49 protein-coding genes (2 of these 49 only partly in view) are annotated in these 56,965 nt (G+C 63.4%); 33 read left to right on the top strand and 16 right to left on the bottom strand.

The features are described from left to right. Positions 1 to 136: the start of a BON domain-containing protein gene (locus tag VSR34_RS20320; RefSeq protein WP_028212329.1), read on the bottom strand. Its footprint begins 158 nt before the window's first position; only the first 136 of its 294 coding nucleotides appear in the window; it begins with the start codon at positions 134 to 136; its stop codon lies off the left edge, out of view. Positions 137 to 907: 771 nt separating this feature from the next. Here VSR34_RS20320 and VSR34_RS20315 point away from each other — a divergent pair. From VSR34_RS20315 to VSR34_RS20275, 9 genes are all read left to right on the top strand, one after another. Then, a complete protein-coding gene (locus tag VSR34_RS20315; protein ID WP_028212330.1) occupies positions 908 to 2,062 on the top strand; it encodes a porin in 1,155 nt (384 codons plus the stop codon). A gap of 230 nt (positions 2,063 to 2,292) precedes the next feature. Next, positions 2,293 to 3,384 (top strand): LacI family DNA-binding transcriptional regulator, encoded by a 1,092-nt coding sequence (locus VSR34_RS20310; RefSeq protein ID WP_028212331.1) that lies wholly within the window; start codon positions 2,293 to 2,295, stop codon positions 3,382 to 3,384. A gap of 166 nt (positions 3,385 to 3,550) precedes the next feature. Next, a complete protein-coding gene (locus tag VSR34_RS20305; RefSeq protein WP_028212332.1) occupies positions 3,551 to 4,798 on the top strand; it encodes an extracellular solute-binding protein in 1,248 nt (415 codons plus the stop codon). A gap of 147 nt (positions 4,799 to 4,945) precedes the next feature. After that, positions 4,946 to 5,923, top strand: a complete 978-nt coding sequence (locus VSR34_RS20300; RefSeq protein ID WP_244145247.1) for a sugar ABC transporter permease — start codon at positions 4,946 to 4,948, stop codon at positions 5,921 to 5,923. Beyond that, entirely contained in the window at positions 5,920 to 6,750 is an 831-nt protein-coding gene (locus VSR34_RS20295; RefSeq protein ID WP_028212334.1) for a carbohydrate ABC transporter permease, read from the top strand. Before VSR34_RS20300 ends, VSR34_RS20295 begins: the two co-directional genes overlap by 4 nt. A gap of 66 nt (positions 6,751 to 6,816) precedes the next feature. After that, positions 6,817 to 8,154 carry a GH1 family beta-glucosidase gene (locus VSR34_RS20290; protein WP_342963318.1) on the top strand — a complete coding sequence of 446 codons (1,338 nt, stop codon included), beginning with the start codon at positions 6,817 to 6,819 and terminating at the stop codon, positions 8,152 to 8,154. Between the two features lie 111 nt (positions 8,155 to 8,265). Then, positions 8,266 to 9,396, top strand: a complete 1,131-nt coding sequence (gene ugpC, locus VSR34_RS20285) for a sn-glycerol-3-phosphate ABC transporter ATP-binding protein UgpC (RefSeq protein WP_342963317.1) — start codon at positions 8,266 to 8,268, stop codon at positions 9,394 to 9,396. A 976-nt stretch (positions 9,397 to 10,372) separates the two neighbouring features. After that, positions 10,373 to 10,603 (top strand): hypothetical protein, encoded by a 231-nt coding sequence (locus VSR34_RS20280; protein ID WP_028212338.1) that lies wholly within the window; start codon positions 10,373 to 10,375, stop codon positions 10,601 to 10,603. Continuing rightward, positions 10,603 to 10,992, top strand: a complete 390-nt coding sequence (locus VSR34_RS20275; protein WP_028231194.1) for a type II toxin-antitoxin system VapC family toxin — start codon at positions 10,603 to 10,605, stop codon at positions 10,990 to 10,992. Before VSR34_RS20280 ends, VSR34_RS20275 begins: the two co-directional genes overlap by 1 nt. On the opposite strand, the gene VSR34_RS20270 is transcribed toward VSR34_RS20275, so the two are convergent. After that, positions 10,971 to 12,047 (bottom strand): LacI family DNA-binding transcriptional regulator, encoded by a 1,077-nt coding sequence (locus VSR34_RS20270; protein ID WP_342963316.1) that lies wholly within the window; start codon positions 12,045 to 12,047, stop codon positions 10,971 to 10,973. The genes VSR34_RS20275 and VSR34_RS20270 overlap by 22 nt on opposite strands. Before the next feature lie 250 nt (positions 12,048 to 12,297). On the opposite strand from VSR34_RS20270, the gene VSR34_RS20265 reads away from it, so the two are divergent. From VSR34_RS20265 to VSR34_RS20235, 7 genes are all read left to right on the top strand, one after another. Next, entirely contained in the window at positions 12,298 to 13,593 is a 1,296-nt protein-coding gene (locus VSR34_RS20265) for an extracellular solute-binding protein (protein ID WP_342963315.1), read from the top strand. A 60-nt stretch (positions 13,594 to 13,653) separates the two neighbouring features. Then, positions 13,654 to 14,571, top strand: coding sequence for a sugar ABC transporter permease (locus VSR34_RS20260; protein ID WP_028212342.1), 918 nt, complete (start codon positions 13,654 to 13,656; stop codon positions 14,569 to 14,571). A 3-nt stretch (positions 14,572 to 14,574) separates the two neighbouring features. Further along, positions 14,575 to 15,405, top strand: a complete 831-nt coding sequence (locus VSR34_RS20255) for a carbohydrate ABC transporter permease (RefSeq protein ID WP_028212343.1) — start codon at positions 14,575 to 14,577, stop codon at positions 15,403 to 15,405. Positions 15,406 to 15,485: 80 nt separating this feature from the next. Continuing rightward, complete coding sequence (gene ugpC, locus VSR34_RS20250) at positions 15,486 to 16,616, top strand: sn-glycerol-3-phosphate ABC transporter ATP-binding protein UgpC (RefSeq protein ID WP_342963314.1); 1,131 nt, start codon at positions 15,486 to 15,488, stop codon at positions 16,614 to 16,616. A gap of 109 nt (positions 16,617 to 16,725) precedes the next feature. Then, positions 16,726 to 19,134 (top strand): glycoside hydrolase family 3 N-terminal domain-containing protein, encoded by a 2,409-nt coding sequence (locus tag VSR34_RS20245; RefSeq protein ID WP_342963313.1) that lies wholly within the window; start codon positions 16,726 to 16,728, stop codon positions 19,132 to 19,134. Positions 19,135 to 19,216: 82 nt separating this feature from the next. After that, positions 19,217 to 19,984, top strand: a complete 768-nt coding sequence (locus VSR34_RS20240) for an SDR family oxidoreductase (RefSeq protein WP_342963312.1) — start codon at positions 19,217 to 19,219, stop codon at positions 19,982 to 19,984. Continuing rightward, complete coding sequence (locus tag VSR34_RS20235; RefSeq protein ID WP_342963311.1) at positions 19,981 to 20,871, top strand: SMP-30/gluconolactonase/LRE family protein; 891 nt, start codon at positions 19,981 to 19,983, stop codon at positions 20,869 to 20,871. Before VSR34_RS20240 ends, VSR34_RS20235 begins: the two co-directional genes overlap by 4 nt. A gap of 33 nt (positions 20,872 to 20,904) precedes the next feature. Here the strand turns inward: VSR34_RS20235 and VSR34_RS20230 are convergent, their stop codons facing one another. Next, positions 20,905 to 21,495: a dimethylsulfonioproprionate lyase family protein gene (locus VSR34_RS20230; protein ID WP_342963310.1), complete on the bottom strand. Its 591-nt coding sequence runs from the start codon at positions 21,493 to 21,495 to the stop codon at positions 20,905 to 20,907. A gap of 618 nt (positions 21,496 to 22,113) precedes the next feature. Between VSR34_RS20230 and VSR34_RS20225 the strand changes: the two genes are divergently transcribed. The 9 genes from VSR34_RS20225 (at position 22,114) to VSR34_RS20185 (ending at position 32,998) form a co-directional block, all read left to right on the top strand. Beyond that, complete coding sequence (locus VSR34_RS20225) at positions 22,114 to 23,403, top strand: glycine betaine/L-proline ABC transporter ATP-binding protein (RefSeq protein ID WP_028212349.1); 1,290 nt, start codon at positions 22,114 to 22,116, stop codon at positions 23,401 to 23,403. Further along, positions 23,400 to 24,281 (top strand): proline/glycine betaine ABC transporter permease, encoded by an 882-nt coding sequence (locus VSR34_RS20220; RefSeq protein WP_028212350.1) that lies wholly within the window; start codon positions 23,400 to 23,402, stop codon positions 24,279 to 24,281. Before VSR34_RS20225 ends, VSR34_RS20220 begins: the two co-directional genes overlap by 4 nt. An 82-nt stretch (positions 24,282 to 24,363) precedes the next feature. After that, complete coding sequence (locus VSR34_RS20215; protein WP_342963309.1) at positions 24,364 to 25,245, top strand: glycine betaine ABC transporter substrate-binding protein; 882 nt, start codon at positions 24,364 to 24,366, stop codon at positions 25,243 to 25,245. Positions 25,246 to 25,343: 98 nt separating this feature from the next. After that, positions 25,344 to 26,639: a serine hydroxymethyltransferase gene (gene glyA / locus VSR34_RS20210; protein ID WP_342963308.1), complete on the top strand. Its 1,296-nt coding sequence runs from the start codon at positions 25,344 to 25,346 to the stop codon at positions 26,637 to 26,639. Positions 26,640 to 26,714: 75 nt separating this feature from the next. Beyond that, on the top strand, positions 26,715 to 27,602 hold the full coding sequence (locus VSR34_RS20205; RefSeq protein WP_342963307.1) for a dihydrodipicolinate synthase family protein: 888 nt from the start codon (positions 26,715 to 26,717) through the stop codon (positions 27,600 to 27,602). Positions 27,603 to 27,624: 22 nt separating this feature from the next. Further along, positions 27,625 to 28,956, top strand: coding sequence for an FAD-binding oxidoreductase (locus VSR34_RS20200; protein ID WP_342963306.1), 1,332 nt, complete (start codon positions 27,625 to 27,627; stop codon positions 28,954 to 28,956). Between the two features lie 18 nt (positions 28,957 to 28,974). After that, positions 28,975 to 30,468, top strand: a complete 1,494-nt coding sequence (locus VSR34_RS20195) for an aldehyde dehydrogenase (RefSeq protein ID WP_028212355.1) — start codon at positions 28,975 to 28,977, stop codon at positions 30,466 to 30,468. Positions 30,469 to 30,823: 355 nt separating this feature from the next. Next, positions 30,824 to 31,828, top strand: coding sequence for a LysR substrate-binding domain-containing protein (locus VSR34_RS20190; protein WP_028212356.1), 1,005 nt, complete (start codon positions 30,824 to 30,826; stop codon positions 31,826 to 31,828). Positions 31,829 to 31,891: 63 nt separating this feature from the next. Continuing rightward, on the top strand, positions 31,892 to 32,998 hold the full coding sequence (locus VSR34_RS20185) for a GlxA family transcriptional regulator (protein ID WP_081716025.1): 1,107 nt from the start codon (positions 31,892 to 31,894) through the stop codon (positions 32,996 to 32,998). A gap of 20 nt (positions 32,999 to 33,018) precedes the next feature. On the opposite strand, the gene fghA is transcribed toward VSR34_RS20185, so the two are convergent. The 3 genes from fghA to frmR are packed head-to-tail and all read right to left on the bottom strand — an operon-like array spanning position 33,019 to position 35,321. Continuing rightward, on the bottom strand, positions 33,019 to 33,873 hold the full coding sequence (gene fghA, locus VSR34_RS20180; RefSeq protein ID WP_342963305.1) for an S-formylglutathione hydrolase: 855 nt from the start codon (positions 33,871 to 33,873) through the stop codon (positions 33,019 to 33,021). Positions 33,874 to 33,901: 28 nt separating this feature from the next. Further along, positions 33,902 to 35,011, bottom strand: a complete 1,110-nt coding sequence (locus VSR34_RS20175; RefSeq protein WP_028212358.1) for an S-(hydroxymethyl)glutathione dehydrogenase/class III alcohol dehydrogenase — start codon at positions 35,009 to 35,011, stop codon at positions 33,902 to 33,904. Positions 35,012 to 35,048: 37 nt separating this feature from the next. After that, positions 35,049 to 35,321, bottom strand: a complete 273-nt coding sequence (gene frmR / locus VSR34_RS20170; RefSeq protein ID WP_028212359.1) for a formaldehyde-responsive transcriptional repressor FrmR — start codon at positions 35,319 to 35,321, stop codon at positions 35,049 to 35,051. Between the two features lie 167 nt (positions 35,322 to 35,488). On the opposite strand from frmR, the gene VSR34_RS20165 reads away from it, so the two are divergent. From VSR34_RS20165 to VSR34_RS20155, 3 genes are all read left to right on the top strand, one after another. Continuing rightward, entirely contained in the window at positions 35,489 to 38,923 is a 3,435-nt protein-coding gene (locus tag VSR34_RS20165; RefSeq protein ID WP_342963304.1) for an adenylate/guanylate cyclase domain-containing protein, read from the top strand. An 87-nt stretch (positions 38,924 to 39,010) separates the two neighbouring features. Next, positions 39,011 to 40,069, top strand: a complete 1,059-nt coding sequence (locus tag VSR34_RS20160) for a patatin-like phospholipase family protein (RefSeq protein WP_342963303.1) — start codon at positions 39,011 to 39,013, stop codon at positions 40,067 to 40,069. A 61-nt stretch (positions 40,070 to 40,130) separates the two neighbouring features. Next, positions 40,131 to 40,745 carry a hypothetical protein gene (locus VSR34_RS20155; protein WP_028231212.1) on the top strand — a complete coding sequence of 205 codons (615 nt, stop codon included), beginning with the start codon at positions 40,131 to 40,133 and terminating at the stop codon, positions 40,743 to 40,745. 61 nt (positions 40,746 to 40,806) lie between these two features. Here VSR34_RS20155 and VSR34_RS20150 read toward each other — a convergent pair whose 3' ends face one another. Together VSR34_RS20150 and mhpT are read right to left on the bottom strand one after the other, a co-directional pair. Further along, complete coding sequence (locus tag VSR34_RS20150; protein ID WP_342963302.1) at positions 40,807 to 41,949, bottom strand: porin; 1,143 nt, start codon at positions 41,947 to 41,949, stop codon at positions 40,807 to 40,809. A gap of 68 nt (positions 41,950 to 42,017) precedes the next feature. Beyond that, the gene (mhpT, locus tag VSR34_RS20145) at positions 42,018 to 43,262 is read right to left on the bottom strand and encodes a 3-(3-hydroxy-phenyl)propionate transporter MhpT (protein WP_028212364.1); all 1,245 of its coding nucleotides are present in this window, start codon (positions 43,260 to 43,262) and stop codon (positions 42,018 to 42,020) included. A 325-nt stretch (positions 43,263 to 43,587) separates the two neighbouring features. On the opposite strand from mhpT, the gene VSR34_RS20140 reads away from it, so the two are divergent. Next, on the top strand, positions 43,588 to 44,082 hold the full coding sequence (locus tag VSR34_RS20140; protein ID WP_028231214.1) for a MarR family transcriptional regulator: 495 nt from the start codon (positions 43,588 to 43,590) through the stop codon (positions 44,080 to 44,082). Between the two features lie 18 nt (positions 44,083 to 44,100). Here VSR34_RS20140 and VSR34_RS20135 read toward each other — a convergent pair whose 3' ends face one another. Beyond that, positions 44,101 to 44,985, bottom strand: coding sequence for an amidohydrolase family protein (locus tag VSR34_RS20135; RefSeq protein ID WP_028231215.1), 885 nt, complete (start codon positions 44,983 to 44,985; stop codon positions 44,101 to 44,103). Between the two features lie 42 nt (positions 44,986 to 45,027). Then, the gene (locus VSR34_RS20130; protein WP_042290004.1) at positions 45,028 to 45,519 is read right to left on the bottom strand and encodes a MarR family transcriptional regulator; all 492 of its coding nucleotides are present in this window, start codon (positions 45,517 to 45,519) and stop codon (positions 45,028 to 45,030) included. Positions 45,520 to 45,637: 118 nt separating this feature from the next. Between VSR34_RS20130 and VSR34_RS20125 the strand changes: the two genes are divergently transcribed. From VSR34_RS20125 to VSR34_RS20110, 4 genes are all read left to right on the top strand, one after another. Continuing rightward, on the top strand, positions 45,638 to 46,465 hold the full coding sequence (locus VSR34_RS20125; protein ID WP_028212367.1) for a p-hydroxycinnamoyl CoA hydratase/lyase: 828 nt from the start codon (positions 45,638 to 45,640) through the stop codon (positions 46,463 to 46,465). A 32-nt stretch (positions 46,466 to 46,497) separates the two neighbouring features. Beyond that, the gene (locus tag VSR34_RS20120; protein ID WP_342963301.1) at positions 46,498 to 47,949 is read left to right on the top strand and encodes an aldehyde dehydrogenase; all 1,452 of its coding nucleotides are present in this window, start codon (positions 46,498 to 46,500) and stop codon (positions 47,947 to 47,949) included. A 102-nt stretch (positions 47,950 to 48,051) separates the two neighbouring features. Further along, a complete protein-coding gene (locus tag VSR34_RS20115; RefSeq protein ID WP_342963300.1) occupies positions 48,052 to 49,947 on the top strand; it encodes a feruloyl-CoA synthase in 1,896 nt (631 codons plus the stop codon). Between the two features lie 12 nt (positions 49,948 to 49,959). Beyond that, entirely contained in the window at positions 49,960 to 51,768 is a 1,809-nt protein-coding gene (locus VSR34_RS20110) for an acyl-CoA dehydrogenase family protein (protein WP_342963299.1), read from the top strand. A 93-nt stretch (positions 51,769 to 51,861) separates the two neighbouring features. Here VSR34_RS20110 and VSR34_RS20105 read toward each other — a convergent pair whose 3' ends face one another. The 6 genes from VSR34_RS20105 to VSR34_RS20080 form a co-directional block, all read right to left on the bottom strand. Beyond that, positions 51,862 to 52,818, bottom strand: coding sequence for a PDR/VanB family oxidoreductase (locus VSR34_RS20105; protein ID WP_342963298.1), 957 nt, complete (start codon positions 52,816 to 52,818; stop codon positions 51,862 to 51,864). Positions 52,819 to 52,873: 55 nt separating this feature from the next. Further along, positions 52,874 to 53,920, bottom strand: a complete 1,047-nt coding sequence (locus tag VSR34_RS20100) for an aromatic ring-hydroxylating dioxygenase subunit alpha (protein WP_342963297.1) — start codon at positions 53,918 to 53,920, stop codon at positions 52,874 to 52,876. A gap of 124 nt (positions 53,921 to 54,044) precedes the next feature. After that, entirely contained in the window at positions 54,045 to 54,815 is a 771-nt protein-coding gene (locus tag VSR34_RS20095; RefSeq protein ID WP_342963296.1) for a GntR family transcriptional regulator, read from the bottom strand. Positions 54,816 to 55,167: 352 nt separating this feature from the next. After that, positions 55,168 to 55,434 (bottom strand): pentapeptide MXKDX repeat protein, encoded by a 267-nt coding sequence (locus VSR34_RS20090; protein ID WP_028212374.1) that lies wholly within the window; start codon positions 55,432 to 55,434, stop codon positions 55,168 to 55,170. 92 nt (positions 55,435 to 55,526) lie between these two features. Next, positions 55,527 to 56,303, bottom strand: a complete 777-nt coding sequence (locus tag VSR34_RS20085; RefSeq protein ID WP_342963295.1) for a molybdopterin-dependent oxidoreductase — start codon at positions 56,301 to 56,303, stop codon at positions 55,527 to 55,529. A 56-nt stretch (positions 56,304 to 56,359) separates the two neighbouring features. Beyond that, positions 56,360 to 56,965 carry the 3' portion of a cytochrome b/b6 domain-containing protein gene (locus VSR34_RS20080; protein WP_342963294.1) on the bottom strand. Its footprint extends 33 nt past the window's final position, so only the last 606 of its 639 coding nucleotides appear in the window; the start codon falls outside the window, past its right edge; the stop codon is at positions 56,360 to 56,362.

Raw genomic sequence — 56,965 nt, 5'->3', positions numbered from 1 at the left:
CAGCGTGCGCGAAGCTGACGCGTACGCTATGTGCGAGTTGCGGGTCGCTTGCACTCGAGTCGGTCTGCGCCTGGACGACCGGGACGATCGCGCCGGAAATCAGGAATACGAGCGTGGCAGTGATGATCGCTTTCACGATACCTCCTTGCAGTGGCAAAGATGCCGGGAACTCCGGCAAATGATCTTCCGGTCCCGGTCAACGCGAGCGTGAAGCCGCGATGCCGTTGCCCGGCGCTAAATGTGCTCGTGGGTGCTGGTGCATTGCGTTCGGACGGGACGTCGCGCGAGCGACGTGGCGGGGAACTGCGGGAGTCGAGGCGCTGGATACGGCGTCGCGCGATATTGCAAGGCCGGAAAGATCGCGGAACAGATTGACGAGCCCGCGCTCAATGTGCTTACCGGCAAAACTCAACTCAGTGCCCGGCAGGGTATACCTTGATGATAGTCGCTATTTCCCGCGCCTGCCGATGACAGCGCTGCCAGGCGACGGCGAAAGCTGCAGGCGCAACGGCCAAATAAATTTCTGTCGTTCGTTGCAAGTTCACAACATCTGAGCACTGCGTTTGAAAGCGCTGTCAAGCGTCACTTCGCCGGAGTAGCACGGATGTTCGACGCATTTCCCGCACCGCGCATATTTTTCCCCACGGAGCGAAATGGATTTGCCGGGCATATGACCATCACGCGATGGTCACAAAGCAGGCGCCTACTTCGGGACCGCTCGACACGCAAGCGTTAGCGGTAACATCGTTTTCCCTGGCCGGTCCGCTCGATACACGGGGCATGGGCATCCCTATAATCGCCTCGAAATGTGATTCGAAACATTTCTGTGAGGCAGCCTGGTAGGGAACGTGTAGAGCGCACGCGACCTGCGCGGTTTGGAGACGCCAAAATATATATAGGATCCCTAATGAAGAAAAAGCTTATTGCATTGTCGGTGATGGCAGCTGCGACGACGATGGCACACGCGCAGAGCAGCGTCACCCTGTACGGCCGTATCGACAACGGCGTCCAGTATGAAACCGGTCTGCCGGGCGGTAGCAGGTTCTCGGCACAGAGCGGCGACTGGGGTTGCTCATGGTTCGGCCTGCTCGGCTCAGAAGACCTGGGCAACGGCACGAAGGCGGTCTTCCAGCTGGAAGGCCAGCTCAACACGATGACGGGCGCTTCGGCGGGCAACCTGTTTGGCCGTCACGCCACCGTGGGCTTCACCAATGACCGTTTCGGTCTGTTCAAGATCGGTAATCTCGGCGCCGGCGAACTTGCGCAGGATAGCTGGGGCACGGACCCGCAGCTGATGCAGCGTTACGCAATCTCGACGCTGGTGCGCGGTCGCAACTGGACGAGCACCAGCAATGGCGCGGAATACAACACGCCGGTGCTGTTCGGCGGCCTCGTGTTCAAGGGCCAGTATTCGCTGACCAACAACACGAGCTGGAACTCGGCGCCGGTCAACGCGCAGGGCGTGCCGACCGGCCAGGGCCGTACGAATGCGGTTGAAGGCATCTATACGTGGGGCAGCGGCGACTTCCGCGTGATCTATGACGAAGTCCGTGGCGCAAACGGTTCGTTCAACAACGTTTATTCGGCCTCGCGCTCGATTCTGGCTGGCGGCACCTATGTGATCGGTCCTGTGAAGCTGTACGCGGGCTACCAGCACCTGAGCGCACCTTCCGCTACCAACGCGAGCATGGGCGTGACCAATGCTTCGCAGCCGGCAGGCGTGAGCGCGCCGACCACGGTGGACCACGAGTGGTTCGGCGCCGCCTGGCAGGTGAACGATGCGTCGGCGATTACCGCCGCGGTCTTCCACGCGAATGCGAACCACGGCAACGGCAACGCCACGCTGTACACGCTCGGCACGACGTACAACCTGTCCAAGCGTACGTTCCTCTACGCGGAAGCCGGTTACGTGCACAACAGCTCGACGTCGAACATCAACCTCGGCAACGGTCCGTACGGCAACAACAATTTCAACGCGGCAACGGGCGCGTCGTCGAACGACAACCCGAACTACGGTCACAGCCAGACCGGCGTCTTCACGGGCATCATGCATATGTTCTGATTTGAGTGTGTCTGAAGTGTAGTGGTTGCGATCTGTTTGTATTTGGTACTGCTTAATTCTCTCCTATAGAGAGGCCGGTGCGATCTCTCCTCCACCCTGGTCGCACCGGCTGCTTTTTCCGCGTTTTGCCCGCGATTCATTCGCGCATTTTTAGTTACTTCGAATTCGTATCCGGAATCGCTTTTCTTTCTGTGTTTGAAAGCGATTCAAAAATTGTTCAGGCGGAGTTCATGAGCGAAGACACCAACGAAGCACCCGGCGCGCCCAATGTCCCGAGCGGTCCCACTGCGGGGCCCAACGTGACGCTCGAGGAAATCGCGCGCGCAGCCGGGGTGTCGCCGAGCACGGTGTCGCGCATCCTGAATGGTTCCGCGCGCGTGCTTCCCGAAAAGCAGCGCGCAGTGGAAGAGGCCATTGCACGGTTCAACTACCGGCCCAACGTGCTGGCGCGCAGTCTTGCGAGCGGCAGGACCGAAACGATCGGCGTGCTCACGCAGGCGGTGTCGAGCCCGTTCTACGCCGAGTGGCTGCGCGGTATCGAAGACGCGCTTGCCGAGCCGGGCTTCACGCCGATCTTCGTTAGCAGCCGCTGGAACGTGGTCGACGAAAAAGCGCGCCTCGAAGAGTTCATCGCGCGCCGCGTCGACGGCATCATCCTGCTGCACGCCCAACTCGATGAAGCAACGCTTGCCGGCTACTCGCGCTACGCGCCGATGCTCGTGCTTGGCCGCTCCGTGCAAAACGGCATGACGCTGGCAGGCCTGCCAATCGACAATCTCCAGGGCGCACGCGACGCGACCCGCCATCTGATCGAACAGGGTCACCGCGAAATTGCCTTCATCGCGGGTCCAAGCAGCCACGAGGATGCCATCGAGCGCCTCGACGGCTATCGCATCGCGCTGGAAGAAGCCGGCATTGGCTTCGACGCCGATCTGGTCGAGCAGGGCGACTATCTCGAGACGGGCGGCCTGGCCGCCATGGAGCGCCTGATGGCGCGCAGGCCGATGTTCACCGCCGTGTTCTGCGCGAACGACCAGACCGCGTACGGCGCACGTCTTGCGATGTTCCGCCGTGGCGTGCGCGTGCCCGAGGACGTTTCGCTGGTGGGCTTCGACGATCTGCCGACGTCTTCGTATATGACACCGCCTTTGACGACGGTGCGTCAGCCGACTTATGAAATTGGCCGCCTTGCCGCGCAGGGCATCGTCCAGATGATCCGCAAACAGCCCGTTGCGCTCAGTCCGATTCCACTCACGCTAGTGACGCGGGAAACCACGCGTCGAATCGGGGCATCGTTGAGCCCGGGAGATGAGCATAGATAGCTGTCGCGTCCCTGGCGGGCGATTTTTTTTAGTCAGACATGAAAGCGCTTTCAAACAAAAGCAAGTCCTGATCCGGGACCGGCAAGCAATACAACAGGGGAAGTAGCAAGAAGCAGCAGAGGAGCAATTGAACGTCACTCACGAACGTATCAACAGGAGACGAGTAATGAAATTCCGTTTTACAGGCGCTGCCGCAGCCGTTCTGCTCAGCCTCGCAGCAGCAGGTGCTCAAGCCAACACCACGTTGTCGGTCGCGGTATTTCCGAAGCTGGATCAGGAGATCAAGGACGCGATTCCCGCGTGGAAGAAGCTTCATCCCGACGTTGACATCAAGGTGTCGTCGCTCGCGATCGCCGATCACCACAACGCCATGACCACCGCGCTCGCCACGAGTTCGGACTTGCCCGACGTGATGGCCGTCGAAGTCGGCTTCATCGGCCGCTTCGCAGCGGGCGGCGGTCTCGAAGACCTGTCGAAGCCACCGTATAGCGCGGGTCAGTACAAGAGCCAGTTCATCAACTACACGTTTGCGCAGGCCACCACGCAAGATGGCGCGATCGTCGGCATGCCGGGCGACATCGGCCCGGGCACGCTGTTCTATCGCAAGGATATTCTCGACAAGGCGGGTGTGACCGAAGCCGATCTGACCAAATCGTGGGACTCGTATCTCGCGGCCGGCCAGAAGATCAAAAAGGCTACGGGCGCGTACCTGATGGCATCGTCGCGCGATATCGAGGATATCTATATTCGTGCCGACCTGAAGGAAGGCGATGGCGTGTACTTCGACAAGAAGGGCAATCCGGTCGTCACGTCGCCGCGTTTCGTGAAGGCCTTCGAGCTTGCGAAGAAGGCGCGCGATCTCGGCCTCGACGCGAAGATCACGCCGTGGTCGAACGAATGGGCCGAGAGCTTCAAGCGCGGCACGGTCGCGACGCAAATGATGGGCGCATGGCTCGGCGGCCACCTCTCTTCGTGGATCGCGCCGGACACCAAGGGACTCTGGCGCGCGACGAATCTCCCCGGTGGCGCGTACGCATCCTTCGGGGGCACGTTCTGGTCGATTCCGGTGAAGGCTACGCAAAAGCCGATGGCGTGGGAGTTCATCAGGTTCCTGACGACGCGCCCGGACACGCAGCTCGCTTCGTTCCGCTCGATCGACGCCTTCCCGGCGCTGCTTTCCGCGCAGAACGATTCGTTCTTCGCCCAGCCCGTGGCGTTCCTCGGCGACGAAAAGGCTCGTCTGATCTGGCGCGATGCGGCTTCGCACATCCCGGCGATCCAGCGCAGCAAGTATGACCAGGTTGCCGAAGAGGCGGTCCACTCGGCGCTCGACAAGGTGGTCGACAGCAACGAGGACATCCACACGGCGCTGCAGGAAGCACAGGATCAGATCGCGCATCGGATCCGCCGTTAAGCGGTTGTGATGAAACGGCGCGGACACGCCCGCGCCCGCCCGCTGCAACAGCGTGGCCGTGCATCTTGCCCGGCCACGCCCGAATGGACGGAACTATTGATGAACTCTCCTCTGCCCACAACTGAACAGGTATCTCGGGAAGCGCGCATGAGCGACACGCTCGTCCCGCTCACCGTACCTCGCGGAAAAAGGCGGCTCGATCCGGTCAAGATCGCGCCGTACGTGTTCCTCGCACCGTTTTTCCTGCTGTTCGCCGTGTTCCTCGCATTCCCACTGCTGTTCTCGCTGTACCTCTCGTTCCAGAGCTGGGACGCGACGGCGGGACTGGCGAGCATGAAGTGGGTGGGACTGTCGAACTTCACGTTCACGCTGACCGACCCGTGGTACTGGAAATCGCTCTACAACACCGCGTCGATGGCGGTCATGTCGGGCGTTCCCCAGCACCTCATCGCGCTGCCGCTCGCCTTCTTTCTGCAAACCGCGTTTCGCCGCTGGCGCAATTTCGTCGTCGGCCTGTATTTCCTGCCCTTCATCACGTCGAGCGTGGCGATCGCATTGATCTTCTCGTCGCTCTATTCGACCGACTTCGGCATGATCAATCTCGCCATTGCCGAAATCGGCAAGATTCCGGGGCTGCACTGGATCGTGCCTTCGAAGCCTGTCGAGTGGCTGTACAACCCGGCCAACGTGAAACCAGCTGTCTCGGTCGTGGTGTTCTGGCGTTACGTGGGTTGGAATACGGTGCTCTATTTGTCGGCATTGCAGACCATTCCAAAGGACATTTACGAGGCGGCCCGCATTGACGGCGCGAACGGCTGGCAGCAGTTCACACGCATCACGATTCCGCTTCTCAAGCCAATGATCTTTTTCGCGGTGACGCTCTCGATCATCGGCGGCCTGCAACTCTTCGAAGAGCCGTTCATCTTGCTCCCGAACGAAGGCATGGGAACGAGCCAGTCCGGCTTGACCACGGCTGTCTATATGTATCGCACGGCATTCCACGACGGCGACTTCGGCACGGCCAGTTCCATTGCTTGGCTGCTCTTTATCACGATTTCCGCGCTGATGTGGCTCAACACGCGCATTTTCCACCGCAGCGGCATGAAAGAGGAGGCACAGCGATGAAGCTGTCGAACAACAAGGCTCGCTATACCGGCTACGCCATCGTTCTGGCCGGCGCCGCGCTGATGTTCGCGCCGTTCTGGTTCATGTTCGTCTTCGCCACGCACACGAGTTCCGAGATTTTCTCGATGCCGCCGCCGCTTTGGTTCGGCAACGCGTTTCTCGACAACATGGCGTCGCTCATGCATCACATTCCGTTCTGGCGCAATCTTGGCTGGAGCTTCTACACCGCCACGATCCAGACCTTGCTGACGCTGCTCGTCACCTCGATGGCCGGCTACGCGTTCGCGATGTACGAGTTCCGTTTCAAGAAGACGCTCTTTGCCGTTGCACTCACGGCCATGCTGGTGCCGCCGTTTCTCAGCATGATTCCGACCTTCATGACGATGAATCTGCTCGGCTGGATCAATGAACCGCGTGCACTGTACGTGCCCGGTGCGGCCGCTGCGCTCGGCGTGTTCCTGATGCGCCAGTACATTGCCGCTGCCATTCCGACCGATCTGATCGAGGCGGCGCGCATCGACGGCTGCGGCGAGTTCCGCATCTACTGGAGCATCGTGCTGCCGCTGCTCGGCCCGGCGCTGGGCACGCTTGGGCTCATCAGCTTCATTCAGGCGTGGAACAACTTTCTCTCGGCGCTCGTCGTGCTGCGTTCGCCTTCGATGTACACGCTGCCTCTCGCGCTGCGCATTTTGCAAAGCCCGACCAATTCGGACTGGGGCGCGGTGATGGCGGGGTCCGCGGTCGCTGTGCTGCCCTTGCTGGTGCTGTTCGCTTTCACTTCGCGGCGCTTGATCGACGGTTTGACGACCGGCGCTGTGAAGGCCTGAGTTTCTCTTCTTTCAATTGCCGCCCAGTTGCGAAAGCGCCGGCGTGGCTAATCAGGATACCAAATTATGTCAAAATTTCGATTCAAGGAAGACTTCGTCTGGGGCGTTGCCACCAGCTCGTACCAGATCGAAGGTGCAGCGCATGAGGATGGCCGTGGCGAGTCGATCTGGGACACGTTCTGCCGGGTGCCGGGCAAGGTCGTGAAAGGCGAGAGCGGTGATGTGGCGTGCGATCACTACCATCGTTTCGAAGAAGATCTCGATCTGATGGCCGAGCTAGGCGTCAATGCCTATCGTTTCTCGATTGCATGGCCGCGCGTTCAACCCGATGGACGCGGTGCCTTCAACGAAAAAGGCATCGCGTTCTACGAACGTCTGGTAGACGGTTTGCTCAAGCGCGGCATCCAGCCGTTCGCAACGCTGTATCACTGGGACCTGCCGCAAGCGCTGCAGGCGGAACAAAACGGTTGGGAGAGCCGCGACACGGCTTATCGTTTCGCGGACTACGCACGCAAGATCGGCGCCGTGCTGGGCGACCGCGTGGCGTCGATCGCCACGCACAACGAGCCATGGTGCACCGCGTGGCTCGGCAATGCAACGGGCTATTTTGCACCGGGCAACGCGGACCTGAAGAAGGCGGCCCACGTGGCCCATCATCTGCTGCTCTCGCACGGCCTCGCCGTGCAGGCGCTGCGCGCCGACGGCGTAAAGGCGCCGCTTGGAATCGTGCTCAACCAGTCACCGGCGCATGGCGCGACCGATGCGCCGGAGGACCTGGCCGCTGCGTCGCTCGAATATGCGAAGTTCGTGCGCTGGTACATGGACCCGATCTTCAAGGGTGAATATCCGGACGAAGCGCTCCAGTGGTATGGCGCGAACGGCCCGCAAGAGGTGATCCGCGAAGGCGACTTCGACATCATCGGCACGCCGCTGGACTTCCTCGGCATCAACTATTACACGCGCATTTTCGCGAGCGCTTCCGGCGAAAAGCGTCCGCCGGGCGTCCACGGTTTCACGGACATGGACTGGGAAATCTACCCGGAAGGCCTGACCGAACTGCTCACGAAGCTGAATGCCGAGTACGAGCTGCCGCCGATCTTCATCACCGAGAACGGCTGCGCGTCGAAGGACGTGCTCGAAAACGGCCGCGTGCAGGATACCGAACGCATCCGCTTCTACGATCTGCACCTCGCCGCACTGTCCGAGGCGGCGCAAAAGGGTGTCGATGTGGCCGGCTATTTCGCATGGAGCCTGCTCGATAACTTCGAATGGGCGTCCGGTTACGACAAGCGTTTCGGCATGGTGTATGTCGACTACGAGACCCAGCGGCGCACGCTGAAGGACAGCGCGCACTGGTATAGCGAGGTCATCGCGGAGCATGCCGGCGCCGAGGCTTCGCGCTGACGCGCTCACGCACAAAGGCGCACCGTACCCGCGTGAGGAACGCCGCAGCAGGGCGACCGCACGGCAACCTCGCGCGGGACTGCAAGCAATAGCACTAAGGAGGACGTATCAATGGGCGAACTCGTATTGCGTAACGTCGTCAAGACGTACGGCGAAGGTCCGCAGATCATTCAGGGCATCGACCTGCACATTCCGGACGGTCAGTTCACGGTTTTCGTTGGACCTTCCGGTTGCGGGAAGTCGACCATGCTACGCATGATCGCCGGGCTCGAGGAGGTGAGCGGCGGCGATATCCTGATCGAAGGCATCCGCGTCAACGATCTGCAGCCTGTGGATCGCGGCGTGTCGATGGTGTTCCAGAGCTATGCGCTGTATCCGCATATGACGGTTGCGCAAAACATGGGCTTTTCGCTGAAGCTCTCGGGCAAGTCGAAGCGCGAAGTGAGCGAGGTGGTGGGGCGTGCCGCCGAGATCCTGCAAATCACGCACCTGCTCGATCGCAAGCCCAAGGCGCTTTCCGGCGGTCAGCGGCAGCGCGTGGCGATCGGCCGTGCGATCGTGCGCAAGCCACGCGTGTTCCTGTTCGACGAACCGCTCTCGAATCTCGATGCGGCGTTGCGCGTGCAGATGCGCATCGAACTCGCGAAACTGCACCGCGAACTGGGTACGACGATGATTTACGTCACGCACGATCAGGTCGAGGCGATGACGCTGGGCGAGCAGATCGTCGTGTTCAACAAGGGCAAGATCGAGCAGACGGGCGCGCCGCTCGACTTGTATGACCGGCCGGCGAACCGCTTCGTAGGCGGCTTTATCGGCTCCCCGCAGATGAACATGCTCGCCGCAACAGTCGTGGCGCACAACGGTGTGCAGACGGTGCTGGCGCTCGCGGGCGTGAGCCACCGCATCGCGCTGACGGGCCGTCCGGATCGCGCGCTCAACGGCGAACTGACGCTAGGCGTGCGCGCCGAACATCTGAGCGTCGGGCCCGTGGACGAAGGCATCGCCGCTCGCGTGGAACTGGTCGAGCATCTGGGCGATGTCTCCATCCTGCACGCGCGGCTCGATGGCATGGCGCACGCCATTGCGCTCAAGCTCGACAAGAAGGACGCGCAGTACGAGCCCGGCGAACGTATTGGCATCAAGGTGCCGTCGTCGTCGGTCACGCTGTTCGACGCGAAGGGCGAAGCGGTGGTGTTCGAGCACCGCGCAGTCGGGGAGAACGTTCGAGCCGTCGTTTGATGGGCCCGATCGCGAAGGGGGAGCGTGCGATGGCGAACAAGGGGTGGACGAAGGACGATTGCGGATCCGCTGGGAAGGCAGGGTCCGCGACCGGCCCGGCGCCGGACGGCGCGATTGCCGCAGCGGACTGGGAGCGTTGCGCTGCTGGGCCCGCGCGGCAAGCGGATGGCAGGGGCGATGGAGAAGTACGGCAAAAACTGCGCGTGCCACTGCACGCGTGCATCGTGCATTTCGACGCCGAGCCCACGTCGGAGCCACCTGTTCTGGATTACCCGGAGCCGCACGCCTGACTAACGCAAATGGGGTACGGCAGGAAATTATGTTCGTCGCGAACGGGGCTTATGAATTTTGTTACCGTCCGTCTAACGTTAGGCGCAACGGCGCTACCCTTCGAGCAGTTCGCCCCATTCTCGTGCCTTGCGGGACGGGCTGCGGGGCGGGATTCGACCGGGTGCCCGGCAATTCGTCGAGCCTGGGTAAACCCCGCATGGCGGCACCGGCAGGCTGCATTTAACATCAAATAACGTTAAGGGTAACGTTATTGTGTTAGTGCTTAATCGGCGGCGCGCAGCGAAGGCAACCCTCCTTGCGGCAGCGACCGGAGCGCCGCGCGGGCCGAACACCGCCATGTAGGCACTCCGCCGGCACTCAACAGACCCGGTTGTCATGCCCCGCGAACCGGCCGACGATCAGCCGGACCGCACACGGGCCTCACAAAATGTAGCAATTATATGAAAGCGCATGGACCGCCGGGGTATCTTCGGACGAAAGATGTTACCGGTAAAAACCCGTACTGCTGAATGCATACGCCACTTGAGTGATTCAGCGGCGCTGGCGTTCCGGGCGCGTTTCAGGCAGCAAACCGTTGGACAAGGTAAGCCAAAGAACCATCTGGCCGCGAAGCGAAAAATTGGTTGTGCACGCAACGACCAGATGCAATAAGATTCCGTTTGATTTTTGATGGGTGGAGAGCGTCATGGAAAAGCGAGTATCGAAGGCCATTTTCAAGTCCCGGGCGTGCGAGCTGTTCCGCCAGGTCGAAACACTGGGCGAAACGGTCATCGTGACGGACCGGGGGCAACCCACCATTGAGATCCGACCCTACCGTAGCAAGGACGAGAATCCGCTCGAATTGCTGCGTGCGTCGATCACGCATTTCAATTTCAAGCATGCGCTTGCACGGGTAGCGGCTGAGCAGGAAGAGTAATGATCACGCTGGACACGCTTGCACTGGTGTGCTGGCTCGGCAGGCAAAAAGCGCTGAGTCAGGCTGCACACGATGCGATCGACCGGGAGCTGGACGGCGGCGAGATTCTCATCTCGGCGATCAGCGCGCTCGAAATCGCGGAGTTCGTGAAGGCCGGCAGCCTCGGGCTCTCAATGGACGCGCGAAGCTGGCTCTCCACCTTTTTGAAACTGGACGGTGTGCGCCTGATTCCAGTCGATCTGGAAATTGCGTTCAGAGCGGCAACGTTGCCGCCGGTGCTCACGTCGCATCAAAGGCTGATCGTCGCGACGGCCCGCACGCATGGCGGCGCGCTCGTGACCTCCGACGCGAAGGTGCGCGCTTCGACTTACGTCGAAACGATCTGGTGACGTGAGCGGCGGTGACGCGTCTTGACCGGCCCGGTCGAGTCGCGCACCACCAGCTCCGCCGGCAGTGTGATGCGCTGCGAGGCGGCGTCGATGCCGGCGATTTGCGCGAGCAGCGTATTGACCGCGGAGCGCGCCATTTGCTGGAACGGCTGACGAATGGTAGTGAGTGCAGGATGAAACTGCTCGGACATGGGAATGTCGTCGAAACCGATCACGGAAATGTCGTCGGGCACGCGCAGGCCCGCTTCCCTGATTGCGGCGATCACGCCGAATGCGCTTTGGTCGTTGGCCGTGAATATTGCGGTGGGCGGATCGGCGAGATTAAGCAGGTCGAACGTGACGTCGAACGCCATCATTTGCGAAAGATCGCCCGCGGCCACCAGCGCGTCTTCGCGCGGCAGGCCGAGCCGGGCCAGCGTGTCGCGATAGCCGCGTTGACGGTCGCGCACGCCTTCGATCGTTTCGTCGCCCGCGAGAAACGCGATGCGTTTGTGGCCGAGTTCCGCGAGATGCTCGACCGCGAGACAGGCACCCCCGTAATTGTCGACCGACACCGACGGAAAGCCCGTGAGCGTGCCGCGTTGATCGACTACCACCACCGGGACCTTGGCCGTGGCGAGCGCTTCGAGGCAGAGCGATTCGCGCGGCAGGATGGCGAGAATGCCGTCCGAGAATTGCTGGATCAAGCCGAGAAGGTCGTGATGCGTATGGCGGTCTTCGTCGAACACGGTGTACACCAGCATTTCCATGCCCGCGCCGCGCGCCGCACGGCCCGCGCCGAGCACCAGCTCACTCGAGAACTGCGTGTCGAGCGTGGGCGTGATGATGCCGATGATGCCGTTGCGTCCGCCGGAAAGTTTTTGCGCGGTGCGGTTGACGACGTAACCGATGTCCGAAGCGATCCGCAGCACTTCGTCGCGCGTCTCGCGGGATACGCCCGGGCGTCCGTTGAGCGCGCGCGACGCGGTCATCTGCGATACCCCCGCAAGCTTGGCGACGTGCTCAAGCGTGGGAGTTTGCCTTGCCATGCGTGGTGTGGGCTTACGAGAAGTCATGTCTGCGAGGGCTCGAATGACGTTAGCGATACCGTTTACATGCCGGCTATTCTATCAGAAGCGCGTACGTTCGACCGCCTGAGAGCGAGCCGACTTTGCGCGTGACGCAAGCTCCGGCGCGGTGCGCACCAGGAAAATCCCGCATAGCCGGAGTTCAGATGCGGGATTAACATCACTTAACGTTAAGGCTAACGTTAAACCGTCGGATAGTTCAGGTAGCTCTCAAATATTCAGAAGAGGGGACACAAACATGGCGTACCCAGGTTTCTCCAAGGCGCGTGCGATTGCCGGCGCCGCGGCACTGTTGTTTTCGGTTTCTGTGGTCGTTTCGAACGCCGTAGCGGCGGAGGCCAGGACGATCACGGTCTGGGATCAGCAGACCAATGCGTCGTCGAGCAAGATCATTCGCGACGCTTCGGACCGGTTCGAAAAATCGGTGCCGGGTTACAAGGTCGAGAATTCGCACGTCCTGAACGAGGCCTACAAGACGAAGCTGAAGGTTGCATTCGGTGCCAACCAGCCGCCGTGCGTGTTCGAGAACTGGGGCGGCGGCGGCCTGCACGAATACGTGAAATCAGGCCAGATCGTCGATCTCACGCCGTACCTCAGCAAGGATCCGGCGTATCGCAACCGCTTCATGCAGTCGTCGTGGAATGTCACGACGTTCGACGGCAAGACCTACGGTGTGGCTGCCGAAAACGCAGCGGCCGCGGTGATCTTCTACAACAAGGAAGTTTTCAGAAAGTACGGCATCACGCCGCCGAAGACGTGGGATGAACTGATGCACGTCGTCGACGTGCTCAAGCAGCACAACGTGGCAGCGTTCTCGCTTGCGAACAAGAACAAATGGACCGGTTCGATGTACTACATGTACCTCGTCGACCGTATCGGCGGTCCGCAGGTCGTGAGCGACGCGATCGCAGGCAAGGGCAAGGGCTTCGAAGATCCGGCGTTCATCGAAGCCGGCAAGCGCATTCAGGAACTCGTGAAGGCTGGCGCGTTCGCGCCGGGCATCAACGGTCTCGATTACGACTCGGGCGCGTCGCGCCGTCTGCTGTACTCGGGCAAGGCTGCAATGGAGCTGATGGGCGCCTGGGAGGCTTCGACGATCGCCAACGAAAATCCGGGCTTCTCGAAGGATCTCGACTTCTTCCCGTTCCCGAGCGTGCCGGGTGGCAAGGGCGACCCGCGCGACCTGATCGGCACGGTGGGCGATGGCTTCCTGAGCATCTCGGCCGAGTGCAAGACGCCGGACGCCGCGTTCAAACTGATCCAGGCACTCACCGACGACCAGGCCATGCAGGCACGCGCTTCGGATGACCATAAGCTTCCGCCGGTCAACAACGTCAAGATCGCCGATCCGTTCACGCAGCGTCTGCAGCAAATGCTCGCCGCCGCTCCGAGCGTGCAGCTCTGGTACGACCAGGCGCTGCCGCCGGCGCTCGGCGAACTGCACAAGGACACGACGCAGGCGCTGTTCGGTCTGTCGCTGACGCCCGAAGCCGCCGCGCAGCAAATGGAAGCCGCTTCGAAGAAGGGCGGTTAATCTCCAGTCCTAAGGAAATGTCAGGGCGGCGCCGCGAGGTGCCGCCCGGCATAAAAGCTCGTGAATATCGCACTTTCCGCTACACCCGAACGCCGGCTGAAGCTTTCATCGCAAACGCTCGTGACGGTCGCGTTCCTTGCGCCTGCGCTGCTGCTGCTGGCCATATTTCTGCTCTATCCGCTCGTCTCCAGCCTGCGGCTGTCGCTGCTCGACTGGAATGGCCTCGGCAACACCGCGCGCTATACCGGGCTCGCGAACTGGGCGCGGCTCGCCCACGACACGGTGTTCTGGCAATCGCTCAAGAACAACGTGATTCTTGCCGTCGCCTCGATCGTCATCCAGCTTCCTGTCGCGCTCGCGCTCGCCGTGCTGCTCGAAAAGGCCGGCCGTGGATCGCGCGTGCTCAAGGTGCTTTATTTCCTGCCGCTGCTCATGTCGAGCGTGGCCATCGGCGTACTGTTCAAGCAAATCTACGATCCCAATTTCGGTCCGCTCAACGTCGCGCTGCAGGCATTCGGGCTCGATGGCATCGCGAAGGACTGGCTGGGCGACCCGCATTTTTCGCTGGGTGCGACCATTGCCGTGATCATCTGGCAGAACGCGCCTTTCTACATGATCCTGTTCCTCGCGGGGCTCTCGTCGATGCCGGCCGAAGTCAACGAGGCGGCGCTGCTCGACGGCGCTTCGGAGTGGACCATTTTCTGGCGCATCAAGCTGCCGCATCTGCAAGGCACGGTGCGCACCGCGGTGATCCTTTCCGTGCTCGGTTCGCTGCGTTACTTCGATCTCGTCTTCGTCATGACCGGAGGCGGCCCCGAGGGTTCGTCCGAGGTGATGGCCACCTACATGTATCGCACGGTGTTCAGTTCGTTCCAACTCGGCTACGGCAGCACCATCGGCTCGGCGATGTTCCTGATCGTCATCACGGTCGCGGCGGTGTCGATGTATTTCACCCGTCGTTATGCAACCGAGGTCTGAACCATGAACAAGAAATTCCGCTTCCCGCGCGTGGGCATTCCGCTCCTGGCGCTGATCTGGCTGGCTGTCACGACGGTCCCGTTCATCTTCATGGTCGTATCGAGCTTCAAGAGCCAGGAAGAGACCTTCGCGTCGTCCGTGTGGGCCCCGCCGAGCCATCTCTATTGGGGCAATTACGCGGCGGTGCTGCAAGGGCCGTTTTTCACGTATTTCCGTAACAGCGTGTTCACGGTGGGCGTGTCGGTGGCGCTCATCGTCATCATCAGCGCGATGGCGGCTTATGTGTTTGCGCGCATGCGCTTCACGCTGAACAAGACGCTCTTCGGCCTCGTGATTGCCGGCATGATCGTGCCGCTGCATGCGACCCTCGTGCCGATTTACCTGCTCACGCGCAACCTCGGTCTTTACGACACGCCGTTCGCGCTGCTCGGACCTTATGTGGCGCTCAGCCTGCCGGTGTCGATCTTCATCCTGACCGAGTTCATGCGCCAGATTCCGCGCGAGCTGGAAGAAGCCGCGCAACTCGACGGCTGCAGCCCGTTCCGCATTTTCTGGCGGATCTTCTTCCCGCTTTCGGGACCGGGGCTCGCCACGGTGGCGATCTTCAACGGCATCGGTCTCTGGAACGAGTTCATCTTTGCGTACATGCTCACGTCGACCTCCGAGCACCGCACGCTGCCGCTCGCGATCTGGGATTTCATGGGGCAATACGCGTCGAACATACCCTCGATGCTGTCCGTTCTCGTACTCACGTCGTTGCCGCTGATCGTTGCCTACGCGTTCGGTCAGGAGCGCGTGATCAAGGGGATGATGGCCGGCTCCCTCAAGGGCTGATCCGCATCGCACACCGCCTCGAATCGTGCGGGCCGAAGTGTCATCGATTGGCCAGCACACCGAACTTTGCATAAAACGATATGGCAAGCATCTCCCTCAATAACGTACAGAAGGCCTACGCGAGCGGCAACGCGGTGATCCGCGACGCCAACCTAGAGGTCGGCAAGAACGAGTTCTGCGTGTTCCTCGGGCCATCGGGCTGCGGCAAGTCCACGCTGCTGCGCATGATCGCCGGTCTCGAATCGATCACCGACGGCGAGCTGCGCATCGACGGTGAACGGATGAACGAGGTCGAACCCGCGAAACGCAAGGTTGCGATGGTGTTCCAGAACTACGCGCTCTATCCGCATATGAGCGTGTACGAGAACATGGCGTTCGGTCTGCGTCAGGCGAAAGTCGACAAGGCCGTCATCGACAAGAAGGTGCGCAGCGCCGCTGCCGCCCTGCAACTCGATAGCTATCTTGAACGCCGCCCCGCAGCGCTCTCCGGCGGCCAGCGCCAGCGCGTCGCGATCGGGCGCGCGATCGTGCGCGAGCCGGGTGTCTTCCTGTTCGACGAGCCGCTGTCGAATCTCGACGCCGCGCTGCGCGTACAGACCCGTACCGAAATCGCGCGTCTGCATCGCGAGTTCAGCGAGGCGAGCGCCGTGTATGTGACGCACGATCAGGTCGAAGCGATGGCACTGGCCGACCGCATCGTGCTCCTGCAGGCCGGCGCTCATATGGAGAAGCATGGCAGTATCGCCCAGGTCGGGGCACCGCTCGATCTGTATCACCATCCCAGGAGCCGGTTTGTCGCGGGCTTCATCGGCTCGCCGAAGATGAACTTCTTTGCAGGCACGGTGACGGGCGGCGATGACGGCGGCGTGGTCATCGACCTGGCAAGTGGCGAGCGCGTGCGTGCGCGCGTGGACGGCTCGCGTGCGCGCGCCGGCATGAAGGTGACGCTCGGTGTGCGTCCCGAGCATCTGCGCGTGGCCGTGGATGCACGAAACGAGCAGACGCTGGCGTGCCGCGTGAAGCTCGTCGAGCACATGGGCGAGCACAGCTATATCCATGCGACGCAGACGGGCGCGGGCGCGGCGACAGTGATCGCAAAAGTGCCTGGTGACAGTGCGTTGACACACGACGAACTCGTCAACCTTTCCCTGCCGCCCGAGGCGTGCCACGTTTTCGACGACCACGATATGGCGCTGCGCCGCCTCATTTAAGTCCAGCGCGGCTTTCGCCGCGCGGCCAGGCAACGCCTGGTTCGAGAAGCACTACTAAATAGACGGCGATCAACCAATGCCGTCTTCTGCAATTCCAGGGAGTGAATCGATGTCGCTTGAACACACCACTGAGGTTCCGCTTTATCGCCGGTCCGATGCGCCGACCGGGCAGCGCGTCGCCGACCTGCTCGCACGCATGACGCTGGACGAGAAAATAGCGCAGCTTCATGCCGCGTGGTTGAGACTGTCGGCCGACGGCAAGCACATGGCTCGCAGCATCGATTTTGCGAGCAGTGCGGACGAGCTGACCGTCGACGAAATCCTGCAGCACGGTCTTGGACAGATCACGCGTCCGCTCGGAACCCATACGGTCGAACCGAAAGAGGGCGTGCGCGCGCTCAACGAACTGCAGCGCAAGATGGTCGAGGACACGCGCCTCGGTATTCCGGTCATGTCGCACGAGGAATGCCTCGTGGGCCTGATGATCAAGGACGCCACGCTGTTCCCGTCGCCGCTGAATTACGCGGCGACGTGGAATCCGGGCCTCGTGGGCGAAGTGGGGCAGATCATCGGCGAGCAGGCGCGCTCCATCGGTTGCCACCAGGGGCTCGCTCCGGTGCTCGACGTGTCGCGCGATCCGCGTTGGGGCCGCACCGAGGAAACGCTCGGCGAAGATCCCTACCTGGTCGGCGTGCTTGCTTGCCACTACGTCAATGGTCTGCAAGGCGAGCGGCGCGATGTGCTTGCCACGCTCAAGCACTTCGTCGGCCATTCGGCGAGCGAAGGCGCACGCAACCACGCGCCCGTGCATGTGGGACCGCGCGAACTCAACGACGTATTTCTGCTGCCCTTCGAAATGGCGGTCAAGCTCGCGAAAGCGGGCTCGATCATGCCGGCCTACCACGACATCGACGGCGTGCCCTGCCATGCCGATCGCACGCTGCTGCACGACACGTTGCGGGAAAAGTGGGGCTTTGAAGGTCTCGTCGTGGCGGACTACGCCGCGGTCGACCTGCTCTACAGCCACCATGCGGTGGCGCGCGACAGCGCTTCGGCGGCGGCGCTCGCGTTCAATTCCGGACTCGACGTCGAGCTTCCCGGACACGAGTGCGCGATCCATCTGAAAGAGGCACTCGATCGCGGTGAAATTACTCAAGCGACCATCGATACCGCCGTTTCGCGCGTGCTGCGCACGAAATTCCGTCTGGGACTGTTCGAGAACCCGTACGTCGACCCGGAACGCGTCGATGTGAAGAGCGCAACGGCGGGCGACACCGCCTATGAAGTCGCGCTCCAATCGGCCGTTTTGCTGCGCAACGAAGGCGGTGTGCTGCCGTTGAAGGCCAACGGCGCGGAGAAAATCGCGGTGATCGGTCCCACGGCCGACGATCCGCTTGCGCTGCTCGCCGGCTACAGCTTCCCGGTGCACCTCATCAACTCGGGCGAGCAATCTGTCGCCACTATGGCCACGCCGTTGGGCGCGCTGCGCGCGCTGCTGGGCGAGGAGCGCGTGCTTCACGCGAAGGGCTGCGACATCATCAAGGAGCGCCGTGCAGGCGCGCCCGTTTTCCCGGGCGACGTCTCGCTCGACCTGAGCACCTTCACGAACCGCGATGAGCTGATCAGCAAGGATACCGAAGGAATTGCGGCTGCCGTGGATGCGGCGCGCGAGGCAGGCGTAGCAGTGGTATTCGTGGGCGATCTCGCAGGGCTGTTCCAGTCCGGCACGGTAGGCGAAGGTTCCGATACGGACAGCCTCGAGCTGCCTGGCGTGCAGCTGCAGTTGCTCAACGCCGTGGTCGAGAGCGGCACGCCAACCGTCGTGGTGATGACGGGCGGCCGCCCGTACAACCTCGGCGGTCTCGAAGATCGCATCGCCGGGCAGGTCATGGCCTTCGCACCGGGCGAGCGCGGTGCCGAGGCGCTGGCCGACCTGCTTGTCGGTCGCGCTAATTTCAGCGGGCGCCTGCCGCTATCGGTGCCGAGAAGCGCGGGGGCCGTGCCGTACGTGTACAACCATCGCCTCAAGAGTGCGGGCACGCCGGTTGCCTATCACTTCGGTTCGCGCTACCCGTTCGGTTTCGGTCTTGCCTACACGCAGTTCCGTTACAGCGAGCTTGCGGTTGCACAGCGCGAGATCCCGATCGAAGACGGCACCGTCGAACTGAGCTTCACTGTCGAGAACGTGGGCGAGCGCGAGGGCACGGAAGTCGTGCAGATCTATGTGCGCGACCGGCACGCGTCGTCGGCCCGGCCCGTGCGTGAGCTGAAGGCGTTCGCCCGCGTACCGCTCGCGGCTGGCGCGAGCGCGCGCGTGCGCGTGGAGCTGCCCGTCGACATGCTCAATTTCACCGACGGGCGTGGTGAGCGCATCGTCGAGCCGGGCGACTTCGATCTGATGGTCGGCAGTTCGAGCCGCGACATCGCGCTCAACGGCACCGTAACGGTGACGGGCGATGCCGTGCGAACGTTGCCGCGCGACTGGCGCATGCTGAGCGCCGTCGAGGTCGTGTCGTAAGCGCTGGACAAGCAACAGGTCAGCGTGCCTTCATGGCTCGCCGCCCTGTTTGGGCTTTGAAAAGTCATAACTGGAATATGTGATGTCGTACGCAATCTATCCGAGCCTGGCGGACAAAACCGTCGTAATCACCGGTGGCGGCAGCGGTATTGGCGCCGCGATCGTCGAGGCATTTGCGCAACAAGGCGCGCGCGTGTTCTTCCTCGACGTTGCCGAGCAGGATTCGCTCGCACTTCAGGAAACGCTTCGCAATGCGAAGTATCCGCCTCAGTTCCGGCGATGCGACCTGCGCAGTGTGGAGGCGATCGATGGCACGTTCACGTCGATCGTCGATGCCGTGGGTCCAATCGACGTGCTCGTGAACAACGCCGGCAACGATGACCGCCACGAAATCGGCGAACTGACGGCGAGCTACTGGGACGAGCGCATCGCCGTGAACCTGCGTCACCAGTTCTTCTGCGCGCAAGCCGCTGCGAAAGGCATGCGCGAAGCGGGACGCGGCGTGATCCTCAACTTCGGCTCGGTGTCCTGGCACGTCGCGTTGCCGAGCCTGCCGATCTATTTGACTGCGAAGGCCGGCATCGAAGGGCTCACGCGCGGTCTTGCGCGCGATCTGGGCCGCGCCGGCATCCGCGTGAACTGCATCATCCCCGGCGCGGTGAAGACGCCGCGGCAGATGAACCTGTGGCAAACGGCCGAGAGCGAGGCGAAGGTCGTCGCGGGGCAATGCCTGCAACTGCGCATCGAGCCGGAGCACGTCGCGCGCATGGCGCTGTTTCTCGCGTCCGACGATGCCGCGCGCTGCTCCGGTCGCGATTATTTCGTCGATGCAGGATGGTACGGAGAATGAACGTGCGTGTACCCGTGTGCGTATGGCCGGTCGGCGCGGAACTCGCGGAAGGGCCGCTGTGGCAGGCCGAGGAAAACGCGGTCTATTTCGTCGATATCAAGGGCCGCCAGATTCATCGCCTCGTGGTCACGACTGGACAGCGCACGACATGGTATGCGCCCGACCAGCCCGGCTTCATCGCGCCGCTCGGGGATCGGGTTTTCGTGTGCGGCCTGCCTGACGGGCTGTATCGTTTCGATGCCGTGGGCGGGCAGTTCGACAAGCTGATGGACATCGAGTCGCATCTGCCCGGCAACCGCCTCAACGACGGTTTCGTCGATGCGCGCGGCCGCCTGTGGTTTGGCTCGATGGACGACGCCGAAGAAGCGCCGAGCGGCACGCTCTATCGTGTGGACCAGGACGGCACGGCGAACCCGCAGGACAGCGGCTATGTGATCACCAACGGACCGGCCATGAGTCCGGACGGCGGCACGCTCTATCACAACGACACGATGCGCCGCGTCGTGTACGCGTTCGATGTGGCAGAGGACGGTACGTTGTCGCGCAAGCGTGTCTTCGCGGCAATTTCCGGCGACGGCCACCCGGACGGGATGGCCGTCGATGCCGATGGTTACGTGTGGGTTGCGTTGTTTGGCGGCTGGAGGATCGAGCGTTACTCGCCCAAGGGAGACCTTGTCAAACAGGTTGCGTTTCCTTGCGCGAACATCACGAAGCTTGCGTTTTGCGGGGACGATCTGCAGACGGTCTATGTTTCCACCGCGTGGAAGGGTCTTACGCGCGCCGAGCGGCAGAAACAGCCGCAAGCGGGCGGTCTGTTTTCCTTTCGCGCGCCGGTACCGGGGCAGGTTCAGGCGCGATGCACAGCATTCGCGCGGCGTGAAGACTAATCATCCTGGATGTAGGCGGCGCCTTTGGCGGCGCTATATCAGCAGACACCAAAGCGCCAGAAGCGGGGTCGTTCCCGACCGCATCGCATGTACGGCGTTGCGGGGATTGTGCAGCCCGCCGCCGAGGCCCGGATCGAACCAGTCCCCGTCACGTTGGCGAAACTCCCCTGCGCTCAGAAGTACATAGGCCTCTTCCGGCGGGTGCTGATGATCGGGGTACCGGGTGGCCGGCGCGAGCAATGAAAACCCGAGCTGGACGTCGTAACGGCTTTCCATCCCGCCGGGGCCGCAAATCATGCCATGCACGTGGTTCTCGACATAATCTTTGCTTCCGTACATTCCGGACGTTCGCCGTTGCCATCCAATGGCAGGTTCGAGTAGCTTGATCGTGCGAGCAGCCTCCCCGAGACCGGAGGAGTCCCCAAGAAGTGGGGCAAGAGCAGAATCGAGAAGGTCACAGGCCGGATAGCGTTCGTTGTTTCGCTTTCCGTCGTCGGATGGCTGATCGAGACGTTCGAATACCGCCACGGCCAACTGGCGGGCAGCATCGGGGAGCGCTCGCGCCCGAAAAAGATTTCGCGCGACGCGGATGAAATGCTCGAGGTTCTGGTGTCGCTGATACATGGGTGCTCCATAGCCCGGTTGTGGCATTTGTAGCAGAGCGACTGCAGGGCCGGGACGGCCTCAGTCGTTGTTCATCTGGCTTGAACGAATTGATGCCCCGTCCTGGCGCGCAAGGCGTTGCGCACCAGGACGGGGCATTTGCCTTTCGTCGTCTGAACTTTGCGCCTGGATTTGTGCGGCCGGCAAGCCATTCAGCGATTTACCAGTAATTTCCCTTACTCATCCCGACCAGGACTTTCCCTTGGCGCAAGCGGATTTCGCCGATCCGTGAGCCGTGGCCGAACAAGCCCACCCCTTCATTCATTCACCCGCAAAGCCCCGCCTGGCTTGGATTCCGCGCCGCACTCGCGGATTCGCTGAACGTTTCCCTGCCCATGAAGCGTTTCCCATGCATTACCAAAGGTATGGAAAAGGGCCGAGAAAATGTAGCTGGAGCGCGCAATTTGGATTGCTACGCTGCGATCACAGCATCACCTGCCGCATCGGAATGGAATTCACCTGTGTATTGGATTCAAAGCCGGGTGAGTACCGGTGCTAGCTGAATCGCCACGCGAGAACTTCTGGTCATTGCGAAGTTCACCAGCGTCAATTTTTGATCCTGCCAGTTGGGAAGACCGAATGAGCCCAAATCTGACGTTCGCGCCGGAAGACGTGATACCTCCAGGCGCAATCCACACCGCAGCCGCGCAGTCGGTGGCCCGGCCCGTCGCCATCTCGGGAACCGACATTTTGACGGTCCGTAACCTGTCGAAGATCTTTGGCCCGAAGCCCGAGGTTGCCGCGCAACTGGTCAAGCAGGGCCTGGGGCGCGACGAAGTATTCAAGCGCACGGGCAACATGGTGGCGGTCAACGACGTCAGCCTCAACGTCAAGGCCGGCGAGATCTTCGTCATCATGGGCCTTTCGGGTTCCGGCAAGTCGACGCTCGTGCGGCTGCTCAACCGCCTGATCGAGCCGACGTCCGGTCAGGTGGTGCTCGAAGGCCGCGACATTGCACCGATGTCCACCGTCGAGCTGCGCGAAGTGCGCCGCAAGAAGATGGCGATGGTATTCCAGTCGTTCGCGCTCCTACCTAACCGCACGGTGCTCGACAATATCTCGTACGGCCTGGAAGTTGCGGGCATGAAGAAGGCCGAGCGTTACGAAATCGCCCGTGCGGCACTCGAGCGCGTCGGCCTCGGCTCGTACGAAAAGCTACTGCCCGGCGAACTCTCTGGCGGCATGCAGCAGCGGGTCGGACTTGCGCGCGCCCTGGCGGTCAATCCTGCGGTGCTGCTGATGGACGAGGCCTTCTCCGCGCTCGATCCGCTGATCCGCTTCGAAATGCAGAGTGAACTGCTGCGGCTGCAGAAGGAAGAGCAGCGAACCATCGTCTTCATTTCGCACGATATCGAAGAGGCGATCAAGATCGGCGGCCGCATCGGCATCATGAAGGACGGCTGCCTGATCCAGGTCGGCACCCCGGCCGAACTCATTCAGTCGCCGGCGGACGACTATGTGCGGGACTTTTTCCGCCACGTCGACGTCTCGCGTTTCCTCAAGGCCGAGAGCCTGCTGACCCGCGTCGAGCGCGGACTGATTGCCGGTGATGTCGGCGCGCCCGCGGAGCGTTACCTCAATCAACTGATCGATAGCGGCGCCGAGTGCGGTTACGTGTGCGATCAAGCCGGCCGCTACCAGGGCTGCGTCACGCCCGCTTCGCTGCACAAGGCGGGCGCCCAACCCCTGCGCGAAGCGTTGCTCAAGGACTTGAGCACGGTCTCGCTGGACACCGACCTGCACGAACTTTCCGCGATCGCCCTGAGCCAGCAACACGACGTGCCGGTCACGGACGCTGCGGGCAAGCTCGCGGGCGTCGTGTCGTGCCGAACGATACTCAAGCAGGTCATGGAGCGGAGGGCAGCATGAATTCGTCAGTCATCGGCAAGTTCGCAGAGAACGCCGTCAATTTCCTTTTCAATCACTTCCAGGGCGGCTTCAACGCGTTTTCCGCGGCGCTGGGTGCGGTCGTCAAGCTGCTCGAAGTCGGTCTTGGGGCGATTCCCTTCGTCGCGATGCTCGTCTTTCTCGTGGCGTTCGCGTTGTGGCGCCGCGGGATCGCCTTCGCAGTATTCGTCGGCATCGCGCTGCTGCTCATTCACTACATGGGGCTGTGGCCGCAAACGGTCTCGACGCTGGCCCTTGTCGTTGCCGCGACGGTGTTCAGCCTCGTCGTCGGCGTGCCGCTCGGCATCTGGGGTGCCCGCAACAAGCGGGTGGAAATCATCCTGCGCTCGCTGCTCGATTTCATGCAGACCATGCCCGCATTCGTTTATCTGATTCCCGCCGTGATCCTGTTCGGGTTGGGCCGAGTCCCCGCCGTGATCGCAACCGTCGTGTTCGCCATGCCGCCTGTGGTGCGACTAACTACGCTGGGCATTCGCCAGGTTCGCGAGGAACTGCTCGAAGCGGGCCGCTCGTTCGGCAGCACGGACGCGCAGCTGCTCTGGAAAATCCAGTTGCCGAACGCGTTGCCTTCCATCATGGCCGGCGTGAACCAGACCATCATGATGTCGCTTTCGATGGTCGTGATCGCCTCGATGATCGGCGCAGGCGGCCTCGGCGAATACGTGCTGAGCGGCATCCAGCGCCTCGATATCGGCATTGGCTTCGAAGGCGGTCTCGGGGTCGTGCTGCTGGCTATCGTGCTGGACCGCCTGACGGAAACGTTCGGCGTGAAGTCGAAGAAGAGGAGAACCGTCACGAAAGCGGGCAAGGCTGGCGCCGCCGAAGCAGCGCATAGCTGAGAAACCGGACGGCCGCCCGAAATCATGGGCGGGAGGTCGAACGACGGAACTGGTGATGTCAACATACCTACGGAGTACTAACATGATTAGCAATATCTTCAAATCGCTCGCGGCGAAGGTCGCGATATCGACGGTCGTCGCTCTCGGTGTCGGCACGGGGTCGGCAGCGGCGGCGGAACCGCTCAAGATGGCGGTCACCGACTGGGCCGACGTTCTCGCCACGGCCAATGTCGCCAAATACGTGCTCGAAACGAAACTGAACCAGCCGGTCAAGTTCGTCAATGCGGACATCGGCATTCAGTTCCAGGGTGTCGCGCGCGGCGACCTCGACATCATGGTGGGGGGCTGGCTGCCGGTGACGCATGCCGTGTACTACGCCAAGTACAAGAACGATCTGGATGACGTCGGCGTCATCTACACGGGCGGCAGAAATGGCTGGGCCGTGCCCGCCTATATTCCGGAGTCCGAGGTATCGTCGATTACGGACCTGAGCAAGCCGGAAGTCAAAAGCAAGCTCGACGGCACGATTCAGGGCATTGGTCCGGGCTCCGGTCTGATGCAGGCCTCCGCGAAGTCGGTGCAGGCTTACGGCCTCGACGGCTACAACCTGCAGTCGTCGAGCGAAGCCGGAATGCTGGCCGCCGTGTCCCGTGCGTATCAGACGAAGCAGTGGGTGGTCGCCACCGTCTGGAGTCCGCACTGGCTCTGGCAGAAATGGCAGATGCGCTATCTGAAAGACCCCAAGGGCACCCTGGGTGGCGAGGAACAGGTCCACGCGTTCGCGTCCAAACAGTTTGCCGGCAAGTTTCCCCGCGCCGATGTGTTCTTCAAGCATTTCAAGCTGACGCTGGCCGACGTCGAAGCCATCGAACTCGAAGGCAACGCGACGAACGACTACGCGGCGGCCGCGAAGAAGTTCGTCGATGCGCACCCTGACAAGCTGAACGCCTGGCTGCAAAAGTAGCGGGAAGGGTCGTACCGACCGGGGCAGGAATGGCCCGCTGCCCCAGGATTCTTGTTCTTTCAGGGCCTGCTTGACACGATTACTTCCTGGAGTGACCTGTGAGCGAAAACTCGTGCTTCTTTTCTGAAACGCTCCAGAGCCGTGACCCGGTCATTGCATCGGAGATCGCGCTCGAATTGCGCCGGCAGCAAACGCAGATCGAATTGATCGCTTCCGAAAACATTGTTTCGGCCGCGGTGATGGAAGCGCAAGGAACGGTGCTGACCAACAAGTACGCCGAAGGCTACCCATCGAAGCGCTATTACGGCGGCTGCGAGCACGTGGACCGGATCGAGGCGCTCGCCATTGATCGCGTGAAGGCGCTGTTCGATGCCGAATATGCCAACGTCCAGCCGCATTCCGGCGCACAGGCGAACGGCGCGGTCATGCTCGCGCTGGTCAAGCCGGGCGACACGGTCATGGGCATGTCGCTCGACGCCGGCGGCCACCTCACGCACGGCGCGCGGCCGGCGCTCTCGGGCAAGTGGTTCAACGCCGTGCAATATGGCGTGAGCCCGCAGACGTACAGGATCGACTACGACGCCGTGCGGCGCCTCGCAATGGAGCACCGGCCGAAGCTCATCATCGCGGGGTATTCGGCCTATCCGCGGGCACTCGACTTTGCGGCTTTCCGTGACATCGCGGACAGCGTGGGCGCGATGCTGATGGTAGACATGGCGCATATCGCGGGCATCGTCGCGGCCGGCCGCCACGAGAACCCGATCAAGTACGCGGATGTGGTGACGTCCACCACGCACAAGACGCTTCGTGGCCCGCGTGGCGGCTTCATCCTCACCAACAACGGCGACATCGCGAAGAAGATCAATTCCGCTGTTTTCCCCGGCTTGCAGGGTGGCCCGCTCATGCATGTCATCGCGGGCAAGGCGGTGGCGTTTGGCGAAGCGCTGCGTCCGGAGTTCTCGGGCTATATCGATCGCGTGCTGCGTAACGCCGAGGCGCTGGGCACCGTCCTGCAAGCGGGCGGTCTTTCCCTCGTCACGGGCGGGACCGACAACCACCTGCTGCTCGTCGATCTGCGTTCCAGACACATTACGGGGACGCAGGCGGAGAAGGCGCTCGAACGCGCGGGCATCACCTGCAACAAGAACGGCATTCCGTTCGACACCGAAAATCCGACCGTGACCTCCGGCATCCGGCTTGGCACACCGGCGGGTACGACGCGCGGATTCGGCACCGCTCAGTTCGAGCAGATCGGCGAAATGATCCTCGAGGTGCTGGCGGGACTCGCGCGCGAGCCCGGCGGCGACAACCACGTCGAGCGCGCGGTGCGTAGCCGTGTGCGGGATCTGTGCAACCAGTTTCCGGTTTACGCGCCCGCGGATGCCATGGCGTAAGCCACGCGCCGACTCGGCGAGTGCACGGAAGTCCAGATTTATCTGTTTGAAGATCGAATGAAGAGAGGAATCCAAATGAGCTTCGAGGGCGTACATACTCCGCTGGTCACACCGTTCAAGGAAAACGGTGAAATCGATCATGCCTTGCTCGGCAAGCACGCAGCGAATCTCGCGGGCCGCGTGTCGGGACTCGGGATCGGCGGCACCACGGGCGAATACTACGCGTTGAGTTTCGAGGAACGCGTGAAGACATTCAACACCGTTGCCGAGGCGGCCGGTGGAAAGACGTATCTGACCGCGGGCATCAATGCGACGACGACGAAGGAAGTGATTCGCCTGGGGCTGGAGGCGAAGCGCGCGGGGCTGTCGTCGCTGCTGGTCGCCGCGCCGTACTATGCCCAGCCGACGCAGGAGGAATTGCTCAGCCACATGCTGAAGGTCGACGACGCGCTCGACATGCCGATCATGCTGTACAACTTTCCGGCTCGCACGGGGACTGAAATTAGCGACGGCGTGCTGGCAACGCTGCTCGAGCGGCCGAACTTCATCGCCATGAAGGAAAGCACGGGCGATATTTCGCATTTGCATCACCTCGTCACGCACTTCAAGGACCGTCTCGTGCTCAGTTGCGGCATGGACGACCAGGCGCTCGAATTCTTCGCGTGGGGTGCGAAGAGCTGGGTGGGCGGCGCCTCCAATTTCCTGCCCGAAGCCCATACGGCGCTCTTCGATGCGTGCGTCAAGCAAAACGATTTCGTTCTCGGCCGCAAGCTGATGGCGCAATTGCTACCGGTGCTCGAACTGCTCGAACGCAGCGGCAAATTCATCCAGTACGTCCGCTACGGTTGCGAACTGGTGGGGCTGCCGGTCGGCGTGGCGCGTGCGCCGCTTGGCGCGCTGTCGGAAACGGAGCGCAGTGCGTTTGCGCAGCTCGTGCAACCACTGATTCGCAACGCCCAGTAACATCACTCGGCAACGACAGAACATGGTCTCGAATCTGGAATTCGCACGTTTTCCCGCGCCCGATGGCGTGAACGGATGGTGGGAGAGTCTGCCGCCCGCGGCGCCGGCCCGCAGCGTGTCTTCCGATCATCGATACGACTGGGTCGTGGTCGGCGGCGGCATTACCGGGCTATGCGCCGCCCGGCGGCTTGCCGAACTCGCGCCCGATGCGTCGATCGCGCTCGTCGAGGCCGATCGCATTGGACGCACGACGGCTGGGCGCAATTCCGGATTCTTCGTCGATTTGCCGCACGACATCAGCAGCGAAAGCTATTCGCGCAGCGTGGCGGAGGACAAGGCCGACGTGCGATTCCAGCGGCACGGCATCGACTACGTACGCTCGATCGTTCGCGAGCACGGCATCGATTGCGACTGGCGCGATGAAGGCAAATTCCATGCGTCGGTCAACAGGAAGGGGCTCGACGCGCTCACGCATTTTGCGCAGGGCTTGTCGCGTATCGACGAAGCATTCGAATGGCTCGATCAAGCCGCCATTCGCGCGGTGACGGGTACGGACTTTTATCAAGGCGCGCTGTTCACGCCGGGTTGCAGCACGGTGCAGCCAGCGGCGCTCATGCGCGGCCTGGCGGCCACGCAGCCTCCCAACGTCACGGTCTTCGAGCAGAGCGCGGTGGCCGGAATCGAACATCGCAGGAACGAGAAAGTCCTGCGCTTCGCCGGCGGAAAGATCGTCGCCAAACAGGTGATTCTCTGCACGAACGCTTACGCGGCGACGTTCGGCATGCATCCCAACGGCCTGCTGCCGGTCTACACGTTCGCATCGATGACTCGCGTCCTGAATGCGCAAGAGGTTGCAAGACTGGGCGGAACGCCGTCGTGGTCGCTGATTCCCGCCGACCCGATGGGCACGACCGTGCGCCGTCTCGCGACGAACCGTATTTGCGTGCGCAACCATTTTGCGTTTCGGCCCGGGCTGCAGGTATCCGATGCCGATCTCGCGAAGGCGAAAGCACTGCATCAGCGCTCGTTCGACCGCCGGTTTCCCATGTTGGAAGGCGTCGAACTCGAGTACACGTGGGGCGGTCCGCTGTGCCTCTCCGCGAACAATGGGGCGCTGTTCGGCCGCCGCGACGACGGCATCCTGGAAGCGGTGGGGTGCAATGGGCTCGGGCTGAGCAGGGGCTCCTCGTCGGGCAAGTTGATCGCTGAATACGCGCTGGGACAGACCGGTGAACTCGTGCGGCAACTTCTGAACCAGCCGCATCCGCGCTCACTGCCGGTCCGACCGATCGTTGACATGGCAGTGTCGGCGACGATCTGGGCAAAGGAAATGTCGGCCGGCGTCGAACTTTAATCTAACCAAGGACACGAGATGACGACGCATCAGGAATGGAAGCACAAAGCCGCGGAATTGCCGCTCGACGGCCGCGCATTGATGGCTGGCGAGCGGTGCCGGGCGGCGTCGGGCGAAACGTTCGCCACGCTCAATCCGGCCTCGGGCCAAGTACTGGCGCAGGTGGCGAAATGCGGTGACAAGGATGTCGACCGCGCGGTCGCGGCCGCACGCAGTGCGTTCGAATCCGGCGTGTGGTCGAAGGCCGCGCCGGCTCATCGCAAGGCCGTTCTGCTTCGCCTCGCGCAATTGATCGACGAGCATGTGGACGAATTGGCCCTGCTCGAAGCGCTCGAAGCGGGCAAGCCGATCGGCGAATGCCTCGGGCTCGATATTCCAGAATCGGCGGCTTGTATTCGCTGGCACGCGGAGGTCACCGACAAGCGCTACGACGCCCTTTCGCCTTCGGGCGCGGAGGTGGTCGGCATGATTACGCGCGAACCGATTGGCGTGGTGGGCGCAGTGCTGCCGTGGAATTTCCCGGCGCTGATGCTGGCGTGGAAGATCGGGCCGGCCTTGTCGGTCGGCAATAGCGTGATCGTCAAGCCCGCGGAGCAGACGTCGCTTTCGACCTTGCGCATTGCCGATCTCGCTTTGGAAGCGGGCGTGCCAGCGGGTGTGTTCAGCGTCGTCACCGGCTTTGGCGAGACCGCGGGACAGGCGTTGGGCCGCCATGCCGATGTCGACCTCGTTGCGTTCACCGGCTCGACCGAAACCGGCAAGCGCTTTCTGCACTATTCCGCGGATACCAACCTCAAACGCGTGGTGCTCGAATGCGGCGGCAAGAACCCGCAGGTGATCCTTCCCGATGTCGCGAATCTCGATGCGGTCGCCGAACAGGCCGTCGCCGCGGCGTTCTGGAACATGGGCGAAAACTGCAGCGCGGGCTCCCGCATTCTCGTTCCTTCGAGCAAGCGTGCGGAACTGGTCGAGAAAATGCAGGCGGTGCTCGCGGGCTGGAAGACGGGTGATCCGCTCGACCCCGATGTGAAGCTCGGCGCGCTGATCGAGCAGAAGCACTACGAGAAGGTGCTCGCGCACATCGAGAAGGCGAAGGCGCAGGGCGCGCGCGTGGTTTGCGGGGGACGCGCCGCCCCGACCGAGACTGGCGGATGGTTCGTCGAGCCCACGATCTTCGATCAGGTCATGCCCGACATGGCCATCGCGCAGGACGAGGTGTTCGGGCCGGTCGTGTGCCTGATCGAATACGAAGACGTGGAGGACGCCATCCGGATCGCGAACGATACGTGCTACGGGCTGGCGGCTTCGTTGTGGACGGATAACGTGAACCACGCACACAAGGTCGCTGCGCGCATCCGCGCGGGCACCGTCACGGTAAACTGCTTCGGCGAGGGCGACCTTTCGACGCCATTCGGCGGCTTCAAGCAATCGGGGTTTGGCGGGCGCGATAAATCTGTCTATGCCCACGATCAGTATTGCGAGTTGAAGACCACCTGGTTGAAGCTCGCTTGAACCGGTTGCGGCAAAAAAATGCGCGCGGGCCGATCTGGCCTGGCTGGCCTGAAATGCGCGTAGGGAGAGGGCGTCAAAATCGAAGAGGAAAGGCCAGTTCAACGCGATTTCGGCCGCCGCTCGGTGCTGTCGGCGCGATGTAAGCCTCAAGGCGCAGCCGGGGGGCGTCACCGCACTATATTGGACCCTTATACTGGATCGCCTCACTTGCCAGCGGGCAGACGGGCTCGCAAACTCATCTCATTCGAATCCCTTTATGGTTCGTGGCGTGCAAGTCGCTCCCCGCCATCCCCGGCCCGGCCGGGCGAGCGACACTTCGATGCGCCCTGCGAGCAGCGTGTAGAGAGTGCAATCCATGTTGAAGAAGCAGCTATTCGCAGACCGACTCCTCGCCCAGATGCCCTCGCTGCGCGCACTCAGATGTTTCGTGACAGCGGCCAGATACGAGAGCTTCACTCAGGCGGCCGAAGTGCTGTGCGTGACGCAGGCGGCAATCAGCAGACAAATCAAGGAGCTCGAAGACTCGCTCGATGTCGCGCTGTTCGAGCGCACCGGACGCCATATCGCGCTGACCGATGCCGGCCGCATTCTGTACAACGCGTCGTATCTCTCCATCATGAATATCGCCGAGGCGGCGGAGGCGGTGCGCCGTACGGACAGGCACGCGTTGACCCTTTGTGTTTCGCACACCTTTTCGGCGTTGTGGTTGTCGTCGCGTCTGCCCGCGTTTCGCGCGCGATATCCGGACATCCGGCTGCATGTGATGGTCACCGAGCACTTCATGGAGCTGGACGAGCTCATGGAGCCGGACATCATCATCACGAAGAATCCGCCGCGCGAGCCGGAATACGAGGTCGAACCGTTGTTTCATGACGTGGTGTATCCGGTCTGCAGCCCGACGTTTTACGACCGGCATTTTCGCGGCAAGAAGCTCAAGCCGCTCGACCTGCTATCGCACCCCACCTTGAATCTCTCGTTGCTAGGGCGTGCCCAGGTTTGCGAGCACGTGGATTGGCGAGTGTGGCGCAACTGGTTCCAGCAGGGCGACGGCACGGACGCACTGGCGGACAACAGGCATCTGGAGAGCAACGACTATCGGCTTCTCGTCGCGCAGGCGGAGGCCGGCGAAGGGACGCTGCTTGGCTGGCATCATCTCGTTCATCGTCAGGTCGAGCAGGGGCGTCTGATGCGGCCTGTTCCCGATGCGCTCGTCTTCAAGGACCGCCACCACTATTTGATCACGCACCGCAACGCGCGGCCTCGCACCGAGTATCTGCAGTTCCGGAACTGGCTGAGCGATGAAGCCGGCGCCATGATGCACGACTGGCTCGATGCCGGTGTTGCCGTTGCGAGCCAGTGAGCAACGGGCAGCGCGCTTTCCACCCTATCGGTTGTCTGGATGGCATTGAAACAGGCGGTCCCAATGGTTCATCACTCGATCGATAGCGAAGCCGCGGCGGCGAAGCGGCTGCGCTTCGGGATCGTCCTGTTACCCAACTTCACGTTGACGGCGTTCTCGGGCTTCGTCGACCTGCTCAGGCTTGCGAGCGACGAAGGCGACATGAGCAGGCCGGTGCGGTGCTCGTGGACCATCGTCGGCGAAACTCTCGTTCCGGTTCGGGCCAGTTGTGGAATCCAGATCACACCGTGGACAACATTCGATGAGGCCGAGAGATTCGACTATGTGGTGATCGTTGGCGGGCTGTTGCATTCGGGGCCGCCGGCCAGCGACGCGACACTCGCCTTCATTCGCGCCATGGCCGAGACGCCTGCCACGCTCGTCGGACTCTGCACGGGTGCGTTCGCGCTCGCACGGGCCGGTGTGATGAGCGGATACCGGATTTGCGTGAGCTGGTTCCACTACTGGGATTTCGTCGAGCGGTTCCCGCACGTCGACGAGCGCGATCTCGTTGCCGACCGGCTCTTCGTGATCGATAGAAGGCGCATTACGTGTTCCGGCGGCCGTGCGTCGATCGACGTCGCCGCGGCTATCCTGCTGCGCCACGTCGAGGCCACGATCGTCCGCAAGGCGCTGCGCATCCTGCTCGTGGACGATGCGCAGAAAGGCAACGCGCCGCAGCCGCATCCCCCGGGGCTCGAGCCCGCTACGCATCCCAAGGTCCGGCGCGCCATTCTGCTGATGGAGCAGCACGTAGGCCAGCCGCTGAGTCTGCCGGACATGGCCCACCGGCTCGATGTTTCGGTCCGCCAGCTCGAACGCCTCTTCACGACGGAAACCGGCAAGTCGCCGGGCGCGTACGCGAGACAGATCCGCATTCGCATGGCGTCGTGGCTGTTGACGAGTTCGGACCGCACAGTCGCCGATATTGCTTCGTCATGCGGCTTTTCCGATGCCTCGCATCTCGGCCGCGAGTTCCGCAAGGAGTTTGGCGCATCGCCCAACGAATATCGCTCGACGCGACTGCCCCATGCCGATGCGGTATTGGGCGGCACGACCGAGCCGGACATGCCGCCGCCGGACGAATATGTCGATCTACCCGTTGCGCAACTGCCCAGCGCAGCCGAATAGATCGCGCTAGCGGCACGGCGTCACGCGAGCGCTTTCGCGTGGAAGGCCATGTGTTCGCCGATGAAGCTGGCGATGAAGTAATAGCTGTGGTCGTAGCCTTCGCGCAGATTGAGCTGCAGTGGATATCCTACTTTTTCGCAAGCCGCCTGCAGCAGTTGCGGACGGAGCTGCGTGTCCAGGAAATCGTCGGCATCGCCCTGATCCACGAGCAGCGGCAACTGTTCGCTCACGCTTTTGCCCCCGCTTTTGCCCCCGTTGGCGACCAGCGCCACGGCGTCATATTGCTTCCATGCCTCGCGATCATCGCCGAGGTAGGCGGCGAGCGCCTTCTCTCCCCACGGCACCTGGCTGGGCGCGACGATCGGCGAGAACGCCGATACGCTGCGGTAGCGGCCCGGATTGCGCAGCGCAACGACCAGCGCGCCGTGGCCGCCCATCGAGTGCCCGCTGATCGAGCGCGCGTCGCTGGCCGGGAATCCGCCTTCGATGAGCGTGGGCAGTTCGGAGACCACGTAGTCGTACATGCGGAAATGCCTGGCCCACGGATCCCGCGTGGCGTTCACGTAGAAGCCCGCGCCCTGGCCGAGATCGTAGTCGGGGGAATCGGGCACCGTGTCGCCGCGCGGACTGGTGTCCGGCGCGACCACGATGATGCCGTGCTCCGCCGCGTAGCGCTGCGCGCCCGCCTTGGTGATGAAGTTCTGCTCGGTGCAGGTCAGTCCCGAAAGCCAGTACAGCACCGGACATTGCTGCCCGCGCAATGCGGCCTCGGGCAGATAGATGCCGAACTTCATTTCGCCGCCGACGACGGAAGAGGCATGTTTCCAGACCTCCTGGCTTCCGCCGTGGCTCGCGTGCCGTTCGATTCGTTCCATAAGGATCAGGCCTCGCGGTAGTTCGGTTTCAGTAATGAACGACGCTGCGGATCGATTTGCCCTCGTGCATCAAGTCGAAGGCCTCGTTGATGCCTGTGAGCGGCATCGTGTGAGTGACGAACGGCGCGAGCTGGATCTTGCCCTCCATCGCGTCTTCGACCATACCCGGCAGTTGCGAGCGGCCCTTCACACCGCCGAAGGCCGTGCCCAGCCAGCGCCGGCCGGTCACGAGCTGGAACGGGCGCGTGGAAATTTCCTGTCCCGCGCCAGCCACGCCGATGATCACCGATTGCCCCCAGCCGCGATGTGCGCATTCGAGTGCCGCACGCATCACGTTCACGTTGCCGATACATTCGAAGCTGTGGTCCACGCCCCAGCCCGTCATGTCGACGATCACCTGCTGGATGGGCTTTTCGTGATCGTTGGGGTTGACGCAGTCCGTGGCGCCGAAGGCCCGCGCGAGGTCGAACTTGCCCGGGTTGGTGTCGACGGCGATGATGCGGCCCGCCTTGGCGAGCTTCGCGCCCTGGATCACGGCGAGGCCGATGCCGCCCAGACCGAACACGGCGACGGTATCGCCTTCCTGGACCTTGGCGGTGTTCTTCACCGCGCCCAGACCCGTCGTCACACCGCAGCCCAGCAGGCACACCTGCTCGGGATTGGCCTGCGGGTTGATTTTCGCGAGCGACACTTCCGCCACCACGGTGTACTCGCTGAACGTGGAGCAGCCCATGTAGTGATAAATGGGCTGGCCGTTGTAGCTGAAACGGGTCGTGCCGTCGGGCATCACACCCTTGCCCTGGGTGGCGCGCACGGACACGCACAGATTGGTCTTGCCGCTCTTGCAGAACAGACACTCGCCGCATTCCGCGGTGTAGAGCGGGATCACGTGATCGCCGGGCTTTACGCTCGTCACGCCTTCACCTACTTCCACGACGATCCCGGCGCCCTCGTGGCCGAGCACGGCGGGGAAGAGGCCTTCGGGGTCGTCGCCCGAGAGCGTGAAGGCATCGGTATGGCAAACGCCGGTATGCGTGATCTTCACCAGCACCTCGCCCTTGCGGGGCGGTTCGACGTCGATCTCGACGATCTCGAGGGGCTTACCCGGCGCAAACGCAACAGCAGCACGCGATTTCATGGCAGTCCTGTTAAAAAGCGGGCGAACCCGCGGTGAGCTAGCGTAAATAGGTTCGGACGAGTGTCACGACATCTTCGATCGATCCCGGCGAGTCCTCCGATCCCGCGAGGTGGGTGAACTCTTCGCGCAAATGGCTTTCGAGCACCCCGGCCATTACGCCGTTGATCGCGCCGCGGATAGCCGCGAGCTGCTGGAGCACGGGCGCGCAGTCGGCACCTTCCTCCAGCGCGCGCTCGAGCGCGTCCAGCTGGCCGCGAACCTTGCGCACGCGCGTGAGCACGCGTTTTTTTTCTTCGGGGGAATGAGGCATGACGGCATCGATTCATGGATACTGCCCGGCAGTATAGGCGAATACTGGCTGGGAGTATAGGTTTGCAGCGCTCCGAAAGCGCGATGCCAGGTGAATATCGGGGCTGTTCCCTCGGTGCATGCGGCGCATAATGACCCCATGTTGGTCCCTGGCCGCGACGAGGTTGTATGCGCTGCACAAACTGCGGATTCGAGAATCTCTCCGGGGCTGGAGTCTGCGGGGCGTGCGGTGCCCGGTTGGCTCGCATGTGTCCCCGCTGCGGAAGCGAGGTCGCCGTGGCCGCCCGATTTTGCAGCGAGTGCGGGGCTTCGCTCGCCGAGGCGCAGCAGGCGCCGCGATCCATGCCGGAGCCGCCGCCCGCGCCGGTCCATTACACGCCGCATCATCTTGCCGAGCGCATCCGTGCCGAGCACGTCGCCATGGAAGCGCGAGGCGAGACCGCCGGCGAGCGCAAGACCATCACGGCGCTGTTCGCGGACATGGCAGGTTCCACCACCTTGATCCATGGTCTCGATCCGGAAGAGGCTCACCACCTCATCGAGCCCGTCGTCGCGCTGATGATGGAAGCGGTCCACTATTACGAGGGCTACGTCGCAAAGTCGCTCGGCGACGGCATTCTCGCGCTCTTTGGCGCGCCCATCGCCCACGAAGATCATCCGCAGCGCGCGCTTTTCGCGGCGCTGCGGATGCAACAGGCAATGCGCAGGCATGGCGATCGCATTCGCCTTGAAAAAGGCATTCCGCTGCAGATTCGTGTGGGCGTTCACACCGGCGAGGTGGTCGTGCGCTCGATTCGCACCGACGATCTGCACACCGACTATGACCCCGTCGGCCATACGATTCACATCGCGTCGCGGATGGAGGGCATCGCCATGCCTACGTCGATCCTGGCGAGCGAGTCGACTCATAAACTGGCCGAGGGCTATTTCGAGTTCAAGGCGCTGGGGGCCGCCCAGGTCAAGGGCATCCCCGAGCCACTTCCGGTGTACGAGGTGCTCGGCCCGGGTGCGCTGCGCACGCGTTTGCAGCTGGCGGCGCACCGCGGCCTCGCGCGGTTCGTCGGTCGGGAAGCCGAAATGGCGCACCTGAACCGGGCGCTGGAAGCGGCGCGTGCAGGACACGGGCAAGTGGTCGGGGTGGTCGGCGAAGCGGGCGTCGGTAAATCGCGGCTCTTTCACGAGTTCAAGGAGCGGTCGCGGCGAGGCTGTCTGGTGCTGGAAACGTTTTCCGTCTCGCACGGCAAGGCGTTTGCCAACTTGCCGCTGATCGAGCTCATGAAGAGCTATTTTCAGATCACGGCCCGGGACGATGAGCGGCGCTGCCGTGAAAAAGTCGTCGGCAAGGTGTTGACGCTCGAGCGCGGTTTCGAGGACTTCGTGCCCTACCTGCTGTATCTGCTTGGCACGGGCGAGTCCGCTCCCGCGCTGGCGGACATGGATCCCAGGGTGCGGCGCGACCGGACCTTCGACGCCATTACGCAGCTCTTGAAGCGCGAGAGCCGCGACCAGCCGATCGAACTGCTGTTCGAAGACCTGCAATGGCTGGACCGTGAGACAGAGGCGTTCCTCGTCTACCTTGTCGAGCGCGTGCCGGGCTCCCGTATCCTGCTGCTCGTGAACTATCGGCCCGAGTATCGGCCTGCCTGGGATTGCAGCCAGTTGCGGCTCGAAGCGCTCGGTCCGCGGGAAGCCCAGGGACTCCTTACTGCTTTGCTGGGCGACGATCCCTCGCTCCTGCCGCTCAAGCAGCGCATCCTCGAAAAGACCGAGGGCAATCCGTTCTTCATGGAAGAAGTGGTGCAGACGCTCGCCGAAGAGCGCTCCGTGCTCGGCGAGCCAGGGCGCTACCGGATCGGACGGACACCCGCCGAGCTGCACATCCCGACCACGGTGCAAGGTGTGCTCGCCGCACGTATCGACCGGCTTGCGCGCGCGGAGAAGGAGTTGCTGCAAACGCTCGCGGTCATCGGCAAGGAGTTTCCGTTCAGCTTGATCCAGCGTATCTGCGGTGGCCAGCTCGCCCGCACCGACGACGATCTGCGCGAACTGCTCGCCCACCTGGAAGCCGCGGAGTTCATTTATGAGCGGCCCGCTTTTCCGGAGGTCGAGTATTCGTTCAAACACGCGCTGACGCAGGAAGTGGCGGGCCACTCGCTGCTCACAGAGCGGCGCAGCGCGTTGCACGAACGCACGGCGAAGGCCATCGAGGCGCTGTTCCCCACGCGCATCGCGGACTACTGCAGCGAGCTGGCGCATCACTACAGCCTGAGCGGCAATATTCCCAAGGCGGTGGAATACCTGCACCGCGCCGGGCAGCAGGCGCTCAGGCATGCCGCCCATCCGGATGCGATGCATCACCTCGGCGCGGCACTGGGACTGCTGGACCGGTTGCCCGATACGCCTGCGCGAGCGTCACACGAGTTGGCGCTGCTGCTTTCGCTCGGGCCGGCCCTGATGGACGTGCGCGGCTATGGCGCGCCGGAGGTGGGCGCGACCTATACGCGGGCACGGGAGTTGTGCGAGCAGCTCGGTCAGACGTCGCAACGTTTCTCGACGCTGCTCGGTTTGAGAATCCACAACATGACGCGCGCGCAGTACGCTGCCGCGCACGAACTGGCCGAGCAGATGCTTCGCATGGCGAAGGAGGCAAACGATACCGATTGGCTCCTGGAAGCACACGGCGCACTCGGTGTATGCGGATTCCTCGAGGGCGAGCTGGCCGATGCCGTCACGCACCTGGAACTCGCACGCGGCCTTTACGATGCCGAGCGGCATCAGGCCCATGTCTTCGCTCATGGCGTGGACCCCGGCATTCGGGCCTTGAACTTTCTGGCGCTGGTCCTGTGGCTCCAGGGCTACCCCGATCAGGCGCAGCAACGCAGCGTGGAGGCCCTGGCGCTCGCGCAAAAGCTCGCCTACGGGCCAACGCTCGCATTCGCGCTGGCTTATGCCGCCGAGCTGCATCAGTTTCGAGGCGAAGCTGGGCTGGTGCGGGAACGCGCGGAGGCCGTCATCACCGTTGCGAGCGAGCAGGCGCTGCCTTACTGGCTCCCTTGGGGAAACATATTGTGGGGCTGGGCGCTCAGCGAGCTGTTGAGTCCGCAGGACGGCATTGCGCCGTTGCGCGAGGGCCTGAGTACCGAACAATCGGCTGGCGGTGCGGAACATCGCTCGTACTTCTTGACCCTGTTTGCCGAGTGCCAGTGGAAGGCCGGCGACGCGGAGGGCGGCCTGCGCACGATCGAGGAGGCCATGGCTTTCGTGGCGACGACCGGCGAGCGTTTCTACGAGGCCGAAGTGCATCGTGTGAAGGGAGCCATTCTCCTAGGCGCATCGGGTGACGGCGGGCGCACACACGCGTGCAGCGACGAGGCACAAGCGTGTTTTCTCAAGGCGATTGCGGTGGCGCGCGCTCAGGGCGCGAGGTCGCTGGAGCTACGCGCGGCGTCGAGCCTCGCCCGCTTGTGGCAGCGCGCAGGAAAGACAGGCGAGGCGAGGCAAGTGTTGTCCGAGGTTTTTGACACGTTCACGGAGGGTTTCGATACCCGCGACGTGCGAGAGGCAAGGGAATTGCTCGACGCGCTGGCGTCGAGCGGCGCGTGAGCGATCTATGATGGTTGCGAATAACGGCTGTCCGGTTGACTGTCGCGCCCGCCCGCTGTCGAAGCGGAGCGGCCGGGGAGGCGCCCTATGGTGACGACGCAAACAAGGCAAGCAAAGCGAGACGACTCAGCAGCGCCACGGCAGATCGCGCTGGCATTGCAGGGCGGCGGCATGCACGGCGCGTTCACATGGGGCGTGCTCGACCGGTTGCTCGAAGACCCGCGGCTCGCCATCGAAGGCGTGAGCGCGACCAGTGCCGGCGCAATGAACGCCGCGGTGCTCGCATATGGGCTCATGAAGGGAGGCGAGGCGGGGGCGCGCCAGGCGCTGCACGACTTCTGGCATGCGGTGGCAGAATCGGCCGAGCGCTACAACCCGTTTCGCTGGGCACCGTGGCTCAAGGGCTCGCACAGCTTCGGACTCGATCATTCACCGCTCTATGCGTTCGCGGACATGTTGCTGCGCGTGTTTTCGCCGTACCAGTTCAATCCGCACAACCTCAATCCGCTGCGTGAAGTGCTCGAAAGTCAGGTCGACTTCGCCGCGCTGCGCAACGCGTGCCCGATCCTGCTGTACTTGTGCGCGACCAATGTCGAGACAGGGAAGATACGCATCTTCACGGGCGAAGACGTCTGCGCGGACGCCGTGCTCGCCTCCGCATGCGTGCCCACGCTGTTCCAGGCAGTGACGATCGCAGGCGAGCACTACTGGGATGGCGGCTATATGGGCAATCCGGCCATCTATCCGCTGATCTACCACTGTGAAACGCGCGACGTGGTGATCGTGCATATCAACCCGCTCGTGCGCAAGGGCGTGCCGGTCACGGCAGCCGAAATTCTGAATCGCATCAACGAAATCAGCTTCAACTCGTCGCTAATGCGCGAAATGCGCGCGGTGGCGTTCGTCACCGATCTGATCCAGCAAGGCAAGATCGCACGAGAAGAGATGAAGGAAATGCTGATCCATTCGATCCGCTCCGACGACGCGATGTGCGCGCTCAGCGTATCGAGCAAGTACAACGCGGACTGGGGGTTCCTGTGCGAACTGCGCGACAACGGCCGAAGGGAGGCCGACGCGTGGCTCGACCAGCATTACGCCGATATCGGTGAGCGTTCGAGCATCGACATTCGAAAGGAATTTCTGTGAGCATCGCGCCGCTGGCGGCATCGGTCAGCCGGCGGCGCGCGCAGTGCGCAAAGGAGCAGCGATGACCCGCACGCAGGGACGCTTCGTCGAGCTATGGTCGCGCAACGGGGGAGTGCGCGCCGAAGCCGTCTTTGCGGATCTGGCGCGCTGTTATGGGGAACCGGTTCGCCACTATCACACGTTGCGTCACGTTCGCCGCTGCCTGCGCTACTTCGATCTGGCGCGCGATGTCATTCCCCAACCGGATCGGGTGGAGCTTGCGCTGTGGTGCCACGACGTGATCTATGTTCCGGGTGCGCGAGACAACGAGGCGCGCAGCGCCGACTGGTTCCGCCGCTGGGCCGACGATCGCATCGCGTTGGGTGAGCTTGTCTGTGAAATGATCCTCGCGACCCGGCACACGCGCGCGCCGGACGAACTCGACGCGCGCTTCGCGTGCGACATCGATCTCGCGATGCTCGGCGCGCCGCGCCGCCAGTTCCGCGAGAACGGCGTGCGCCTGCGCGCCGAGCGCCCCGATCTCGACGACAGTGCCTATGACCTGCACGAAAGGATGCTCCTGGGGCGCCTGCTTGCCCGGCCGCGAATCTATCTCACCGACTATTTCCTTGATCGATGCGAGGCGCGTGCGCGCCGGAATTTATCGTGGCGGCTCGGGTTGCAGACGCCACGATAACCGAGCCCACACTCACAGTCCTTTGCTGCTGTCAGGCCATGCAAGCTTCGTTCGCGCGCGCCTAGAACATGTGCTTGATGCCAACCATTACGCCGGTCTGACCCATTCCCGCGCCCGGCGTCGTGCCACCGCCGCCGCCGCTCACCGAATAGCGCGCTTTCGTGCTGTTCGCGAGATACGCAGCCTGCGCATAGACCGACGACCGCTTGCTGAGCAGGTAGGTCGTGCGCAGCGTGCCCATCGTGGCGCGCGTGTCGTGGTCGGAATTGATGATGCGGAACACCTCGCCATCGAGAATGAAAGCGGGCGTGAACGAGTACGAAGCGCCCATGAAGAAGAGGTCGGAGCGCACGTTGGGAACCGCCGGCGACTCCGTGACCACGCGGCGACCAATCCAGCCCGCGCCGATCTTGGCGCCCGCGTATTGCCCGTAGGCGCTCAGCTGTGTGCGCGCGTCCTTGTCGGCGGCGCTGGTGAGGGGGATGGGCGCCACGCCGTCGAAGAAGTTGGCGGCTGCCGTCGCGCCGCCGCGCTCTTCTTCGTACGAAGCCGCCGCCCCGAAGTACTGCGAATCGTACTTGAGCATAACCGACCAGTCGCGGCATTCGGTGGCGTGCCCCGGCACGGAACCCGCACAGGTGCCTTGCCCCGGCGAATTGCCGGTGCCCGCTGCATCGCGGCCGAACGAGTAGCCCGCGCCGAGCGTGAAGCCCTTGTACGAACCGATGTAAGTGACGGAGTTGTCGGTGCGCGCGTTGGGCACGTAGGCGTCGAGCGAGCCCATGCCGTAGATGTCGGGCCCGATGATGTCCGCGCCCTGCACCGCGAGATACGTCATGGTGTACTGGCGGCCGAACGCGAGCGTGCCATAAGGGCTCTTGATGCCGACGAACGCCTGGCGCCCGAAGAGTCGTCCGCCTTGGCCAGAGCTGCCGTCGCGCACGTTAAAGCCGCTTTCGAGCGTGAACACCGCACTGTAGCCGGCGCCCAGGTCTTCGTTGCCGCGCAGCCCCCAGCGCGACGGAAATTCGCCGGTCACGGCCGGCATGCGAAACACGTGATCGCCCTTGGCATTGGCGTGCGAGACGAATTCGATGCCAGTGTCCACGATGCCGTACAGCGTTACGCTCGATTGCGCGAAAGCTCCGGTGCTCAACGCGCACAGCGCGCCGCACATGAGGACGTAAGTCGACTTCGATTGCATGGTGTTATCTCCAAACCTGTTGTGTGTTTTGTTTTGAACCGCAACGACGTAGCATGGGATGTGCGCGCTCAGTCGTTCGCGCGCGGCCGGCGCAGCAGCATCAGCGCAGCGATGGCGGCGACGAGCGTGACCGGAATGCTGGCGCCGATCACCGTGGAGCCGCTGCGTCCCATGGCCAGCAACTGTCCCGCGGCGAGCGGCCCGATTACGGAGCCGAGGCGGCCGACTGCCACGGCTGCGCCTACGCCCGTGCCGCGCATGTTGGTGGGATAAAACGCGGCGGAAAGCGCGTAGAGCACCGATTGCCCGCCGACCACGAACATGCCCGCGCAGAATGCCGACACGATGAGCGAGCCGAGGCCCGTCGCGCCCGACAGTCCGGCAAGCGACGCGATGATGCCGATATACATGCCAGCCACCACGACGCTGCCGCGCAGACGGTCCATCAGCATGCCGATGAAGAGCGCGCCAAGACCCCCGCCGATATTGAAGAAGGTCTGCACGAGGCCAATGTCGCCACGGCCCAGGCCCCGCGCGGCCATCAGCGAAGGCAGCCAGTTGAGGAGGAAATAGAGGACGATGAGCGTGCAGAAGTAGCTGATCCAGATCTGCAGCGTCGAGAGCCTGCGATTCGCGCCGAACAGAACCTCGCCGACGGGTGCGGGCGTGAGCGTTGCACCGGTTGCCGCCGACCGAAATGCCTTGGACTCCGGAAGAAACGACATAAGAAGCGGGATCATGATGATCGGTCCGACGCCGCCGACATAGAAAATATGTCGCCATTCGGTGTCGCCCACACTGAACATGCCGATGAGCGAAGCGATGACGCCGCCGAACGGAATGCCGCAATACATCACGCTTACCGCGGTGTTGCGCGCCTTCGGCGAAACGGCCTCGGACGACAGCGCGATCAGGTTCGGCAACGCGCCGCCGAGGCCGATGCCGGTCAGCACGCGCACCAGCACCAGCATGCTGAAGCTGCTGACGAGTGCGGTGGCGATGGAAAGCACCCCGAAAACAGCCGCGGAGAGAATCAGCACGCGCTTGCGCCCAATGCGGTCGGCGAGCCGGCCGCCGAACAGCGCGCCCGGCAGCAGGCCGAACGTGCCGGCGCTGAACGCGAGTCCCATCTGCGATACGGAGAGGCCGAACTCGCGCGCCATGCGCGGTGCGGCGACGCCCACGGACTGCAGATCGAGTCCCTCGAGCAGAGCCACCGCAAAACAAAGGGCCAAGGTCGTGGCGATGCCGCTACCCGCTACGGGTTGCTTTGCCACGTCGTCTCCTGATAGTGCCGTTCTCGTCGATCTCATGTCTAACGCCTGGTGGTAGTTTTGATTTTGGAAGTCACGCTCGGTGTCGCAAACCCGAACTGCTATCTCAATATCAGGGAGCCTGATATTGAGGGCAAATAAAAGCGCGTTTCGGGAAAACGCGCCTGCCTCCTGTGACTAGCGGTATTTCATATCAGGCGCCCTGACAGTGCAAGCTGATTGTCTTCGGTGAATACCCCAGGCGATCGTGGTCTAACGGTGTCTTAAGCGGCTACTGGGCGCGGGTTGCGGCCTCATGCGCACCATGCGCTGCGGCGCGTTGCGGTAACATTGCGCATTCCATCCAGAGTGTTCGACCGATCCAATGACCGGCAAGGTTTCCACGACAACGACGACATCGGCGGCCAAGGCGCGCACCGCCGGTAAGGGGCGCAAGGCCGCGACGCCCCGGTTGACTTACCTCATCGGCAGCCTCGACCGCATCCTGCACCGCGAGCTGACAGCGGCACTCGCGCCGCTCGGGCTCACGCTGTCCCAGTTCACTGCGCTATCGGTGCTCCAGGCGCGGGGAGAAGCGTCGAACGCCCAGCTTGCGGAGCGTTCGTTCATCACGCCGCAGTCGGCCAATGAAGTGATCAGGTCGATGGTGTCGCGCAACTGGATTGGCCGCGAACCCGATCCCAACCACGGGCGCATCGTCGTCCTGCGGCTCACAGAAGAAGGACGCGACGTGCTGTTCCAGGGCATGAAGCTTGTTCAAGCCGTAGAGGACCGGATGCTGGGCGGCGTGGATGCGCAGTCCGCCGCTGCCGCGCGCGAGAGCCTCGAACGCTTCGTGCACAACCTGCGCCAGGGCTAAAACGCGCTCACGCCACACTTACGTCGCGCCGTGCAATCCGAGCAGACGGATCGCATTTTCCTTGAGCACCAACGGACGAACATCGGGCTTGATGTCCAATGTGGCGAAGTCTTCCAGCCAGCGGTCGGGACGGATCAGCGGGAAGTCCGAAGCGAACAGCACTTTGTGGCGCAGCAGCGTGTTCGTATATTTCACGAGCTCCGGCGAAAAGTATTTCGGCGACCAGCCTGAAAGATCGATATACACGTTCGGTTTGTGCAGCGCGATCGAGAGCGCCTGCTCCTGCCACGGCCACGACGGATGCGCGATGACGATCTTCATATCGGGAAAGTCGGCGGCCACATCGTCGAGATGGATGGGCTCGGAATATTTCAGGCGCAACCCGCCGCCGCCGCGCATGCCGGAACCCATGCCCGAATGGCCGCTATGAAACACCGCCGGCAACCCGTGTTCGGCGATCACCTCGTATAGCGGATACGCGAGCCGGTCGTTCGCGAAAAAGCCCTGCATGGTGGGGTGGAACTTGAAGCCGCGCACGCCGTGCTCCTCGATCAGCCGCCGCGCTTCGCGCGCGCCGAACTTGCCCTTGTGCGGGTCGATGCTCGCAAAGGCGATCATGATGTCGGAATGCTTTTGCGCGAATTCCGCGACTTCCTCGTTTGGAATGCGGCGCCGGCCGATGTTCGCCTCGCAATCCACCGTAAACATCACGAAGCCGATATTGCGCTCGCGGTAGTGCTCGATCGTTTCAGCAATGGTGGGACGCCTGCCTTGCTTGAGCACGGTGCCGAAATATTTGTCGGCGGCATCGTCGAACTCTTTCGCAAAGAGATCGGGCGGCTGGCAGCACGAAACTTCGGCGTGGACGTGCGTATCGATGGCGACCAGGCGGTCGAGGTTCATGGTTGTCTCCTTGTCTCTTTCGTTTGAGGTGGCTTCCGGCAGTCACGTGGCGCGCAGATTGCGCACGCAAGCGTGCAGCAGCCCTTGCAGGGATTGCGCCGCTTCGTGCCCGGTCTCTTCGAGCATGGCCCGCTCTATGCGATCGGCCTGGGCATTGCAGTCGTCCAGCAACGCCTCGCCGGTCGGCGTGAGCGATAGCAGGACAATGCGGCGGTTGGCGGGATCATGCTCGCGCGTGACCCAGCCGTTGGCCGCCATCGTTTTCACGACGACGTTCGCCGATTGGGGCGTGATGAACGAACGCTCGGCCAGTTGGGCGTTCGAGGCACGGCCTCGGGCGCGCAGCACGGAAAGGGCCGTGTATTGCGGCAGCGTCAGGCCATGTTGCGACAGCGCCTCGGAAAGCCGGCGCGACACGATGCGGTCGAGCTGGCCGATGAGGTAGGTGATGCGCAGGCCAGCGGCCGCGGGACGGCGCGCGGTCCCTTTCCCGGTACGTCCCGGGCGATCGGCGACGGTGGTTCTGGTACTCATGATCAAAGCGCGTTTAAGGGTTTGTACCGAAGCGGTCTCATTCTACTTTACATATCAGGCTACCTGATAGTACATTGATCTCAGGCCGCGTGTGCGGCAATGTTCACGGAGATGGAAAATGAATTACGAAGGTCGCTGGAAAACGGTCAAGGTCGCGGTGGAAGCCGGTATTGCCTGGGTGACGCTGAACCGTCCCGAGAAGCGCAACGCCATGAGCCCTACGCTGAACAGGGAGATGATCGATGTGCTCGAAACGGTCGAGCTCGATCCTGAAGCGCAGGTTCTGGTGCTTACGGGCGAAGGCGAATCATGGACCGCGGGCATGGATCTTAAGGAGTACTTCCGGGAAGTCGATGCGAGCCCCGACGTCATGCAGGAGCGCATTCGCCGCGATGCGAGCCGCTGGCAGTGGCAACTCCTGCGCATGTATTCCAAGCCCACCATTGCGATGGTGAATGGCTGGTGCTTTGGCGGCGGTTTCTCGCCGCTGGTGGCCTGCGATCTTGCTATCGCCGCCGACGAAGCCGTGTTCGGCCTTTCGGAAATCAACTGGGGCATTCCGCCGGGCAACCTGGTGAGCAAGGCGATGGCGGATACAGTCGGCCACCGCGAGGCGCTTTACTACATCATGACGGGCGACACGTTCACGGGCCAGCAGGCCGCGAAAATGGGCCTCGTGAACAAGAGCGTGCCGCGTGCCGAACTGCGCGAGGCGACGCTTGCGCTCGCCGCGAAGCTGCTCGACAAGAACCCGGTCGTGCTGCGCAACGCGAAGCACGGTTTCAAGCGTTCGCGCGAACTGACATGGGAGCAGAACGAGGACTATCTCTACGCCAAGCTCGACCAGGCCAACTACCGCGACCGCGAAGGTGGCCGCGCCAAGGGGCTCAAGCAGTTCCTCGACGACAAGAGCATCAAGCCGGGCTTGCAGGCCTACAAGCGCTGATTCAAGTGCGGTATAACGAAGGAGGAGACGACATGCACGAAACCGGGCTACTGATCGGCGGCGCGACCCGCTCCGCATCGAACGGCAAAACCTTCACGCGCCTCAATCCGGCGACGGGTGCAGTGGCCACGCGTGCTGCGGCCGCCACGCTCGAAGACGCCGATGCCGCGGTCGCCGCCGCCGCGCGCGCCTTCCCGGCTTGGGCCGCGCTCACGCCGACCGAGCGCCGCAAGCGCCTGTCCGCCGCCGCAGACCGCATGGATGCGCGCGCAACGGATTTCATCGCCATCGGCACGGCGGAAACGGGTGCCATGGCGAACTGGTACGGCTTCAATGTGATGCTCGCGGCCAACATGCTGCGTGAGGCCGCCGCCATGACCACGCAGATCGACGGCTCCGTGATCCCGTCCGATGTGCCAGGCAGCCTGGCCATGGCCGTGCGTCAGCCGTGCGGCGTCGTGCTCGGTATGGCGCCCTGGAATGCGCCGGTGATTCTCGCAACTCGCGCGCTCGCCATGCCGCTCGCGTGCGGCAATACCGTCGTGCTGAAGGCTTCGGAGGGCTGTCCCGGCGTGCACGCGCTGATCGGCGAAGTGCTCAACGAAGCGGGTCTGGGCGAGGGCGTCGTCAACGTGCTCACGCATGCGCCTGAAGACGCACCGGCCATCGTCGAGCGCCTGATCGCGAATCCGGCGGTCAAGCGTGTGAACTTCACGGGCTCGACACGCGTGGGCCGTATCGTCGCCGAGCTTGCTGCGCGGCATCTCAAGCCTGCGCTGCTCGAACTGGGCGGCAAGGCACCCGTGCTCGTGCTCGACGACGCCGATCTCGACGCGGCCGTGGAAGGCATCGCGTTCGGTGCGTTCTTCAATCAGGGGCAAATCTGCATGTCGACGGAACGTGTGATCGTCGATCGCAAGGTTGCCGATGCGTTCGTGCAAAAGCTCGTGGCGAAGGCGCGCACGCTCAAGGCGGGCGATCCCACGCAGCCGGGCTCGATACTGGGTACTTTGGAGAGCGAAGCATCGGCGCGGCGCATTCGTGCGCTCGTGGAAGACGCCGGTGCGAAGGGCGCGAGCCTGCCGCTGGGCTGCGAGGTGAACGGTGCGATCATGCAACCGGTGATCGTCGAAAACGTCACGCGCGAAATGAAGCTTTACGCCGACGAATCGTTCGGCCCGGTCGTCACGGTGCAGCGCGTGGATGGCGACGAAGAAGCGGTGAACGTGGCGAACGACAGCGAGTACGGACTGTCGGCCGCGGTGTTCAGCCGCGACATCGCGCGCGCGATGAACGTCGCAAAGCGCATCGAATCCGGAATCTGCCATATCAACGGGCCGACCGTGCACGACGAAGCGCAGATGCCGTTCGGCGGTGTGAAGGCGAGCGGCTATGGGCGCTTCGGCAGCAAGGCGTCGATTGCCGAATTCACCGACCTGCGCTGGATCACCGTGCAGACCGGCCCGCGCCACTATCCGATCTGAACGATACGGACGCGCGCCCCATCGCGACATGACATGAACTACCGGGCCGGCTGCGCGGCTACCTTGCGCGGTCCCGGCACCGGTTTGCAAAGGAGACAGGCTTTGGAACCGGAGCCGACCCAAACCCAGCCGGCCTTCGCAGGCTATCGTGCCGTCGCCATCGGCACGGCTGCGCCGCAGATCGAGCGGCGCGGCGACTGCTGGTATCTGCGCTCGACCGAGCCGCTAGGCGACTACCCCGAACGCGTGACGGATCGCCTCGTCAGCGGCGCGCGCACGCATCCCGACCGCTGGCTCGTGGCACGCCGCGGCGCTGACGGCCAGTGGCAAGGCATCAGCTACGCGCAGATGCTCGAACGCGCACGCTCGATCGGTCAGGCTTTGATCGAGCGCGGATTGTCGGCCGAGCGCCCCGTCGCGCTGCTCTCGGGCAATGATCTCGAACACTTGCAGATGGCGTTCGGCGCACTGTGGGCCGGCGTGCCCTATGCACCGATTTCCCCCGCGTATTCGCTCGTATCGAGCGACTTCGGCAAGCTGAAGCACGCGCTGGGCCTGCTCGATCCGGGCCTCGTGTTCGCGGCCGACGGCCCTGCCTTCGCGGCCGCGCTCGACGCCGCGGTGCCCGAGCATATCGAACGCGTCGTCGTGACACCCGCTGGCAGCGGCCGCCGCGAAACCTCGTTTGCCGACTTGCTGCAAACGCGCGCGGGCGGCATGGAAGAAGCCCTGGCGCGCGTGAATGGCGACACGATCGCGAAGTTCCTCTTCACTTCAGGCTCGACGCGCCTGCCCAAGGCCGTGCCCACGACGCACCGCATGCTGTGCAGCAATCAGCAAATGCTGCTGCAGACGTTCCCGCAGTTCGGCATCGAGCCGCCGGTGCTGGTCGACTGGCTGCCGTGGAACCACACGTTCGGCGGCAGCCACAACGTGGGCATCGCGCTTTACAACGGCGGCACGCTCTATATCGACGACGGCAAGCCCGTAGCTGGCCGCTTCGAAGAAACCCTGCGCAATCTGCGCGAAATTGCCCCTACGCTCTATTTCAATGTGCCCAAGGGCTGGGAAGAGTTGACGGCCGCGCTCGAAACCGACGAGCGCCTGCGCGAGACATTCTTCTCGCGCGTGAAGATGTACTTCTTCGCGGGCGCGGGGCTTTCGCAGGCCGCGTGGGACCGGCTCGAGCGCGTGACGCAGGCGCATTGCGGCGAGCGCATCCGCATCATGGCGGGCCTTGGGATGACCGAAACGGCGCCGTCGTGCCTCTTCACGACCGGGCCGGTGATGGGCGCAGGCTATATCGGGCTGCCCGCGCCGGGCTGCGAGACACGTCTCGTGCCGGTCGACGGCAAGCTCGAAGCGCGTTTTCGCGGGCCCAACGTGATGCGCGGCTACTGGCGCGCGAACGAGGCGGACCGTCATGACGTATTCGACGAAGAGGGCTACTACCGCACCGGCGACGCCGTGCGTTTCGTCGACCCGGCGCGGCCCGAGCTGGGCCTGCTGTTCGACGGCCGCATTGCTGAGGATTTCAAGCTCAGCTCCGGCACGTTCGTGAGCGTCGGGCCGATGCGCGCGCGCATCGTCTCCGGCGGCGCGCCGTATGTGCAGGACGCCGTGATCGCCGGCATGAACCGCGACGACATTGGCGTGCTGATCTTTCCGCGTCTCGACGAGTGCCGCCGGCTCGCCGGTCTCGACGCAGGTGCTTGCGCGCGCGATGTGGTGGACGCGCCCGCCGTCCGTGCTTTTTTCACTGACCTGATGGAGCGGCTCAATCGCGATGCGACCGGCAGCGCAACGCGCATCACGCGCCTTCATGTGATGGACGTCCCGCCTTCGCTCGATCTCGGCGAGATCACCGACAAAGGATCGATCAATCAGCGCGTCGTATTGAGCAAGCGTGCGGCGCTCGTGGAGGCGCTGTATGCCGCGCGTGACGGTCACGATACGCGCATGCGCGTGCTCCTCTCGTCGCATCTTCAGCATGTCTAAGGGGTGGTGACGATGAGTCTCGACTATCGGGCTCCGCTGCGCGACATGCGCTTCGTGATCGACGAATGGATCGACGCGCCCGCGTGGTGGCGCAGCGTGCCTGCGTGGGAAGACCTCGACAGCGCGATGGCGCAGCAGGTGCTCGAAGAAGCCGCGCGTTTCGTAACGGAGCGCATCGCACCGTTGAATTCGGCGGGCGATCTCGAGGGATGCCGCTTCGAGAACGGCGAGGTCTTGACGCCCACGGGCTTTCGCGAGGCATACGAGGGCTTCGTGGCGGCGGGCTGGCCCACGCTCGCGCTCGACGTCGACGCGGGCGGCCAGGGCTTGCCGCAACTGCTCGAAGTAGCGCTGCAGGAAATGCTCGCCGCCGCCAACCATGCGTGGCTGATGTCGCCCGGCCTCACGCACGGCGCCACGGCGTGCCTGCTGGCGCACGGCTCCGATGCCATGAGGCGCGACTGGCTGCCGAAGATCGCGAGCGGCGAGTGGCTCACCACGATGTGCCTGACCGAGCCGCAGGCAGGCAGCGACCTGGCGCTGCTGCGCGCAAGGGCGACCGCCGACGCGGCGCACGACGCATGGCGCATCGACGGCAACAAGATTTTCATCAGCGGCGGCGATCACGATCTCACCGACAACATCGTGCACCTCGTGCTCGCGCGGCTGCCCGATGCCCCGACGGGCACCAAAGGTCTCTCGCTCTTCGTGGTCCCGAAGTGGATCGTCGATGACAGCAGTGGGAAGCGCGTGGCCAATGGCGTGCATTGCGAAGGCATCGAAAAGAAGATGGGGCTCAAGGCGAGCCCGACCTGCTCGATGCGGTTCGAACAGGCGCTGGGCTGGCTCGTTGGCGAGCCGCATCGCGGCCTCGCTTCGATGTTCGTGATGATGAACGCCGCGCGCTTGCAGGTTGCGATGCAGGGTGTGGGCCATGCGCAGCTCGCCTGCCAGCGCGCGCATGCCTACGCGCACGAACGCGTGCAAATGCGCGCCGTGAGCGCACCTGCGAACTACGGGGGCGAGCCGGGGCAGGCCGCGCCGATTGCGCTTCATCCGGCCATGCGGCGCATCCTGCTCGACCTGCGCTCGACCGTCGAAGGCGAGCGCGCCATCGGCTACTGGATCGGCTACTGGCTCGACGTGGCCGCGCGCCACCCGCACGCGGGCGAGCGCCAGGCTGCGAGCCAGCTCGCCTCGCTGCTCACGCCCATCGCCAAGGCGTTTTTCACCGCCAACGGGTTCGCGGCCGCATCGAGCGCGCTGCAGGTATTCGGCGGCTATGGCTACATCCACGAATACGGCGTCGAGCAGACCGTGCGTGACAGCCGCGTCGCGATGCTTTACGAAGGCACGAACGAAATTCAGGGCATCGATCTGCTCGTGCGCAAGGTGCTGGGCGACGGGGGCGAGGCGTTGCGCGCGTTGCTCGCGCATATCACCGGGGAGGCCGCGCGATGTGCGGCGTCCGGCGACTGCGCGCTTCGCGACGCGGGCGTCCGGCTCGATGCGCTGGCCGCTAGCGTTCAGCGCGTCACGAACGAGATCGAGCAGGGCAGCGCGAGCGATCGCGAGTTGCCCTACCGCGTCGCTGACGACTACCTCGCGCTGCTCGGCTGGCTGCTGCTGGCATTCGCGTGGGCGCGAACGCTACGCATAGCGCTGAACGCGCCCGTCGACGATCCGTTCTATGCCGAAAAGCGCATCACGGCGCATTACTTCTTCGCTTATCCGCTTGCGGCGTTCGATCATCAGCTGAAGCTGATCGAAGCCGGGTGCCGCGCATCGCTCCCGTACGCCGGACAGGCTTTCGTCGATTAGCAGCACGAATCTATCGAGACAGCAGCCAGCGAGCGTCGACGTCGTGAACGATGGCGCGTTTCCACCAGGAAATGCGGCGCATGCGGTCGCGTATCAGAGATCGAGCACGAGCATGGGCGTGCGCGAGCGCGAACAGCACGGCAGCAGTTGATCGTTGGCGGCGCGCTCTTCGTCGGTCAGGTAAAGATCGCGGTGGTCCGGCTCGCCTGACAACACGCGCGTGAGGCAGGTGCCGCACACACCTTGCTCGCAGGAGATAGGCACCTCGATGCCGCCGGCGCGCAGCGCCTCGACGATCGTCGTGCCCGCGGGGACATCGATCACGCGCTGGGAACTGGCCAGCGTCACCTGGAACGCGCCGCTTTCGTCCGCGCCAGCGTCGGTCTGCTGCGCGGCGCCGCCGAAGTACTCGCGATGCACGTTCTTCGCCGGCCACCCCGCGCTTGCCGCCGCGCCGAGCACGGCGTCGATGAAGCCCGCAGGGCCGCAGACGTAGAGGTGCTTGCCATCGTTTGGCTGGGCGAGCACGCGCGCGAGGTCGATGCGCGCGCCGGGGCCTTCGCTGTCGAAATAGAACCGTGTGTTGTCCGCGAAGCCCGCTTCGGCAAGACGCTCGCCAAAGGCGGCGCGCTGCGGGTCGCGCGCGCAGTAATGCAGCTCGAACGCCCGGCCCGCTTCGCGCAACTGCTCGGCCATGGCCATGAGCGGCGTGATGCCGATACCGCCCGCGAGCAGGACGGTGTGGGTAGCCTGTTCGTCGAGCGGAAAGTGATTCCTGGGTGTACTGATTTCCAGCGTCGCGCCCGCGGCTAGCGCGTGCATGGCGACGGAGCCGCCACGCGAGGCAGCCTCGCGCAGCACGCCGATACGGTAGACGCCGCCTTCGGACGGGCGGTTGCACAGCGAGTACTGCCGCACGAAGCCGCCGACATGAACGTCGATATGCGCGCCCGCCGCGAATGGCGGGAGTGGCGTATCGTCGGCGCTCGCGAGTTCAAAGACGCAGATGTCGGTAGCAACGGGAATCTTGCGGATGAGAGTGACTTTCATGAGGCATCTGTTCGTAAGAACGAGGGCGGCCGCGCGCATGCGCGCGGCCCTGGCGTCAGACGGTTTCGGTCGTGGCGCTGCGCTCCGCGGCGATGAGCCGGTCGAGCACGCGCCGTGACTGCACGCCGCCCGCGTCGATATTGAGGCTCAGCAGGCGGCGCTCGGGCCATGTGAGGAGGTTGCGCTGCTGCGACTCGAGCATCTCGAGATCCTCGGCGAAGATCTTCCCCTGGCCCGCCCGGATCGCTTCGGTGAGCGACGCGTCGTGCACGGCGAAACTGCGCGCCATGCCCCAGAAGTACCAGATCGACGTTTCCGTCTCGGGCGTGATGAAGTCCACCACGATGCTCGACGCCTTGTCGCGCGCATCGGCGTCATACCCGCCCTTGCCTGCGTGCGCCACGCCCACTTCGATCATCACGTGGCTGGGCGGCGAGAAGTGGCAGATCTGCCAGCGGTCGCAGGGCACGTTGTCGGCAAGGCCGTTGCCGCGCAGCGCGGCGGCCCAGAACGGCGGCGGCATGATGTTGTGCATGAAGCGGCTGGTGGTGACCACGTCGCCGTTGACGGTTGTTTTGGGTGGCGCTTCCTCGATCTCGGCCTGGCCGATGCTCGATGCGTGGACATACGTCTCGTGCGTGAGGTCCATCAGGTTATCGATCATCAGGCGGTAATCGCACTGGATGTGATAGAGGCCGCCGCCATAGGCCCAGCCAGGATTGCCGGCCCATTCGAGGTGATGGATCTTCGCGGGGTCGGCCTCGGCTGCATCGCCGGGCCAGACCCAGATGAAGCCATGGCGCTCCACGGCCGGATAGCTGCGCACCGCCGGTATGCCGCCCACGCGTTGGCAAGGCATGCTCACGCACTTGCCACTCCCGCCCACGGTGAGGCCGTGGTAGCCGCATACCAGGTGGCCATCGCGCACGCTGCCGAGCGAGAGCGGCGCGCCGCGGTGCGGGCAGAAGTCTTCGAGCGCGGCCACACCGCCTTCGGCCGTGCGCCAGAACACCATGCGCTCGCCGCAGATCTGCCGCCCAAGCGGCTTGCCGTCGATTTCATCGGGCGTGCACGCGACGTACCAGGCGTTTTTCAGGAACATATGTCTCCTCCGGGGCGCTTCAATGCGCTTTTGTTCATGATGGGGGGCGGCACGCCGTGCCGCCGTTCGTATCGAACCGCGAAACGCGCTGGCGAGCTAGCAACAACGCAGCGTCAACGCAGCATCAACGGGTATTGCGGCGAATGAGGTTGCCGCCAATCAGCCTCGTCATCGCGCGCTGGTTTTCGAGCACGCGCCGCAGGTTCTGATGGGCGATATGCGAATGCTCGCGCATCAGCGCTTCGGCGCGTGCGCCTTCGCGGTTCTCGATCGCTTCGAGCACGGCGCGATGCTGGGCCTGCGCGACGATCAGCGTCTCTCTCGCGCGCGGGTCGAGCGACTGCACGACCACGAACGCGCTCGCCGACGCGAACGGCAAGGTGGCGACTTTCTCGATCTGCCGCGCCACCACTTCGCTATCCGAAGCAATGGCGAGGAGGCGATGAAAGCGTCGGTTTGCTTCGACATAGTGCGAGAACGTCTCCTCGCTCAGTTCGCCCACGAGCAGCTCGTCGATTTCGTCGATGCAGTCGTGCAGATCGCGGGACATCGAATGGGTGATGCCGCGCTCGGCGGCGAGGCGGGCGGCCAGGCCTTCGAGCGTGCCGCGCAGCTCGATGGAGTCGCGTATTTCATTTTCCGAAAACGAGCGCACTGCATAGCCCCCGCTCGGAATCGGCTCGAGCAGCCCTTCCTCCTGAAGGCGCATGAGCGCCGCCCGCACCGGCGTGCGGGAGACGCCAAGACGCTCGACCACGCCGAGTTCGGAGATGCGCTCGCCGGGCGGCAGCTCGCCGCCGAGTATCAGTTCGCGCAGCCCGAGCTGGGCCTTGACGGTTTGCGAGGCGGCAGAGCCGGCGCGCGTGCTGGTTGGCGTGTCGTCGATGCTGTTCATGCGTAGCGAGGAAATGGAAGCGAATGCGGTGAGCGGCCGGCGAAGGCTGCTGACTACGTCTCGATGTGTACAAATTGTATACAGCGTTTCCATCGATTCAACCGGTTTCCGTCCAGATTACGGGTTAACGTGGAGAGGAAAGCCTTTTGAGAAAAGAAAATTGTGTACAATGCGCCGATTGCGCTGGCTGCTTGATGAGGCGGTGGGGCGTTGGGAGTTGAAGCGGATCGAGTGCGCTGCGCACGCGGGTAGAAGCGGCACCGTTTGGTCGGAATCAGGCGCCGGGTGAACTACAGGTGAGCCCGCCACGCCGCTCCCGCCGCAACGGCAAGGGGAGCGGCGTGGGGATCGTTCAATGCGACATTGCGCCGGATGCCGGATGATCCATGCCCATCGCATCGCCCTTCGCGGGCTTGCTCATGGAGTCGTGTTTCATCCCATCGGTCTTGCTCATCGTATCGTGCGACATGGCATCCTTGCCCATGGTGTCCTTGTGCATCGAGTCCTGCGACATGGCGTTGTTCGACATCGCGCCGCTCGCTTGCGCGAACGCGGTGCCCGCCGTGATGCTCAACAGGGCGGCCGACATGGCGATTGCTGCAATTCCGGTCTTCTTCATTTCACTGCTCCTTGCGGGTTGAAAAAAGCGAAGTTCGCGAATAGGGCGAACGGGAAACGAGGCCGCCACGCGAAGCGGCGGCATGAAAAACGTCACGAACCGCCAAACCAGTTGTAGCCCTGGTCGACCCAGTAGCCGCCCGGATACGAATTCGTGACGAAAATCTCGACGATGTGCTTCGGGTTCTTGTAGCCGAGCTTCGTCGGCATGCGCAGTTTCATCGGGAAACCGTATTTGGCGGGCAGGCGCTCGCCGTCGTAGTCGAAAGCGAGCAAGGTCTGCGGATGCAGCGCGGTGGCCATGTCGATGCTTTCGTAGTAGTTGTCTGAGCAACGAAAGCCCACGTATTTCGCTGTTAGGTCCGCATCGACACGACGCAGGAAGTGCGCGAACGGCGTACCGCCCCAGCGCCCGATCGCACTCCAGCCTTCCACGCAGATATGCCGTGTGATCTGCTCCGCGTGCGGCAGGGCATACAGCTCCGGCAGCGTCCACACGCGCTGGCCTTTCACGAGGCCGCTGAGCCTGAGCCGATAGTCGCCGGCATCGACAACAGGCGCCTCGCTTTCGCTATAGAACGCGTTGAAGGGAAACGGCCGCGTGATCTGGGCTTCGGTATAGGTGGGCGCGAGCCGTCTCGGGTCGAACAGCCAGGCCTGGACGCGATCGTTCAAACGCGAGACGGCGCTGAGGAACGTGTTGACCGACGCGTCGTCGGTGAGCGTGCAGCCGGTGAGCATCGCAAGACCGCCTAGCGTGAGCACGCGCTTGCCGAACAGGCGCCGCGACGGCATGTCGAGTTCGCGCCGGGCGTCGGCCAGGATCGCCGCGCGGTCGAGTTCGATGATCTTTCGATCTGGCGTTTTCATATGGAATCCTCATAAATCACGATGGAGGGCGTCAGGCGTGATGTCGCGCTGTGCGTTCAGCGCCCGCGCAGCATGGTGAGCAGCGAGCGCGGCACGAGCGCGACCATCGTCACGTGAACGAGCACGAAGGCGGCAAGCAGCGCCATCGCGCAAAAATGCACGACGCGTGCGCGGTCGTATCCGCCCATCAATTCGCGCAACAGCGGGAATTGCACGGATTTCCAGATCACGAGGCCCGAGAGCACGAGCACGAGAAGATCGGCGATCGCGACGAGATAGGCGAGCTTCTGCACGGCGTTGTACTGGCTCGGGTCGGCATGCGAAAGATGGCCCGTGAGCGCGGCGCGCAGATCCTTGAGCACGGCGCGCGCGCTCATCGGGAAGAACTTCGTGCGCCACCTTCCGGTGGAGAGATTCATCGCGAGATAGAAGAGGCCGTTGAAAAACAGCAGCCACATGGCCGCGAAATGCCATTGCAGCGCGCCGCCAAGCCAGCCGCCCAGGGTGATCGGCGTGGGAATGACGAAGCCGGCAAACACCGGCGACGCATCGTAAATGCGCCAGCCCGAGAACATCATGACGAGCGCCGCAAGCGCGTTGAGCCAGTGCGTGACGCGCAGCCAGAGCGGCTGAATGGCGCGCGGGCGGCCCAAGCGGGTTTC

Source organism: Paraburkholderia sp. JHI2823 (assembly GCF_038900695.1).
In the GTDB taxonomy this organism is placed as follows: domain Bacteria; phylum Pseudomonadota; class Gammaproteobacteria; order Burkholderiales; family Burkholderiaceae; genus Paraburkholderia; species Paraburkholderia mimosarum.
This window is presented reverse-complemented; position numbering and strand designations above follow the sequence as displayed.

Excerpts from the sequence above, each read along its gene's own strand:
- VSR34_RS20185 (WP_081716025.1), top strand. The coding sequence starts at position 31,892 with ATGGTTCATCACTCGATCGATAGCGAAGCCGCGGCGGCGAAGCGGCTG.
- VSR34_RS20200 (WP_342963306.1), top strand. The coding sequence starts at position 27,625 with ATGGTCTCGAATCTGGAATTCGCACGTTTTCCCGCGCCCGATGGCGTG.
- VSR34_RS20105 (WP_342963298.1), bottom strand. The coding sequence starts at position 52,818 with ATGAAAGTCACTCTCATCCGCAAGATTCCCGTTGCTACCGACATCTGC.
- VSR34_RS20095 (WP_342963296.1), bottom strand. The coding sequence starts at position 54,815 with ATGAACAGCATCGACGACACGCCAACCAGCACGCGCGCCGGCTCTGCC.
- VSR34_RS20280 (WP_028212338.1), top strand. The coding sequence starts at position 10,373 with ATGGAAAAGCGAGTATCGAAGGCCATTTTCAAGTCCCGGGCGTGCGAG.
- VSR34_RS20085 (WP_342963295.1), bottom strand. The coding sequence starts at position 56,303 with ATGAAAACGCCAGATCGAAAGATCATCGAACTCGACCGCGCGGCGATC.
- VSR34_RS20175 (WP_028212358.1), bottom strand. The coding sequence starts at position 35,011 with ATGAAATCGCGTGCTGCTGTTGCGTTTGCGCCGGGTAAGCCCCTCGAG.
- VSR34_RS20290 (WP_342963318.1), top strand. The coding sequence starts at position 6,817 with ATGTCAAAATTTCGATTCAAGGAAGACTTCGTCTGGGGCGTTGCCACC.
- VSR34_RS20135 (WP_028231215.1), bottom strand. The coding sequence starts at position 44,985 with ATGAACCTCGACCGCCTGGTCGCCATCGATACGCACGTCCACGCCGAA.
- VSR34_RS20160 (WP_342963303.1), top strand. The coding sequence starts at position 39,011 with ATGGTGACGACGCAAACAAGGCAAGCAAAGCGAGACGACTCAGCAGCG.
- VSR34_RS20220 (WP_028212350.1), top strand. The coding sequence starts at position 23,400 with ATGAATTCGTCAGTCATCGGCAAGTTCGCAGAGAACGCCGTCAATTTC.
- VSR34_RS20310 (WP_028212331.1), top strand. The coding sequence starts at position 2,293 with ATGAGCGAAGACACCAACGAAGCACCCGGCGCGCCCAATGTCCCGAGC.
- VSR34_RS20240 (WP_342963312.1), top strand. The coding sequence starts at position 19,217 with ATGTCGTACGCAATCTATCCGAGCCTGGCGGACAAAACCGTCGTAATC.
- ugpC (WP_342963317.1), top strand. The coding sequence starts at position 8,266 with ATGGGCGAACTCGTATTGCGTAACGTCGTCAAGACGTACGGCGAAGGT.
- VSR34_RS20100 (WP_342963297.1), bottom strand. The coding sequence starts at position 53,920 with ATGTTCCTGAAAAACGCCTGGTACGTCGCGTGCACGCCCGATGAAATC.
- VSR34_RS20225 (WP_028212349.1), top strand. The coding sequence starts at position 22,114 with ATGAGCCCAAATCTGACGTTCGCGCCGGAAGACGTGATACCTCCAGGC.
- VSR34_RS20305 (WP_028212332.1), top strand. The coding sequence starts at position 3,551 with ATGAAATTCCGTTTTACAGGCGCTGCCGCAGCCGTTCTGCTCAGCCTC.
- VSR34_RS20190 (WP_028212356.1), top strand. The coding sequence starts at position 30,824 with ATGTTGAAGAAGCAGCTATTCGCAGACCGACTCCTCGCCCAGATGCCC.
- VSR34_RS20165 (WP_342963304.1), top strand. The coding sequence starts at position 35,489 with ATGCGCTGCACAAACTGCGGATTCGAGAATCTCTCCGGGGCTGGAGTC.
- VSR34_RS20140 (WP_028231214.1), top strand. The coding sequence starts at position 43,588 with ATGACCGGCAAGGTTTCCACGACAACGACGACATCGGCGGCCAAGGCG.
- VSR34_RS20265 (WP_342963315.1), top strand. The coding sequence starts at position 12,298 with ATGGCGTACCCAGGTTTCTCCAAGGCGCGTGCGATTGCCGGCGCCGCG.
- VSR34_RS20215 (WP_342963309.1), top strand. The coding sequence starts at position 24,364 with ATGATTAGCAATATCTTCAAATCGCTCGCGGCGAAGGTCGCGATATCG.
- VSR34_RS20315 (WP_028212330.1), top strand. The coding sequence starts at position 908 with ATGAAGAAAAAGCTTATTGCATTGTCGGTGATGGCAGCTGCGACGACG.
- VSR34_RS20155 (WP_028231212.1), top strand. The coding sequence starts at position 40,131 with ATGACCCGCACGCAGGGACGCTTCGTCGAGCTATGGTCGCGCAACGGG.
- VSR34_RS20235 (WP_342963311.1), top strand. The coding sequence starts at position 19,981 with ATGAACGTGCGTGTACCCGTGTGCGTATGGCCGGTCGGCGCGGAACTC.
- VSR34_RS20270 (WP_342963316.1), bottom strand. The coding sequence starts at position 12,047 with ATGACTTCTCGTAAGCCCACACCACGCATGGCAAGGCAAACTCCCACG.
- VSR34_RS20125 (WP_028212367.1), top strand. The coding sequence starts at position 45,638 with ATGAATTACGAAGGTCGCTGGAAAACGGTCAAGGTCGCGGTGGAAGCC.
- VSR34_RS20230 (WP_342963310.1), bottom strand. The coding sequence starts at position 21,495 with ATGTATCAGCGACACCAGAACCTCGAGCATTTCATCCGCGTCGCGCGA.
- VSR34_RS20195 (WP_028212355.1), top strand. The coding sequence starts at position 28,975 with ATGACGACGCATCAGGAATGGAAGCACAAAGCCGCGGAATTGCCGCTC.
- VSR34_RS20255 (WP_028212343.1), top strand. The coding sequence starts at position 14,575 with ATGAACAAGAAATTCCGCTTCCCGCGCGTGGGCATTCCGCTCCTGGCG.
- frmR (WP_028212359.1), bottom strand. The coding sequence starts at position 35,321 with ATGCCTCATTCCCCCGAAGAAAAAAAACGCGTGCTCACGCGCGTGCGC.
- VSR34_RS20150 (WP_342963302.1), bottom strand. The coding sequence starts at position 41,949 with ATGCAATCGAAGTCGACTTACGTCCTCATGTGCGGCGCGCTGTGCGCG.
- VSR34_RS20120 (WP_342963301.1), top strand. The coding sequence starts at position 46,498 with ATGCACGAAACCGGGCTACTGATCGGCGGCGCGACCCGCTCCGCATCG.
- VSR34_RS20205 (WP_342963307.1), top strand. The coding sequence starts at position 26,715 with ATGAGCTTCGAGGGCGTACATACTCCGCTGGTCACACCGTTCAAGGAA.
- VSR34_RS20275 (WP_028231194.1), top strand. The coding sequence starts at position 10,603 with ATGATCACGCTGGACACGCTTGCACTGGTGTGCTGGCTCGGCAGGCAA.
- VSR34_RS20110 (WP_342963299.1), top strand. The coding sequence starts at position 49,960 with ATGAGTCTCGACTATCGGGCTCCGCTGCGCGACATGCGCTTCGTGATC.
- mhpT (WP_028212364.1), bottom strand. The coding sequence starts at position 43,262 with ATGAGATCGACGAGAACGGCACTATCAGGAGACGACGTGGCAAAGCAA.
- VSR34_RS20245 (WP_342963313.1), top strand. The coding sequence starts at position 16,726 with ATGTCGCTTGAACACACCACTGAGGTTCCGCTTTATCGCCGGTCCGAT.
- VSR34_RS20295 (WP_028212334.1), top strand. The coding sequence starts at position 5,920 with ATGAAGCTGTCGAACAACAAGGCTCGCTATACCGGCTACGCCATCGTT.
- VSR34_RS20300 (WP_244145247.1), top strand. The coding sequence starts at position 4,946 with ATGAGCGACACGCTCGTCCCGCTCACCGTACCTCGCGGAAAAAGGCGG.
- VSR34_RS20130 (WP_042290004.1), bottom strand. The coding sequence starts at position 45,519 with ATGAGTACCAGAACCACCGTCGCCGATCGCCCGGGACGTACCGGGAAA.
- VSR34_RS20090 (WP_028212374.1), bottom strand. The coding sequence starts at position 55,434 with ATGAAGAAGACCGGAATTGCAGCAATCGCCATGTCGGCCGCCCTGTTG.
- fghA (WP_342963305.1), bottom strand. The coding sequence starts at position 33,873 with ATGGAACGAATCGAACGGCACGCGAGCCACGGCGGAAGCCAGGAGGTC.
- ugpC (WP_342963314.1), top strand. The coding sequence starts at position 15,486 with ATGGCAAGCATCTCCCTCAATAACGTACAGAAGGCCTACGCGAGCGGC.